42 protein-coding genes and 1 pseudogene (1 of these 43 only partly in view) are annotated in these 42995 nt (G+C 65.7%); 12 read left to right on the top strand and 31 right to left on the bottom strand.

The window, feature by feature from the left end; translation table 11 throughout:
* Positions 1–250: 250 nt before the first annotated feature.
* Positions 251–1609 (top strand): putative bifunctional diguanylate cyclase/phosphodiesterase, encoded by a 1359-nt coding sequence (locus tag AC1DOX_RS23015; RefSeq protein WP_441617267.1) that lies wholly within the window; start codon positions 251–253, stop codon positions 1607–1609.
* An 11-nt stretch (positions 1610–1620) separates the two neighbouring features.
* Here the strand turns inward: AC1DOX_RS23015 and AC1DOX_RS23010 are convergent, their stop codons facing one another.
* From AC1DOX_RS23010 to AC1DOX_RS23000, 3 genes are all read right to left on the bottom strand, one after another.
* Positions 1621–2133, bottom strand: coding sequence for a DUF3318 domain-containing protein (locus tag AC1DOX_RS23010; RefSeq protein ID WP_441617269.1), 513 nt, complete (start codon positions 2131–2133; stop codon positions 1621–1623).
* Positions 2130–2507, bottom strand: a complete 378-nt coding sequence (locus AC1DOX_RS23005; protein ID WP_441617515.1) for a phage holin family protein — start codon at positions 2505–2507, stop codon at positions 2130–2132. Before AC1DOX_RS23005 ends, AC1DOX_RS23010 begins: the two co-directional genes overlap by 4 nt.
* 192 nt (positions 2508–2699) lie before the next feature.
* Positions 2700–3017, bottom strand: coding sequence for an ElaB/YgaM/YqjD family protein (locus tag AC1DOX_RS23000; RefSeq protein WP_317915246.1), 318 nt, complete (start codon positions 3015–3017; stop codon positions 2700–2702).
* A gap of 297 nt (positions 3018–3314) precedes the next feature.
* Between AC1DOX_RS23000 and AC1DOX_RS22995 the strand changes: the two genes are divergently transcribed.
* A complete protein-coding gene (locus tag AC1DOX_RS22995) occupies positions 3315–3953 on the top strand; it encodes a peroxiredoxin (RefSeq protein WP_441617273.1) in 639 nt (212 codons plus the stop codon).
* Positions 3954–4096: 143 nt separating this feature from the next.
* On the opposite strand, the gene AC1DOX_RS22990 is transcribed toward AC1DOX_RS22995, so the two are convergent.
* Complete coding sequence (locus AC1DOX_RS22990) at positions 4097–5290, bottom strand: acyl-CoA dehydrogenase (protein WP_441617275.1); 1194 nt, start codon at positions 5288–5290, stop codon at positions 4097–4099.
* A 192-nt stretch (positions 5291–5482) separates the two neighbouring features.
* Between AC1DOX_RS22990 and AC1DOX_RS22985 the strand changes: the two genes are divergently transcribed.
* Positions 5483–6322: an IclR family transcriptional regulator gene (locus AC1DOX_RS22985; protein ID WP_441617277.1), complete on the top strand. Its 840-nt coding sequence runs from the start codon at positions 5483–5485 to the stop codon at positions 6320–6322.
* A gap of 130 nt (positions 6323–6452) precedes the next feature.
* On the opposite strand, the gene kynA is transcribed toward AC1DOX_RS22985, so the two are convergent.
* Genes kynA through kynB form a run of 3 tightly spaced genes read right to left on the bottom strand, consistent with a single transcriptional unit; the run spans position 6453 to position 9308 of the window.
* Positions 6453–7337, bottom strand: coding sequence for a tryptophan 2,3-dioxygenase (gene kynA, locus AC1DOX_RS22980; RefSeq protein ID WP_092134821.1), 885 nt, complete (start codon positions 7335–7337; stop codon positions 6453–6455).
* A gap of 12 nt (positions 7338–7349) precedes the next feature.
* The gene (gene kynU / locus AC1DOX_RS22975) at positions 7350–8606 is read right to left on the bottom strand and encodes a kynureninase (RefSeq protein WP_441617280.1); all 1257 of its coding nucleotides are present in this window, start codon (positions 8604–8606) and stop codon (positions 7350–7352) included.
* 54 nt (positions 8607–8660) lie between these two features.
* A complete protein-coding gene (kynB, locus tag AC1DOX_RS22970) occupies positions 8661–9308 on the bottom strand; it encodes an arylformamidase (RefSeq protein WP_441617282.1) in 648 nt (215 codons plus the stop codon).
* Between the two features lie 146 nt (positions 9309–9454).
* On the opposite strand from kynB, the gene AC1DOX_RS22965 reads away from it, so the two are divergent.
* Positions 9455–9943 (top strand): Lrp/AsnC family transcriptional regulator, encoded by a 489-nt coding sequence (locus tag AC1DOX_RS22965; protein ID WP_092134817.1) that lies wholly within the window; start codon positions 9455–9457, stop codon positions 9941–9943.
* 78 nt (positions 9944–10021) lie between these two features.
* Here the strand turns inward: AC1DOX_RS22965 and AC1DOX_RS22960 are convergent, their stop codons facing one another.
* On the bottom strand, positions 10022–10582 hold the full coding sequence (locus AC1DOX_RS22960; RefSeq protein ID WP_441617284.1) for a flavin reductase family protein: 561 nt from the start codon (positions 10580–10582) through the stop codon (positions 10022–10024).
* Between the two features lie 332 nt (positions 10583–10914).
* Between AC1DOX_RS22960 and msrA the strand changes: the two genes are divergently transcribed.
* Positions 10915–11457 (top strand): peptide-methionine (S)-S-oxide reductase MsrA, encoded by a 543-nt coding sequence (gene msrA, locus AC1DOX_RS22955; protein ID WP_092134814.1) that lies wholly within the window; start codon positions 10915–10917, stop codon positions 11455–11457.
* A gap of 10 nt (positions 11458–11467) precedes the next feature.
* On the opposite strand, the pseudogene AC1DOX_RS22950 reads toward msrA, so the two are convergent.
* The 5 genes and pseudogenes from AC1DOX_RS22950 to AC1DOX_RS22930 form a co-directional block, all read right to left on the bottom strand.
* Positions 11468–12586: pseudogene (locus AC1DOX_RS22950) on the bottom strand (DUF72 domain-containing protein).
* A gap of 3 nt (positions 12587–12589) precedes the next feature.
* Entirely contained in the window at positions 12590–13831 is a 1242-nt protein-coding gene (locus tag AC1DOX_RS22945; protein ID WP_477101424.1) for a class I SAM-dependent methyltransferase, read from the bottom strand.
* Positions 13832–14101: 270 nt separating this feature from the next.
* A complete protein-coding gene (gene pdxH, locus AC1DOX_RS22940) occupies positions 14102–14740 on the bottom strand; it encodes a pyridoxamine 5'-phosphate oxidase (RefSeq protein ID WP_441617289.1) in 639 nt (212 codons plus the stop codon).
* A gap of 133 nt (positions 14741–14873) precedes the next feature.
* Positions 14874–16079 carry an MFS transporter gene (locus AC1DOX_RS22935; RefSeq protein ID WP_441617291.1) on the bottom strand — a complete coding sequence of 402 codons (1206 nt, stop codon included), beginning with the start codon at positions 16077–16079 and terminating at the stop codon, positions 14874–14876.
* Positions 16080–16419: 340 nt separating this feature from the next.
* A complete protein-coding gene (locus tag AC1DOX_RS22930) occupies positions 16420–18768 on the bottom strand; it encodes an AsmA family protein (RefSeq protein WP_441617293.1) in 2349 nt (782 codons plus the stop codon).
* A gap of 277 nt (positions 18769–19045) precedes the next feature.
* Between AC1DOX_RS22930 and tcdA the strand changes: the two genes are divergently transcribed.
* Positions 19046–19870 (top strand): tRNA cyclic N6-threonylcarbamoyladenosine(37) synthase TcdA, encoded by an 825-nt coding sequence (gene tcdA / locus AC1DOX_RS22925; RefSeq protein ID WP_092135451.1) that lies wholly within the window; start codon positions 19046–19048, stop codon positions 19868–19870.
* A gap of 92 nt (positions 19871–19962) precedes the next feature.
* Here the strand turns inward: tcdA and AC1DOX_RS22920 are convergent, their stop codons facing one another.
* Complete coding sequence (locus tag AC1DOX_RS22920; protein WP_441617295.1) at positions 19963–20541, bottom strand: P-loop nucleotide/nucleoside kinase family protein; 579 nt, start codon at positions 20539–20541, stop codon at positions 19963–19965.
* A gap of 120 nt (positions 20542–20661) precedes the next feature.
* Here AC1DOX_RS22920 and AC1DOX_RS22915 point away from each other — a divergent pair, with 120 nt between their 5' ends.
* Positions 20662–21198: a bacteriohemerythrin gene (locus AC1DOX_RS22915; protein ID WP_441617297.1), complete on the top strand. Its 537-nt coding sequence runs from the start codon at positions 20662–20664 to the stop codon at positions 21196–21198.
* A 90-nt stretch (positions 21199–21288) separates the two neighbouring features.
* Here the strand turns inward: AC1DOX_RS22915 and trxA are convergent, their stop codons facing one another.
* Positions 21289–22134 carry a thioredoxin gene (gene trxA / locus AC1DOX_RS22910; RefSeq protein ID WP_441617299.1) on the bottom strand — a complete coding sequence of 282 codons (846 nt, stop codon included), beginning with the start codon at positions 22132–22134 and terminating at the stop codon, positions 21289–21291.
* Between the two features lie 210 nt (positions 22135–22344).
* Between trxA and AC1DOX_RS22905 the strand changes: the two genes are divergently transcribed.
* Positions 22345–24045: a long-chain fatty acid--CoA ligase gene (locus AC1DOX_RS22905; protein ID WP_441617301.1), complete on the top strand. Its 1701-nt coding sequence runs from the start codon at positions 22345–22347 to the stop codon at positions 24043–24045.
* A gap of 47 nt (positions 24046–24092) precedes the next feature.
* Here AC1DOX_RS22905 and AC1DOX_RS22900 read toward each other — a convergent pair whose 3' ends face one another.
* Positions 24093–24899 carry an ankyrin repeat domain-containing protein gene (locus AC1DOX_RS22900; RefSeq protein ID WP_441617303.1) on the bottom strand — a complete coding sequence of 269 codons (807 nt, stop codon included), beginning with the start codon at positions 24897–24899 and terminating at the stop codon, positions 24093–24095.
* 23 nt (positions 24900–24922) lie between these two features.
* On the bottom strand, positions 24923–25702 hold the full coding sequence (locus AC1DOX_RS22895; protein WP_441617305.1) for a gamma-glutamylcyclotransferase: 780 nt from the start codon (positions 25700–25702) through the stop codon (positions 24923–24925).
* A 177-nt stretch (positions 25703–25879) separates the two neighbouring features.
* On the opposite strand from AC1DOX_RS22895, the gene AC1DOX_RS22890 reads away from it, so the two are divergent.
* Positions 25880–26200, top strand: a complete 321-nt coding sequence (locus AC1DOX_RS22890; RefSeq protein WP_092134800.1) for a hypothetical protein — start codon at positions 25880–25882, stop codon at positions 26198–26200.
* Between the two features lie 71 nt (positions 26201–26271).
* Here AC1DOX_RS22890 and AC1DOX_RS22885 read toward each other — a convergent pair whose 3' ends face one another.
* The 7 genes from AC1DOX_RS22885 to AC1DOX_RS22855 all read right to left on the bottom strand — a co-directional run bounded on the left by AC1DOX_RS22885 (position 26272) and on the right by AC1DOX_RS22855 (position 30847).
* Positions 26272–26619, bottom strand: a complete 348-nt coding sequence (locus AC1DOX_RS22885; protein ID WP_092134798.1) for an FKBP-type peptidyl-prolyl cis-trans isomerase — start codon at positions 26617–26619, stop codon at positions 26272–26274.
* A gap of 52 nt (positions 26620–26671) precedes the next feature.
* On the bottom strand, positions 26672–27220 hold the full coding sequence (locus AC1DOX_RS22880; protein ID WP_441617307.1) for a YaeQ family protein: 549 nt from the start codon (positions 27218–27220) through the stop codon (positions 26672–26674).
* 132 nt (positions 27221–27352) lie between these two features.
* Positions 27353–27661 (bottom strand): hypothetical protein, encoded by a 309-nt coding sequence (locus AC1DOX_RS22875; RefSeq protein ID WP_092134796.1) that lies wholly within the window; start codon positions 27659–27661, stop codon positions 27353–27355.
* 142 nt (positions 27662–27803) lie between these two features.
* Positions 27804–28346, bottom strand: coding sequence for a YceI family protein (locus AC1DOX_RS22870; protein ID WP_092135448.1), 543 nt, complete (start codon positions 28344–28346; stop codon positions 27804–27806).
* A gap of 79 nt (positions 28347–28425) precedes the next feature.
* Positions 28426–28812 (bottom strand): MAPEG family protein, encoded by a 387-nt coding sequence (locus tag AC1DOX_RS22865; protein WP_092134794.1) that lies wholly within the window; start codon positions 28810–28812, stop codon positions 28426–28428.
* A 62-nt stretch (positions 28813–28874) separates the two neighbouring features.
* On the bottom strand, positions 28875–29096 hold the full coding sequence (locus AC1DOX_RS22860; RefSeq protein WP_092134792.1) for an RNA-binding S4 domain-containing protein: 222 nt from the start codon (positions 29094–29096) through the stop codon (positions 28875–28877).
* Between the two features lie 2 nt (positions 29097–29098).
* The gene (locus tag AC1DOX_RS22855) at positions 29099–30847 is read right to left on the bottom strand and encodes a glutamine--tRNA ligase/YqeY domain fusion protein (RefSeq protein WP_441617310.1); all 1749 of its coding nucleotides are present in this window, start codon (positions 30845–30847) and stop codon (positions 29099–29101) included.
* Positions 30848–31150: 303 nt separating this feature from the next.
* Between AC1DOX_RS22855 and AC1DOX_RS22850 the strand changes: the two genes are divergently transcribed.
* On the top strand, positions 31151–32602 hold the full coding sequence (locus tag AC1DOX_RS22850) for a CoA transferase (protein ID WP_441617312.1): 1452 nt from the start codon (positions 31151–31153) through the stop codon (positions 32600–32602).
* Between the two features lie 75 nt (positions 32603–32677).
* On the opposite strand, the gene AC1DOX_RS22845 is transcribed toward AC1DOX_RS22850, so the two are convergent.
* The 4 genes from AC1DOX_RS22845 to AC1DOX_RS22830 form a co-directional block, all read right to left on the bottom strand.
* Positions 32678–33295, bottom strand: coding sequence for a pyridoxamine 5'-phosphate oxidase family protein (locus AC1DOX_RS22845; protein WP_441617314.1), 618 nt, complete (start codon positions 33293–33295; stop codon positions 32678–32680).
* A gap of 137 nt (positions 33296–33432) precedes the next feature.
* Complete coding sequence (locus tag AC1DOX_RS22840) at positions 33433–34293, bottom strand: PhzF family phenazine biosynthesis protein (protein ID WP_441617316.1); 861 nt, start codon at positions 34291–34293, stop codon at positions 33433–33435.
* Between the two features lie 407 nt (positions 34294–34700).
* A complete protein-coding gene (ggt, locus tag AC1DOX_RS22835; RefSeq protein WP_441617318.1) occupies positions 34701–36326 on the bottom strand; it encodes a gamma-glutamyltransferase in 1626 nt (541 codons plus the stop codon).
* A 127-nt stretch (positions 36327–36453) separates the two neighbouring features.
* The gene (locus AC1DOX_RS22830; protein ID WP_092134783.1) at positions 36454–37431 is read right to left on the bottom strand and encodes a Bug family tripartite tricarboxylate transporter substrate binding protein; all 978 of its coding nucleotides are present in this window, start codon (positions 37429–37431) and stop codon (positions 36454–36456) included.
* Between the two features lie 179 nt (positions 37432–37610).
* Between AC1DOX_RS22830 and AC1DOX_RS22825 the strand changes: the two genes are divergently transcribed.
* Entirely contained in the window at positions 37611–38495 is an 885-nt protein-coding gene (locus AC1DOX_RS22825; protein WP_092134782.1) for a LysR substrate-binding domain-containing protein, read from the top strand.
* A 110-nt stretch (positions 38496–38605) separates the two neighbouring features.
* Here the strand turns inward: AC1DOX_RS22825 and AC1DOX_RS22820 are convergent, their stop codons facing one another.
* Complete coding sequence (locus AC1DOX_RS22820; protein WP_441617321.1) at positions 38606–40108, bottom strand: tripartite tricarboxylate transporter permease; 1503 nt, start codon at positions 40106–40108, stop codon at positions 38606–38608.
* Between the two features lie 12 nt (positions 40109–40120).
* Positions 40121–40582 carry a tripartite tricarboxylate transporter TctB family protein gene (locus AC1DOX_RS22815; protein WP_092134779.1) on the bottom strand — a complete coding sequence of 154 codons (462 nt, stop codon included), beginning with the start codon at positions 40580–40582 and terminating at the stop codon, positions 40121–40123.
* Positions 40583–40927: 345 nt separating this feature from the next.
* Here AC1DOX_RS22815 and AC1DOX_RS22810 point away from each other — a divergent pair, with 345 nt between their 5' ends.
* Complete coding sequence (locus AC1DOX_RS22810; RefSeq protein WP_441617323.1) at positions 40928–42718, top strand: potassium/proton antiporter; 1791 nt, start codon at positions 40928–40930, stop codon at positions 42716–42718.
* 14 nt (positions 42719–42732) lie between these two features.
* Here the strand turns inward: AC1DOX_RS22810 and AC1DOX_RS22805 are convergent, their stop codons facing one another.
* A protein-coding gene (locus tag AC1DOX_RS22805; protein ID WP_441617325.1) for a Bug family tripartite tricarboxylate transporter substrate binding protein crosses the window boundary here: on the bottom strand, positions 42733–42995 show its 3' end. 760 nt of this gene lie beyond the right edge of the window; only the last 263 of its 1023 coding nucleotides appear in the window; the start codon falls outside the window, past its right edge; the stop codon is at positions 42733–42735.

Genomic DNA, 42995 nt, shown 5'->3' with positions numbered 1-42995 from the left:
CTCCGAAATTCGCTTGCGCGAATTCCTCGCTCGCCCAGTCTGTCGTGTCGTCCTCGATTGCCAACCCGCTGCCGCAAAATGAACAGGATGCGCGCAAGTTAACACCGTCTGCCGAGGTTTACAACCGGATTTGTGGGTAATCCTCAGGCGCACTGGCGGGGGGCTTGTCGCGGTAAAGCCGTCTGTCGCGCTGATCCGCGACAAGGGCGGGCACGCGATTGGGGTGGTGCTTGTGCTGCACGATGTCAGCATGGAGCGCGCCCATGCGGCGCAACTGGCGCACGAGGCAAGCCACGATGCGCTGACCGGACTGGTCAATCGCGTGGAGTTCGAGCGTCGGCTGGCGACAGCCATCACGCGGGCCCGTCAGGAGGCCTGCAAGCATACGCTGATGTACCTCGACCTCGATCAGTTCAAGGTGGTCAACGACACGTGCGGCCACGCGGCGGGTGACGAACTGATCCGGCAGATTGCCGAGGTCATGCGCCAGCAGCTGCGCAAGGGCGATACGCTGGCGCGGCTGGGCGGCGACGAATTCGGTGTGCTGCTCGAGCATTGCGCGGCGGCCGATGGCGAGCGCGTGGCCGAGGCGCTGCGGCGTGCCATTGCTACCTTCCGCTACGCCCACCGGCAACGGACGTTCACGCTTGGTGTCAGCATCGGCCTGGTCAACCTCGACCAGAGCACCGGCAAGCTTGAAGAGGCCTTGAGCGCAGCCGACGCGGCGTGCTACATGGCCAAGGAGGGCGGCCGCAACCGCGTGCAGGTCTATCACACCAACGACAGCGTGGTTCGGGCGCGGCATGGTGAGATGGAGTGGGTCAGCCGCATCCACGCGGCGCTGGCCGCCGGCCGTTTCTGCCTGTATTCGCAGGACATCGTCGCATTGAATCCGGCGGCTGGGCCCGCTGGCCGCCATGTCGAACTGCTGCTGCGGCTGATCGACGAGCGCGGGCAACTGGTGCCGCCGATGGCGTTTGTGCCTGCGTGCGAGCGCTACAACCTGATGCCGATGATCGACCGCTGGGTCGTGGAGACGGCGTTCGCCGCGTTGGGACGTGTGCATGCCGGGCGGCCCGGCGACATCGCGATGTGCTCGATCAACTTGTCGGGCGCGTCCCTGGCCGACGACCATTTTCCGGAATTCGTACGGCGCCAGGCCGAGCGCCATGACATCGCGCTGTCCGGCATCTGCTTCGAAATCACCGAGACGGCGGCGATCAACAATCTCGCGCAGGCGGCTGCGTTCATTCAGCAGCTGCAGGCCATCGGCTGCGCGTTCGCGCTCGATGATTTCGGCGCGGGGATGTCGTCGTTCACGTACCTGAAGCATTTGCCGGCGGCCTACCTCAAGATCGACGGCAGCTTTGTACGCGACATGCTGGAGGATCCCGTCAACGCGGTGATGGTGGAGGTAATCCAGCGCATCGGTCACGCGATGGGCAAGAAGACGATCGCCGAGTTTGTGACCTGCGATGCGATGCGCACGCGCTTGCAGGAGATGGGGGTGGACCTTGCGCAGGGCGCGCTGTTTGGCGGACCGGTGCCGTTTGCTCGGGGTACGGGTTTGTCGATAGCCGGCGCGGAGCGATTTGCCGTCACGCTCTGAAGCGGCCCCGACTACGGCTGCGGCGGTGCGGGCGGTGTAGCCGACGAGACCAGCGGGTCACGGAATCCCGTATCGAGGGGTGCCGAGGCCGAAGGCGCAGTGGTTGCGCCAGCGCGCCGTGATTCGTTCCAGGTCTTGTAGGCCCAGTAGCCGGCGCCAGCGACCATCCCGTACTTGGACACCTTCCAGGCCGCGCGGCCGATGGCCGTTCGCCGCAGCAGCGGCATGGCCAGCGTGATGGCAGTGCTCAGCATCGGGTATTCGCGCGTGACGCCCAGCAGCTTGAGCCAGCCGGACGGTCGCGCGAGGCGCGGCAGCCATGAGCCGAGATTGGTCATGCGGCGCGCGCCGCCCCGGACCTGGCGCAGAGCCTGGATGGCGTCGTAGCGCTCCAGCGCGGCACGCGTGATCAGCAATTCCTTGCGTACGGCCAGTGGCAGCCGTACTTCCCGCGTAAAGCGGACCGGGCGGGGGTGCTCGCGGCGCGGACGGTTGTCGATGTTGTCGTCTTCGGGCGTGGTCATCGGCGCAGCATCTCCCGGTCTTTATCGAGTTCGGCCAGTGTGGATTCGAACAGCGGCGGCGCGTTGCGAACCTTCTGGCGCGCGATGAAAAGGCAGATCGCGGCGCAGATCACGTAGAACACCACGATTGCTCCGATGGCTTGCCAGCGATAGCTTTCCCAGAACAGGATGGCGATCAGCAGCGTGAAGGTCATCAGCGCCATGCTGAAGAACACCAGTCCGAAGCAGGCCAGAAGGGCTACCTTCATCAGGCGGGTGCGTTCCTCGGCCAGCTCGACGCTGGCAAGCTCCAGGCGTGTCTGCAGCATCGACACCACTGAGCCGGTGAGGTTGCGGAGGGATTCCAGGAACTTGGGGGAAGGGGACTCGCTCATGCGGCTCCGGCGAAGAATCGATGCGCCGGCATTGGCGGCATCTGCGACGAGCGACCGGTTGCGCGGCGGATGGGCCACGGAGCCGGTCCGTTGGCGGCGCCCGGCATATAGCGCGGGCGCGGCCGGATCCGGGGAGGCGCGCTGCACGCGCCGGGCGTTGTTGCCCGGCGTGCCGCCCCGGTCAGCGACGGCTTACTTGCGGTTGAGCAGCAGGCCGATCAGCAGACCCACGCCGGCCGCCACGCCCACGGCGCGCCAGGGATGGTCATGCACGTAGTCATCCGTGGCGCGGGCCGCGGCCTTGCTCTTGGTCACTACGGCGTCCTGCAGGTCCTGCGCCTTTTCCTTGGCCTGCTTCAGCAGGCCCATGCCACGCTCGCGCAGTTCGGCAGCTTTTTCGCCGGTGGTCGAGGCCGCTTGCTTAAGCAGTTCTTCGGCGTCGGACAGAACGGTCTTGACATCGCTCATCAGTTTCTCCTGTTTGCGGGCGGTTGGTTCAAGTGGTGACATTTTGCCTTGCTCGCTCTGGCTTGTGGCGTTTCTTGTCTTCCAAGTAGCATATGTGGCGCCGGCCCATCGTTTCAAGCTTGCTCACCCATACTTTGCAATTCCGTGTCACGCAAATGGCAAGCGTGGCACCCACATCCAGAAAAACCCAGGCAAATGCATGCATCTAGCTTGCATTCACATTCGTCGTCTTTATGACTTCGAGTGATTTTATAGTGACTTTATATTCGTTTGGGTTGGATCGCAATCCAACTAAGCTGGTTTCACTCGTTTTCCCCGACTATTTGGAGGCTTTCAGGCATGACACTGCGTCTTGGCGATATCGCACCGGACTTTGAGCAAGAATCGAGCGAGGGCCGCATCAGGTTTCACGAATGGCTCGGCGACAGCTGGGGCGTCCTGTTCTCGCACCCGGCGGATTACACCCCGGTTTGCACGACCGAACTGGGCCTGACCGCCAAGCTGAAGGAAGAGTTCGGCAAGCGTGGTGTCAAGGCGATTGCGCTGTCCGTGGACAGCGTGGAGTCCCACAAGGGCTGGATTCACGATATCAACGACACGCAATCCACGTCCGTCAATTTCCCGATCCTGGCCGATGGCGACCGCAAGGTTTCCGAGCTCTACGACATGATTCACCCGAACGCCAACGAGACCCTGACGGTCCGCTCGCTGTTCGTCATCGACCCGAAGAAAAAGGTAAGGCTGACCATTACCTACCCGGCCAGTACCGGTAGGAATTTCAACGAAATCCTGCGCGTCATCGATTCGCTGCAACTGACTGACAACCACAGCGTGGCCACGCCGGGCAACTGGCAGGACGGCGACGATGTGGTGATCGTGCCGTCGTTGAAGGATGAAGAGATCATCCGCCAGAAATTTCCGAAGGGGTACAAGGCCGCGCGTCCGTATCTGCGTCTGACGCCGCAGCCGAACAAATAAAAAAACCGGGCCGGAGGACATGTCCCCTGGCCCGGTCCAGTACTGACCGATGTCGTAAAACGGCGGGCTTGCCCGTCGTCTCCTCGGTTGTGTGCTTGAGCCCGGCCTGATCGCCGGGCTTTTTCAAGGGCGGTTGCCGGGAATCAGAAGAAGGCCTGGATGCCGGTCTGGGCACGGCCCAGGATCAGTGCGTGGATATCGTGCGTGCCTTCATACGTGTTGACCACCTCGAGGTTGACCACGTGGCGGATCACGCCGAATTCATCGGAGATACCGTTGCCGCCGAGCATGTCGCGCGCCACGCGGGCGATGTCCAGCGACTTGCCGCAGGAGTTGCGCTTCATGATCGAAGTGATTTCCACCGCGGCGGTGCCTTCGTCCTTCATGCGGCCCAGACGCAGGCAGCCTTGGAGGCCCAGCGTGATTTCGGTCTGCATGTCGGCCAGCTTCTTCTGCACAAGCTGCGTGGCGGCCAGCGGGCGGCCAAACTGCTTGCGGTCCAGCGTGTATTGGCGGGCGGTGTGCCAGCAGAATTCGGCGGCACCCAGCGCGCCCCAGGCGATGCCGTAGCGGGCCGAGTTCAGGCATGTAAAGGGACCCTTCAGGCCGCTGACGCCCGGCATGAGGTTTTCTTCCGGCACGAAGACCTGGTCCAGCACGATTTCGCCGGTGATCGAGGTGCGCAGGCCCACCTTGCCGTGGATGGTCGGAGCGGACAGGCCCTTCCATCCCTTTTCCAGGATGAAGCCGCGGATGTGTTCCTTGCCGTCGTCGCCGGTCAGCTTGCCCCAGACCACGAAAACATCGGCGATGGGCGAGTTGGTGATCCACATCTTGGCGCCGGTGAGCTCGTAGCCGCCGTCGACCTTCTTCGCGCGGGTGATCATCGAGCCCGGATCGGAGCCGTGGTTCGGCTCGGTCAGGCCAAAGCAGCCGATCCATTCGCCGGTGGCCAGCTTGGGCAGGTACTTCTGCTTCTGAGCTTCGCTGCCGAATTCGTAGATCGGCACCATCACGAGCGACGACTGCACGCTCATCATCGAGCGGTAGCCCGAATCCACGCGCTCGACTTCACGGGCGATCAGGCCGTAGGCCACGTAGTTCAGGCCGGGGCCGCCGTATTCCTCGGGGATGGTCGGGCCCAGCAGACCCAGTTCGCCCATCTCGCGGAAGATCTCCACGTCGGTCTTCTCGTTGCGGAACGACTGCAGGACGCGCGGCATCAGCTTGTCCTGGCTGTAAGCAGCGGCGGCGTCACGCACCATGCGTTCGTCGGCGGTCAGTTGCTGGTCCAGCAGCAGGGGATCGGCCCAGTGGAATTCGGCGTTGGCAGCCATGGAGGTCTCCTTCTTTGGTAGCGCGATGGGGGCGATGGGCCCTCGGATATACGGGAAAACGTGGAATGCGGAAGAAATTTCTAGTTCCGCATTGCGGAACCTTGTTCCGATGAGCTAGTATAGCCGAACCGATCCGCGGTGCAACAGGGGATTTCTCCCGGGCCTGCGGAAACTGACCTTTGGAGCCACGTCTTGGCCACTTCCCCGACCTCTGCCATTTCCGCCGCGCCCCCGGCCTCGCTGGCCGCCGAACCGGGCCAGCGCGAGAGCGATCCGAACTTCGTCACCGCGCTCGCGCGCGGCCTGGAGTTGCTGCGCTGCTTCCGCACTGGCGAGGCGATGCTCGGCAACCAGGATTTCGTGCGTCGCACGGGATTTCCCAAGGCCACTGTCAGCCGTCTGGCTGGCACGCTGGTGCAGCTTGGCTACCTGCGCTACGACGAGAGTCTGGGCAAGTACGCGCTCGATGCGGGCGTGCTGGCGCTGGGGTATTCGTACCTGTCTGCGTCCGATGCGGTGGCGCTGGCGCGCCCGCACATGCTGGCGTTTGCTCAGGCATACGGCGTGTCGGTGTCGCTCGGCAAGCGCGAGCGGCTCGAGGTGATCTACCTGGAATCGATTCGGAACGATGCCGGCGTCATGCTCGGGCTGGGGGTGGGGTCGCGGCTGTCGCTGGTGTCGAGTTCGATGGGCCGTGCCTACCTGGCGGCGTTGCCGACGGCGCGGCGCGAGCGCGTGCTCGCCGAATTCGCTCAGGCGTTTCCCGAACAATGGCGGCAGCAGGAAGCGTCGATGCGCGTGGCGCTGGCCGAGGCCGAGCGCGATGGCTACTCAGCCTCGTTCCGGGACTGGCATCCGGCCATTCATGCCAGCGCGGTGGCTTTCCGCCCGGTAGGGGAGAAGGATCTGCACATGCTTAGTTGCAGCGCATCCTATGGTGCGGTGAGCGAGGATGTGTTCCGCGAGAAGCTCGCACCTGCGCTGCAGGCGCTGGCGGCGCGATTGTCCGATCCGTCCTCCGGACGCATCTGAGCAGCCAGTCGGACGACGCACCGCGCGACGCGCTGCGTTCCTGACCGATCGGCGGCTCGAAAGGCACGAGGGACCCGTGGGCTCATTGGGCCCAACGGGTCCGAGGATCCCGATGGACCGATGGAATCGCTCAGAGGTCCGTTCGCAGCTTCCACAGTTCCGGGAACAGCACCACGTCGAGCATCCTTCGCAAGTAGCTGACACCCTCGGTGCCGCCCGTGCCGCGCTTGAAGCCGATCACGCGCTCCACCGTGGTGACATGGCGGAAGCGCCATTGCCGGAACGCGTCTTCCAGGTCGACGAATTTTTCGCCAAGTTCGTAGAGCTCCCAGTGCGCCGACGGGTTGCGATACACCTCGAGCCATGCTGCTTCCACCGAAGCGTTGTAGGCCGTTGGCTGCGTCCAGTCGCGCTCCGCCACGTCAGGATCGATCCGAAAGCCGCGTCGCACCATCAGGCGGATCGCCTCGTCATACATTGACGGCGTATGCAGCGCGTCCTCTACCAGCTTCAGATGCTCGGGCCGGTGCGCATGCGGGCGCAGCATTGCGGCGTTCTTGTTGCCGAGGATGAATTCGATCTCGCGGTATTGGTAGGACTGGAACCCCGACGACGCGCCGAGGTAGGGCCGCATCGCGGAGTACTCCGGCGGCGTCATCGTGGCCAGCACGTTCCACGCCTGCACCAGCTGGTCCATGATCCGCGACACGCGCGCCAGCATCTTGAACGCCGGACGCAGCTGATCCGATCGCACGCCTTCGCGCGCCGCGCGCAACTCGTGCAGCATCAGCTTCATCCACAGCTCGGTGGTCTGGTGCTGGACGATGAACAGCATCTCGTTGTGGTCGGGCGACAGCGGATGCTGGGCGTTCAGGATCTGGTCCAGCCCAAGATAGTCGCCGTAGCTCATGTCGCGCGCGAAGTCCATTTGCGCGCCGTGCCAGCTATCGCCTTCCGTGACTTCCCCGGCCGTTGCCGCACCATGGCCCATCGGGCATCCCTTGATTTCGCTCATGATTCGCTCCGCTCAGGTCACCGCCGTCCGCACGGCAAACCGCGCGTCGCGATAGGTGCCGCTGTCGAGCACGTCGCGCAGGATTTCCACCGCATCCCAGACTTCCGCAAAGCTCGTGTAGAGCGGCGTGAAGCCGAAGCGGGCAATGCCCGGTTCGCGATAGTCGCCAATGACGCCCCGCTCGATCAGCGCGGCCACCACGGCATAGCCGTCCGGATGCGCAAAGCTGACCTGGCTGCCACGCCTGACGTGTTCGCGCGGCGTGACCAGCGTCAGCGGGTGCTGGCCGCAGCGCGCCTCCACCAGCTTGATGAACAGGTCCGTCAGTTGCAGCGATTTGGCACGCAGTGCGGTCATGCTGGTCTGCGCGAAGATGTCGAGCCCGCATTCGACCATCGCGAGCGACGTCACCGGTTGTGTGCCGCACAGGAAGCGGCCGATACCCTCGGTCGGCTGATACTGCGGCGCCATCGCGAACGGGGCACGATGCCCCCACCAGCCAGACAGCGGCTGCCAGAACTGGTCGCGCAGCGCCGGCGCCACCCAGACGAAGGCCGGGGAACCGGGGCCACCGTTCAGGTACTTGTACGTGCAGCCGATTGCATAGTCGGCTTTGGCAGCGCTGAGTGTCACGGGCACCGCGCCGGCCGAGTGGGCGAGATCCCAGACCGTCAGCGCCCCGCGCGCATGGGCGAGTTCGGTGAGGCCGGCCATGTCGAGCATCTCGCCGGTCTTGTAGTTGACGTGGGTCAGCATCAGCACCGCGGTATCGGCGCCAACGGCGGCGTCGATCTCGTCCGGGCAGTCCACCAGTCGCACCGAATAGCCCTGCTGGAGCAGGTCGGCGAGCCCCTGCGCGATATAGAGATCGGTCGGGAAGTTGCTGGCTTCGGACACGATCACGCGGCGCGCCGGGTCGCGTTGCTGCTGCACGCGCAGCGCGGCGGCCAGCACCTTGAACAGGTTGATCGACGTGGTATCGGTCACCACCACTTCATCGTGGCCGGCGCCGATCAGCGGGGCGATCTGGTTGCCCAGGCGGCGCGGCAGATCGAACCAGCCAGCCGTGTTCCAGCTGCGGATCAGGCCATCGCCCCATTCGGTGGAGACGACTTCGGCGGCGCGCGCCGCGGCCGCCCGCGGACGGGCACCGAGCGAGTTGCCGTCGAGGTAGATCACCCCGGCGGGCAGCGCGAATTGTTCGCGCAGGGCGCGCAGCGGGTCACCCCGGTCGAGCGCAAGACAGTGTTCACGAGTCAGAGACGTCATAAGGCAGATTCTGTTGAGGCCTGGGGGCAGGCGATATCAGACAATTCGTAAAGATCAGGGCAGGGCGCGCAGCACGGCGCGCACGGGACTCGCGTCCAGCGTGGCCAGGCGCAGCGGCAGTGCAATCAGTTCGTAGTCGCCGGCGGGCACGTCGTCGAGCACGATGCCTTCGAGAATCGCAAAACGGTGATCGCGCACGGCGTGGTGCGCATCCATCGTCTTGGATTCCTGCGGGTCCAGCGAGGGCGTATCGATGCCGATCAGCTTCACGCCATGACGGGCGAGCAGCGCGATGGTCTCGGGCGCCACAGCGCAGAACGCCGGATCCCACGTATCTCGCGGCGCTTGCTGGTACGTCCGCAGCAGCACGCGCGGCGGTACATCGCCGAGGGCGTGTTCGATATGGCGCGGTTCCACGCGCGGCGTGGCGCCGATGCAATGGATCACGCGGCAGGGGCCCAGGTAGGCGTCCAGCGGCACGGCGCCGATCGGTGCGCCATCCGCCGCGTAGTGCAGCGGGGCATCGGCATGGGCGCCCGTGTGCGGGGACATCGTGATACGGCCGACGTTGACCGGGCAATGTGCATCCATCTGCCAGGCGGGGTCGTGGCGGAACGGCGTGTCGCCGGGCCAGACCGGCGTGGACGGCGATACAGGCGGGGTGATGTCCCAGATGAGGCGGGGATCGGGGGCGTGGGGCATGGTCTCCGGGGATCGTTTCGATCAACGATTCAATGACCGCATCATAGACAAAACCCCCGAGAAGAGGCTTGCGAAATGGCCCGTCAAAGTGCCCATTTTTCGCATAGAATTGTGTGAGTCGGATAAAAAATAGTGGTTTCTGCGAAATGACCCTCGATCCTATCGATTTACGCATTCTGGCCTGCCTGCAGGAGAACGGCCGGATCAGCAACCAGGACCTGGCGGACCGCGTGGCGCTGTCGCCCTCGGCGTGTCTGCGGCGCGTGCGTTTGCTGGAAGAGGGCGGCGTGATCGGCGGCTATCGCGCATGGTTCGACGCGGAACAGCTAGGGCTGGAGATCGAGGCGATCGTGCAGGTGTCGATGCGGCATGACGTGGAGGGCTGGCACGACACATTTAACGCGGCGGTGCAGGCGTGGCCGGAGGTACTGTCGGCCTATGTCATCACCGGCGACAGCAACTACATCCTGCGCGTCCAGGCCCGGAACCTGAAGCACTACTCGGATTTCATCGTGAACCGGTTGTACCGCACGCCAGGCGTGATGGACATCCGCTCCAACATCGTGCTGCAGCGGATCAAGACGGACGGATCACCTCTGGCCGTGCTCAAGGCGGGTCAGGGCGAGGCGTCGTAGCTGGCTAGGAGAGTGCGCCGTCAAAGGCGCGGCGAGGAAGCCGGGGCGCGGCAGTGGGCAGGGCATGCGCCCCGCCGGTCAGCGATCCAGTGGTCCCAAAGTGGAGAATTGCCCACCCTGGAAGACCAGCGGCTGGCAGCCCTGGTCCTGGATACCGCAACGTTCCACCTCGCCGACGAAGATGACGTGATCGCCTTCGTCGTAGCGGCTGCGGTTGTGGCATTCGAACCAGGCCAGCGCGTTGGCCAGGATCGGCAGGCCGGTCTCGGACAGACGGTAGTCCACGCCGGCGAAGCGGTCGCCCTTTAGTGAGGCGAAGCGCTGGCACAGGTCCAGCTGCGAGGCCGCGAGTACGTTGACGATGTAGTGCGAGCCGTCGCGGAACATGGGCAGGCTGTTGGCCCGCGTGGCCATGCTCCATAACACCAGCGGTGGATCCAGCGAAACCGAATTGAACGAGCTCGCCGTGATGCCGACAAACGGCGCGCCATTCGTGTAGGGATGGTCGACCGCGCGCGTGGTGATGACGGTCACGCCGGTCGCAAACTGCGACAGCGCCCGCTTGAAGTGTTGCGAATCGAAGTCGGGAGAAGCGGCCTTGGGGCCCGTGACGGGGGCTTCGGCCTCAGGCATGCCCATGTCTCGGGCTCCACACAAATCCATGAGTTTCATTTTCTGGTCTGCCGGCGCGCTCGTTTGCAGACTCAACCTAATCCCCTCGCGGGGGACGCATCGGTTGGATTTCGCACAAATCGCGCCCGCGCTTCAGGCAGGCGCTTGCCAGCCCTGAACTGCCCCGATTGTAGCGGAGTCCGGACAACCTTCCCGGCAGCGTCGTTATTGCCGCTTTTGGGCGCGGAAGTTTGCATTTTTGCCAGCAAGTCCGTTTCCGGTTGCTTATGCTAGGAAATGGCTGCCTGCAGAGCCAGCGGTTTGCCGTCAAGGCATGACACGAGAAAGGGAGCTTGCAGATGGAACACGGGCTTGAGATTGCCACCTTGGGCGGTGGATGCTTTTGGTGCCTGGAGGCGGTGTACCAGCAGGTCGATGGCGTGCGTGCCGTGGAGTCCGGCTACACGGGCGGCCACGTCAGCCATCCCACCTATCGTCAGATTTGCGAGGGCGATACCGGCCACGCCGAAGTCGTGCGGGTAACCTTCGATCCGTCCGTGATTACGTATCGCGAGATCATCGAGATCTTTTTTGCCATCCACGATCCCACGCAGCTGAACCAGCAGGGCAATGACGTGGGCACGCAATACCGTTCGATCATCTTCACGCATTCGGAGGCACAACGCGCCGTCGCCGAATACGTGATGGGCGAGCTCGTTGCCAACAAGGTCTTTGACGCGCCGATCGTGACCCAGATCGAACCCGAGCAGCCTTATTGGCGCGCCGAGGCGAGCCACCAGAATTACTATCAGGAGCATCCGGCGCAGGGCTACTGCGCGTTCGTGATCACGCCCAAGCTGGCCAAATTCCGCAAGGATTTCGCCAGCCGGATGCGTCGCTAGCACTAGTGCCCTAGGCCGCCACCTCGAGCCGATCCGCAATCGCCTGCGCCAGCCGCACGATGCTCTGCGGCGCGCAGCCTTCCGCGTTGTTGCTGACGATCACATAAGCCGGCTGCCCCGTGCGCAGCGTGCGTGCGACCACGTCGGCGATGGCATGGCGCGTCTCGATGTCCTCGTCGACGATCTTGTCGAACGGCGAGTACGCCTGCTCGGCCATCGCATATGACCGGCCTTCACGCAGCATCCAGCGCAATACCAGCGGGCCAGGCGCGCCATCGTCCATCAATGCCTATGCGGCGGCCTGGCGCGGCACGGGCGGCAGCCGGTCGCGCGCGGCCAGGCAGAAGCGCACGCCACGGTCGCGCAGCAGGCGAATGTAGCGCGGCGTCAGCAACGTCGGATCGCGCATTTCCACCGCATAGCACGCGTAGGGCGTGAGTGCGGGATCGAGTGGCGGCAGGGCGGCAAGAAACGCGTCAAGCCGGGCGAGGAGCGCGGGGCCGTCGTCGGCCATGCTGGCCAGCGGCGACAACTGGAACAGCAGCGGCCCGCAATGCTGGCCCAGGCCCCCTGTGGCCGGCACGATGAAATCGCGGATGGCGATTTCCGGATTCAGAAAGGCCGCATTGTGCAGCCTGCCCGCGCCGTCGGGCCCACGCAGCCACGCATCGCAGACGCTGGCGGGCGCCTTCACCAGAAAGCGGAACCCCTGCGGCACCTGCGCCGCGTAACCGAGGTAGTCGGTCAGCGGAATCGGGCCGTAGAAGCCGCGATCGATGCCTGCTGCACGCAGCAGTGGATGCTGGCCGCAGGCGCGCAGGCCTTTGCGTGACAGCAGGCTTTCGGTGTATTGACCGTCATAGACCATGCCATGCCAACCCGGGTAAGACCAGGATGAGGTGCCGAAATACAGGTTGGGCGGCAGGCGTTTGCCGAGGTCGATCAACGCCGCGTCGGGTGTCCACGGCTGGACGATCTTGCCGACGGGCTTTTTCTTCGGAGCGGGGGAGTCCGGCGCGGTACCGGCATCGCCCGCCGCGGCCGGAGGCGTAGCGGCGGGCCGGGTGGCGGTCGTTGCAGCGGAAGGCGACGCGGGCGCGTCGCCGAACAGGTCGAGATTCTCAGTCAATCGTCAGATAGGGGTGCCGAGCGCAGGCTCGTAAATATACCGGCGCGACCACGGCAGCGTCTCGGGCGGGCGGCCGGCCTTGTGACACACCACCTGGTAGATCGACATCTGGTCGGTCGTGAATGCGTGGGCGCAACCGGCCAGGTACACCCGCCAGATGCGGTACTTCTTTTCGCCGACCATCGCGCGGATGGTGTCACCGTTCGCTTCGAAATTATTGGCCCAGTGATGCAGCGTCTGCGCGTAGTGCTTGCGCAGCAGTTCCACGTCGAAGGCTTCCAGGCCGCCCTTCTGCAGGGTCTGCAAGACCAGGCCGATATGGGGCAACTCGCCCTGCGGGAATACGTAGCGGTCCATGAAGCCCGAGCCGTCCATCGGCACCACGCCGCTGTCCGGGTCCGTTGACGTGATGCCATGGTTCATCGCCACACCGCCGTCGATCAGCAGTTCCCGGATGCGTCCGAAGTAGCCCGGCAGGTTTTCCTTGCCCACGTGTTCGAACATGCCGACGCTGGTGATGCGGTCGAACTGGCCCGCGGTGTCCCGATAGTCCTGCAAGCGGATCTCGATGCGGTCCTGCAGGCCGGCGGCCTTCACGCGCGCCGTAGCCAGGTCGAACTGGTTCTGCGACAGCGTGATGCCCACGCATCTGGCGCCGAATTTCTGCGCCGCGCGCAGCACCAGTGCTCCCCAACCGCAGCCGATATCCAGCAGCGTCTGGTCCGGTTGCAACCGGATCTTGGTCAGGATGTGGTCGATCTTCTTGAGTTGGGCAGCGGCCAGGTCTTCATTGCCGTGCTCGAAGTACGCGCACGAGTAGACCATGTTGGGGTCGAGCCAGAGCTTGTAGAAGTCGTTGGAGACATCGTAGTGATACTGGATGGATGCCTTGTCTTCCTGTCTGGTGTGCGTGAAGTGTTGCGCTACCCTGGCGAGCGCTCCGCCGGCGCTGCGTGTGGCGGCGGCGGAAAAGCCGTAGGCCACCTTGATGATGTCGGCCAGACGGCCTTCGAAATCGATCTTTCCCTGGACGTAGGCCTCGCCGAGGTTGTCCAGGCTAGGTACCAGCAGCAGGGGCAGCGCGGTGGCCTCGCGCACCGTCAGCGTGACGTCCGGCTTCTCATCGTTGCCCAGCAGGTATTCGGTGCCATTCCACAGCCGGAGCCTGACCGGCAGGTTCGCGTGCTTGCGTACGTCGGCAATCCAGCTGTCGAGTTGCTTGTCCAGAGCTTGCTTGAAAAACATGCGGCTTCCTCCCGATTGGTTGCGGCATACCTCTCGAACGAATGCCCCATGGCGGGTTCGCCTGTGCGTGGCGCGAGCCGTGGGGGCCGCGCCGGCCAGACGTGGCCAGCGCGACGACTCTAAAACTTTACGCCAAATCCTCGAATTGTGCAGTGCGGGTCCCCGGCGGGACCGGGGGCCGGTGTACCTGTCTGGTCGGGCAAACAATGTGTCAGGCGACCCGTGTCGTCGGGAACATCATGACGGGTGCGGCCGGACGCGCCGCGCCTGTCAGGGCGACAGTCGGACGATGTGCCAGCTGCCGTCGTCCTGTTTGCGATAGCCGATGCGATCATGCAGGCGCGAGGGGCGGCCCTGCCAGAACTCGATCCACGTGGGCACGACCCGATAGCCGCCCCAGTGATCCGGTCGCGGCGGGTTCTCGCCAAACTTGTTGCGGAAGTCGGCCTCGCGGGCCTCCAGCACTTCGCGTCCGGCGACTTCGCGGCTCTGCTCCGAGGCCCATGCGCCCAGCCGCGACCCGAGCGGTCGCGATGCGTAATAGGCATCACTCTCGGCGGCATCCACTTTCTCCACGATGCCTTCCACGCGCACCTGGCGCTCCAGCTGGACCCAGTGGAACAACAGCGCCGCACGCGGGTTGGCCAGCAGGTCCAGGCCCTTGCGGCTTTCATAGTTGGTGAAGAACGTAAAGCCGTCAGCATCCATGCCCTTGAGCAGCACGATGCGTGCGGACGGCTGGCCGTCGGCATCGACGGTTGCCAGTGTCATGGCGTTCGGTTCGGGCAACTTGGCCTGCATGGCCTCGTCGAACCAGGACTTGAACTGGCGGATGGGGTCGGGGGCCACGTCGGATTCGGAAAGCGCGCTCAGCATGTAGTTGCGGCGCAGGTCGGCGAGTTGGGTCATGTCGCTATCACGAAGGACGAAGGGGAAATGTCCGCGCGAAACACGCGGATGAGGATGATTCGAGTATAGCGAAAGCGCCGCACAGCGAGTTTGCGCTGTCGCAACCGGCTGGGGGCGTTGCGCCCCGCTTTCATCACGAAATGGGTGTCTGGTCGGACACGCGGATCTTGCGCGCCTGGTTGCGCGAGTAGTAGCCGGCCATGCCCATCGCACCAGCCATCGACAGGAAGATCGGTAGCATGCCCAGCGCGGTGCCCACGACGCCGAACGTGAGCGGCCAGACCACCTGGCTGGTGTTGAGCACGGCTGAACGCAGCCCCAGCGCCTCGCCCGCCCGGCCGGATGGCGATGCGGTATGGAGGATGTTCATGACGTTAGGCTGCGCGCTGCCCAGCGCCAGGCCCAGTACGAAGGCGAGTCCGCACATCAGCCAGAAATGGGCGACGAAGGGATAGACCAGGTAGGCCATGGCGCCCACCATCAGCGCGACGCGAATGATCTTCCATTCGGACAGGTGGCGCGACACCATCGGCATGGCCACGCGGATCGCGAATGTGGCGATCGCGAACGCGCCCAGCACCCACCCGATCGACGACGGCGACAGCCCGATGCGCGAGCCCTGGATCGGGATCAGGAACGCGTGGAGATCCCACGCGGCGGACAACACCGCGCTGGCGATGAAGACCGCGCGCAGCTCGGGATGCTGGAGCAGGTCCAGTGTGGAGTGGCGGCTGCCGTCCTCGATGGCGATACGCCCGGCATTGCCGCCCGTGGCCGGCAGCCGGGGCCGCACGTACTGCAGGCCCGCCTGGCCGATCAGCGCAACCACCACCAGCACGCAGAACGCCGCGCGGAAGCCGGCGTGCTCGATGACATAGCCCATCACCACGGGACCCAGCGTGCCGGACACCGACAGCCCCAGCGCATGCAGCGTGTAGTTGCGCAGCCGCGTGTCGTTGGTCGAGACCTGTCCGATCAGCAGCTGCATCGCCACCTGGACCAGCATGAAGCCGACCCCGATCAGCGCGCACGCGGCATACAGCGAGGAAATGTCATGCCAGACCGCCGGCAACAGCGTGCCGGCCACCACCATCAGGGACCCCGCCGTCATCGGCAGGCGTGGCCCGATCTCGTCGATGCGCTTGCCCGCGCGGATCGCCAGAAACATCGGCAGCAGCGCATAGAGCGACATCAGGATGCCCAGGGTGACCGTGGACGCCTTGAGGGAGATGGCAAACAGGGAAACGACGACGCGGCTGGCGTTGAACGCTACGTGATTGCACACCGTCAGGGCGATCAGCCAGCTGATCGGCGGGACGGCGGCGTGAGGCAACGTCATGACGGGGGCGGAAAAAGACTTGCGTGGATCGCGCTGCCGGCAAGGTCTCCGTTCCGGTCAATAAAAAGCGCGAGAAAAAATGAGTGCGGCCGAGGCCGCACCTGACAATGGCCGCCGACGGCCGGACTGGAACCGGCATCGGGAACCGATGCACGCCATCTCTTCGTAAATTGCTTGTAAATGGCCGTTTAATTATGCGACTGCCCGTGGGCCGGGCACAACGGCGAAGAAGGAGGGGGTGCAAATCCGCAACACTTTCGAGGCGTTTGTGTTGCGGATTTGCCAATCGGATGCGGCCCGTCGGCCCGGCGGATGCCTACCGGATCATTCAGGCGATGCCTCAGCCACCCTGGTAGAGCCGGACATCGTTGGCCGGGCGCGACGGATTCTGCTGGACGGTCGGGGCGGGGACGCGCGGTGTGGTGGGTGGCGGGCCGGCTTCGCCCTGGGCGGCGGCCGACTTCGTCGGCGGTTCGGGGATCGCCGGGCCGGCTGTCTGCTTCACCCCCTTGCCGGAGGCCGGGTCCTGATAGGTCTTGCCCGGCGGCGGGGCGGTTGGGCGCTTCTTCAGTTCGGCCAGGAGCTTGCCGCACTGGCTCTCCTCGCCCGGGGAGATGTCGAGCAGCGGCACCAGCATGGCCACCGGCGCCGTCAACGCCAGGGCCAGCGCGCCGCCGGCTCGCAGCGCCAGCACGGCAATGTTCGGGCTCACGGAGGGGTTCTTGAACGTGCCGCCCACATACAGCGGCGAACGCAGCGAAATGATCCGCAGGCCCTTGGAATCCGGATGGATGGTCAGTGCCAGCCGCTCGTCGCGCATGTCGATGGCGCCCTCGGTGTTAATGACCGCATCCTGCGTGTCGAGCACGAACGTGCGGGCGCGCGCCACGCCGTCCTTGAACGCGAAGTCGCTGACGCCACAGTTGATTTGCACGGGCTTGTCGCCGAACAGTTTGGAGATCACCACGCTGCCCACGTTCAGGCCGATCGCCTCGAGAATGAACTTGCTGACCGTGCCGTTCTCCACCAGCAACCGCGCCTCGCCGTTGGACGATGCCATCAGCGCGGCGACGGAATTGCCCGTGGCCGACAACCTGGCGCTGCCGTTGACCTCGCCGATGCTCGCTCGCATCGTGTCGATTTTCGGAAACATCTGCTTGAGCTTCAGGTGGCGCGCGGTCATGTCGATCACGGCGCCCATCGGCTCGCGCTTGCCGTCCAGCCGGATCGTGGAGACCAGGTTGCCGCCGGCCACGCCGAAGTTGAGCGGATCCAGCAGCAGCACGCCGTCGGTCAGCTTCAGGTGCGTGGTCAGGTCCGTGATCGGCAGGTCTTCGTCGCGCACGATGCGCTTGCCGGTGAACTTCACGTCGGCATCGATCTCGTCCCAGCGTTCGGTCCGGAACGGGGCCACCGGCAACGCCTTGTTGGCGGGCTGCTTCACGGGGCTCTCCGGCGCGGCCCGGCCCGGCTTGGCATCCGCACCGATCAGCGGCGCCAGGTCGGAGAACAGTAGTTGCTGAGAGACCAGTTCGCCGGAGAGCAGCGGGCGCGGCGAGCGCTGCGCGAACGTGAGCGTGCCACCCAGGTCGCTGCCGCCCACCTTGCCGGTGAAATTGCGGTAGGTATAGGTGGAGGCGCCCGGCTTGAGCGTGCCCACCAGACGGCCACGTGTTTCATACGGCGGCGTCGAGGGCAGCACGATGCCGGTGAGTGGATACAGCTTGGCCATGTTGTCGCCTGACAGTTGCAGGTGCACGTCCAGCGCGCCGATATGCGCCGGATTCGTGAGCGTGCCTTCGATCACGGCGCGCGTATTGCCCACGCGGACGTCGGCCTGGACCGGGTAGGGTGTGTTGGTGTCGCGCAGGCTCAGCACGGTGCCAGCCTTGCCGCTGGCGTTGATCGTGGCCTGGTTGTAATGGCCGACGGCCTTCCAGCGGATGCCATAGCGGCTGTCCCGCGCGTCCGGCCTGCTGTCCTTTGCGTCCCTGGTGACGCTGTCGCCGGCCGGGCTGGATGTCGGGGTCGAGGCCGATGCCACGGGCGCGGAGGCCTCTATCGCCGACGCATCGGTGGGCGGCACCAGCGCGCCGTCGCGCGCCCTGTCATAGAGCGCCTGGTCCCCCACGGTATCCAGTGTGGCCTGCATTTCGATCTTCTCCGCGGCATCCGCCAGCGCCAGGTTGCCGCGCTGCAGGACCACTTCGCCGATATCGAGATGCCATTTGCGCTGGCCTGTGTCCGGCCCCGTATCGAAGGTCCAGTTGTTGCGCTTGTCGGCCAGCCGCTCCAGCCATACGGCCGGGCTATCGACCACGATCGTCGGCACGTTGATCTCGTGGGCCAGCAGCGGCACGGGTCGAAGCACGAAGATCAGCTCACGGATGTTTGCCATGTTGGGCGACTTCGCCCAGTCAGGATTGCCCACGGTGATGTCGCGCGCGGACAGTCGTGGCCAYGGAACCAGCGTTTGCCAGCCGGTTTCGCCCTGCGCACGCTTCCAGGTGACAACCAGGTCGCCATTGATGGCGAACGGACGCCCGATGGCCTGCGTGACCTTGTCGTTGATCCACGGCTTCAGCCGGTTCCAGTCAAAGGTCAGGATGACAACGAGGAGGATCGCGATCAGGGCGATCGGCGTCAGTGCACTCCATAGGACGATCTTTTGGCGGCGCGAGGCGGGCATGGGGTTGGACTCCTGTTGACGCGCGGGCAAGGGGGCATACCCCGTTGGGCACGTGTGCGGGGCCATGCGGCGGATCAACCACTGCAAGATCATTGTAGGGGCCACCGTCCCCGCCCGTTGTCAGCCTCGCGCTGACAATTCGGTCGCAAGCTCGCCTATTTTTACGGCCAGCCCGTTCGGCCCGGGTGGCATAAAATGCCGGCACGGCGCGCCAGCGGGCGCGCTGTCGCCACAGATTCCGACCGTCATGACGATTGCCCCGACCCCCCTGGCCGATATGCCGGGCCTGCCCGAGCCCCTGACCCACGAGAGCCCCGAGGACGACGACTACCATCGCCGCTTTGGTGGCGTGGCCCGTCTGTACGGTGCAGAAGGAATGGCGCGGCTCGAGGCGGCCAACGTCTGTGTCATCGGCATCGGCGGAGTGGGTAGCTGGGCGGCGGAGGCGTTGGCCCGCAATGCGGTGGGCCGCGTGACCCTGATCGACCTGGATCACATTGCGCTCTCCAACACCAACCGCCAGATTCATGCGCTGGGTGACGCCTATGGCCGTGCCAAGGTGGATGCCATGGCCGAGCGCATGGTGGCCATCAATCCGCGTTGCCGGGTGACGCAGATCGACGATTTCGTCACTGAGGACAATGTGGCGGCGCTGCTCGGCGGGTTTGACTGGGTGATCGATGCGATCGACGCCGTGAAGATCAAGACCGCGATCCTGGGGTGGGCGCGCCGCGAGAGTGCGCGCGTGATCACCTGCGGGGGCGCCGGTGGCCAACTGGACCCGACGCGCGTGCGGATCGAGGATCTGGCGCGAACCGTCCAGGATCCACTGCTGGCGAAAGTGCGTGGCAACCTGCGCCGGCAATGGGGATTCCCGCGCGATCCGAAGAAAAAATTCGGCATCCAGGCCGTGTATTCGGATGAACCGCTGCGTTATCCGGAGCCCGAGCAGCAAGCGTGCGAGATCGACGAAGTCCCGCCCACGCACCGGCAGGGGCCGCAGGGGCTGGCCTGTGCCGGCTTCGGATCGTCGGTGGCGGTGACGGCGGTGTTTGGCTTCGTGGCCGCCTCGGCGGTGATCGGCGCGGTCGTGGCGGGCTGAATCCGGGCGGTCAAATCGGGTGCCGGTTTATCGCCGGTTCGGCATCAGTCCAGCACCCGTGCGGCTCCAGCGCTTGTGCCGCTTGTGCCAGGTCAGGAGGCCAGCCGCCGCAGCAGGCTGTTCACCGCGTCATCATCGGGCGCCAGGTTGTCGAAGAAAATCAGTTCGGGATACTCGGCCGGATCCGGCATGAAGCGGCGTGTGCGATACGCTTCCCAGTGCGCCAGCTTATAGGCGTCGTTGGGGTTGCCGCGCCGGATGATGCGTGCGTGGGCCTCGTCTTCGGGCAGGTGCACCCAGACGATCTGCGTCTGCGTGCCGGCCGGCAAGTGCAGCCACTGCGGATCGGCCAGTTGATGCGCGCGAGTCTCGCGCGACAGCGGCCCGATCACGATCACGCTGATGCCAAGCATCAGGTTCTCGCGCGCGGTGTCGAGCAGGCCCTGATATTCGGGATCGCGCAGGTTGTCGAGGTAGGCCGGACTGTCGCGGTCATTGGGGTCGCCGGTGATGGCACCCATCGCCGCGGCGCTGTAGCGGCCGTAGAGCGTGTCCTTGTCCAGCAGGCAGAACGGCTCGCCGGTGGCCTGCATGAGCGGCCCGATCAGCCGGTGGGCGAGCGACGTCTTGCCGGTGCCGGCGTGGCCGCAGAAGAAGATCAGTCGTGGCATGGGCGAGGGCGTTCCAGGCGAGGGCGGAAGCGCCAAGGATAACCCGCGATTGCGGAAAATCAGATCGGCCGCGCGGGAAATCGGTATCCTTGCCGGTCATTCCAACGTTGCCGGCCAACCATGTCCGCCACTCCCCATCACGAACCCAGCGCCGAACCCAGCGTTGAACCCAGCGCCGAACTCGGCACCCCAGCCACCGAGTTCAGTGCCGTCGCCAATCCCTATGCAGGGCTGTCGTCTGAAGGCCTGCCCGCCGATCTCCATCTCGGAGAACCGGTGACCGACGCCACCCACGCCGAATTCCTCCAATTGCTCGACGCCACCGCGAAAGCTGACGATGCGGGCTTCCTCTCGGCCTACGATGCGTGGATGGACCACACGCGGCATCACTTCGCGCAGGAAGAGCAGTGGATGGAGGCGATGGGTTTCGGGCCGCGCTATTGCCATGCGGGCGAGCACCAGCAGGTGCTGGCCGTTGCGCAAGCCGTGCGGGACAAGGTAGCGGGGGAGGGAATGGTCGACCTGGGCCGCAGGTTGATCGGCGAGCTATCCGGCTGGTTTGACCAGCACGTGAAGTCCATGGACACGATGATGGTCGAGCACATGAAGGCCAACGGCTTCACGCTCGTCGAAGGGCCTGCCGATCAGCCAGCCTGACGGCCCGATGGCCTGAAGGTGGCGCCCTATGGGCGCCCCCGAATCAGGTAGCCCTTCAAGCCCACCTTCAGGCAGGCATTCAGGCGACGTTCAGTTCAGCGACGTGCTGAGCTGGCGGCGCCAGCGTGAAACGGCCTCGGGCTGGTCCGCCATCAGTTCGAACACCGACAACATGGTCTTGCGGCCGATGTCGTCTTCAAAGCCGCGATCCTTGCGGACGATCGCGATCAACTGCTCCAGCGCCGGTTCGTACTGGCGGCGGGCAATCAGCATCTTGGCCAGGTCGAGCCGCGCGGCGAGGTCGTTCGGATTGGCGTCCACGCGGGCGGCCAGTTCGCCAGGATCCGGCAGATCGCCCATGCCTTTCATCGCTTCCAGTCGCGTTTGCAGCGCCGCATAGGCATCGTCCTGCAATGCATGTGGCGACAAGAGACCGAACTCGGCTTCGGCGTCGTCGATGGCATTCTCGTCCAGCAGGAAGCCGATATACGCCAGGCGCGCACCATCCGCACCCGGATCGAAGGCCAGCGCCGCCTGGAACGCGGCCCGGGCACCGTCCCGGTCACCCGCTGCGGCCGCTTCTCTTGCCTCGCGCAATGCCACTTGGCCCGGGTTGGGCGACAGGCCCTCCAGAAACCCTCTCAACTGGGATTCCGGCAGCACGCCGATGAACTGGTCGACGGCGTTGCCGTCGGCAAATGCCACCACGTGCGGAATGCTGCGCACGCCAAAGTGCGCAGCCAGTTCCTGGTTCTCGTCCACGTTGACCTTGGTCAGCTTCCATTTGCCGCCGGCCTCGGCCTCCAGCTTTTCCAGCATCGGGCCCAGCGTCTTGCACGGGCCGCACCACGGCGCCCAGAAATCAACCAGCACTGGAACCTGGCGCGACATCTCAATGACGTCGGCTTCGAAATTCTGCAGGGTGACGTCGCTCATGTTGTGCACCTCGGAATGGACGGCCACGCAAAAGTGGCCTGATTTCCCTATTGTGAGGGCAGGGCCGCAAAACACAACGGGGCGTACCCGCGGAATCCCGCGTAGCGCGGGAAAACCTGTGGTTGAAAATAGAACGGTCGTTCAGTTATATTGCTTGACCGTTGACCAATCCAAGAACATCGGTCCATGAGGCCGACTGCAGGAGACACCATGACCACCAAGCCCGCGCGTCCGCATTTCCAGTTCTGGCCCAAGCGAGTGCCAACCGAAATCGTGCTGCCGGAGACCTCGCTCTGGTACAACCTGGAGGTCTCCGCACACCGCTTTGCCGACAAGCCTGCCATCCGCTACTTCGGCAATGCCATCACGTTCCGTGAACTGGAATCGCAGGCCACGGCGCTGGCGGGTTGGCTGCAGCAGAAGGCCGGCGTCAAGAAGGGTGATCGCGTGCTGCTGTACATGCAGAACTGCCCGCAATTCCTGGCCAGCTACTACGCGATTCTGCGCGCCGATGCCGTGGTGGTGCCCGTCAATCCGATGAATCGTGCCGAGGAATTCAAGCACTACATCACCGATGCTCAAGCGCGCGTAGCGATCTGCACCGCGGACCTCATGTCCGGCGTGGCGCAGGCCAACAGCGAGGTTGATGCCGATCAGCGCCTGCAGCACGTGCTGGCGTCCCAGTACGCCGATGCGTTGCCCGCGACGTATGAATTCCCGGAGGACGCGCCGCCCGCGTGGCTGACCGTGGAGCATCCACTGCCCGCCGGCACCACGGCATGGTCCGAGGCCATCGGTGCCGGATTGCAGCCCGGCCCGCATACCGCTGGCCCCGACGACATGGCGGTCATGCCGTACACCTCGGGTACCACCGGGTTCCCGAAGGGATGCATCCACACGCATCGCTCCGTGATGCACAACATCATCGGTGGCGCCACGTGGTCCGGCAGCGGCGCCGAATCGGTGATCCTGTCGGTGCTGCCCCTGTTCCACGTCACCGGCATGCAGTACGGCATGAACGGCCCGATCTATTCCGGCGCCACGGTGGTGATGCTGCCGCGCTGGGACCGCGAGGTGGCCGGTCGCCTGATCTCGCGCTATCAGGTCACGCACTGGACCAACATCCCGACGATGGTGATCGACTTCCTGGGCAGTCCGAACCTGGCGTCGTTCGACCTCGGCAGCCTGCGCTACATCGGCGGCGGCGGCGCGGCCATGCCGCAGGCCGTGGCGGAACGCCTGAAGACGCAGTTCGGCCTGAGCTACCTGGAAGGCTATGGCCTTTCCGAGACGATGGCGCCGACGCATAGCAACCCGGCCGAGCATGCCAAGCTGCAGTGCCTCGGCGTGCCGACGTTCAACACGGACGCGCGCGTGATCGATCCTGTCACGCTGCAGGAACTGCCGCCAAACGAAGTGGGGGAGATCATCGTGCGCGGCCCGCAGGTGTTCAAGGGCTACTGGGGCAAGCCCGATGCCACGCGCGATGCATTCATCGAATTCGAAGGCGAGACGTTCTTCCGCACGGGCGACCTGGGCCGCGTGGACGAGGATGGCTTCTTCTTCATCACGGACCGCCTCAAGCGCATGATCAATGCGTCGGGCTTCAAGGTCTGGCCGGCCGAGGTGGAGAACCTGCTGTACAAGCATCCGGCCGTGCAGGAGGCGTGCATCATCGGCACGCGCGACGCCTATCGCGGCGAGACGGTGAAGGCCGTGGTCGTCCTGCGCACCGATGCGCGCGGCAAGACCAAGCCGGAAGACATCATCGAATGGGCCAAGGAGAACATGGCCGCGTACAAGTACCCGCGCGTGGTGGAGTTCGTCGATGCGCTGCCGAAGTCGGGCACGGGCAAGGTGATGTGGCGCCAGTTGCAGGAATCGGAAAATACGCGCAACGCGGCGGCTTGAGGCCGCTTGAGGCCGCTTGAGGCGGGTGCGGCGGTGTGTGCCCGGGGTCAGTGACCGCGGGCGCGCATGAGCATCTTCACCATCGTCTTGTAACCACGCTCGCGCGCATGGCGCGAGGGCGTGATCCCTTCTCGGTCGGCCAGGTTGGCGTCGGCCCCCGCGTCCAGCAGGAGCTGGACGATTTCCTCGTAGCGCGTACTGCCGTCGCCCAGGACGATGGCCTCCAGCAGCGCCGTCCACCCGAGCTGGTTGACCTGATCCACGGCGATCCCGGCCTTCAGCAAGAGCTTCACGACTTCGACATTGCCGTGCTGGCTGGCGGCGATCAGCGCGGTGCCGTCGTAGCGGTCCGTGCTCCTGAGGTCGGCGCCATGCGCAAGCGCAAGCCGTACCACATCGATCTGCCCCGTGGCCGCCGCCAGCAAGAAGGCGCTGTTGGCCTCGCCGTCCTTGCGGTTGACGTCCGCACCTGCCTGGATCAGCGCGCGCGCGACGTCGCCTCGCCGGTTATAGACGGCCGCGACCAGCGCCGTTCGGCCGCGTTCGTCCACGGCCTGCGCGGAGGCACCCGCAGCCAGCAAGCGGTTGACGAGATCCAGGTCGCCGATGCTGGCGGCCGTAATCAGGTTGCGGTCCAGCGCCGCCATGCCGTCGCCGCGTGGAGGCGTCAGGCCAGGTTCGGGGGTGCGCGGCGCGCGCGAGGGAGGCGGTGCCGAGGCGCCGCCCATGCCGATCGACCGCGCCAGCGTCTGGCCGCCCTGTCCGGCCAGCAATCCACCTCCCATCAGCAATCCCATGAGCCCGAGCATCTCGGCAAGTGCCTGGCGACGGGGGCGGGTCTGGGAGCGCGTCATGGTTCGTGGGCGATCGGATGGACTCAGACGGTTTCGTGGGGCGCGGTCGTCGCAGCCACTGCTTCGGCGGAATCGGCCTGCAATGTTGGTGCGGGCTTCGTGTGTGGTGCGCCGGCCTCGGCAGCCTCGCCCTCCTGCAACTGGCGCCACAGGCGGCCGAGGTAGGGGTCATCCACGCCATTGGTGGCCAGGCCCAGCAGCGTCTGCTGCAGATATTCGCGCGCCGGACCGTAGAGGCCCGTGGCGTGGCGCAGACAGGCCACCACGCGTGCGTCGGGCAGGCGGCCCGCATAGCCCGTGTGTTCGCGATTCATCACGAAGGCAAGGGCTCGCTGTTCGGCGCCGCCCGGCTGGTCGTCGACCTTTACGCGCAGCCAGCGCGGATGGTAGGCGCCGGTCATCATTTCGCGGCGCCACAGCACACGGAATTCCTGTTCGATCACATGGCTCGGGATGCGAAACACCATGCCGGTGCAGCAACCGCCGCGATCGAGTCCCAGCACCAGGCCAGGATTGTCCCAGGTGCCGCGGTTGATGCGGGAATAGAGATAGAAGCCGCGGTGATAGCCATGCACGGTGGCGAGCCGCCGATCCGTGTGCACCACCATCGGGTTCCAGATCAGGGATCCGTAGCCGAAGAGCCACACGTCACCGTTCAGGTCGGCGCCATCGGGCCGGGCCGCCAGCGTGTTGCAGAGCGAGCGCTCGATATCGGCCTCCGGCAGGAGTGAAGACGCGATCGGTGTGCTGCACAGCGATGTGCGCAGCCGATCCGATTCGAGGTCCTGTCTGGTGATGGCCATGCGTGCAAGGATAATCCAAAGCCGAAGAGTGTGTCGCACGGAAACCACGCGCGCGGGTGCGGTGTGTGTCGCAGGCAACGGTCGGATCTTGCGGGATAGCTCGTCCGGCCGATTCCCAGGCGCTGCCAAGTCACTACAATAGGGACCTCATCCTCGGAGAATCTCGGAGAACCGGTCATGGCGCGTACGCTTACCGTGGTGTTCGGCAGCGGCAAGGAGTTTGAATTCACGCTCGGCGATGCCGAGCTGGCGGCGGTGACGGAGGACGCTGCGTGGCGCTGGTTCGACCGCGAATACGCGGAGCTGGATTGTCAGGCATCCAGCCCGGTGGGGAAGGTGCTGGTGATCGACAAGATCCTGAACGTGGCCAAGTTCTCGGGCGAGAACCGCTTTGCCGGCAATGCGGAATGGGCCCAGGATTTTGCCCGCCACGCCGGCCGCCTGCTGGGCCGCGACAAGGTACGTGTGGACGTGGGCAACGCCGCCATCGGCTTCTGACCGCGCACTGGCCGCACGAAAACAAAACGGACGCGCGAGAGGCGTCCGTTTTGACTTGTGGCGGGCGGGAATCAGACCGCCAGCAGCTCCACTTCGAACAGCAGCGTGGCGTTCGGCGGGATCACGCCGCCGGCGCCGCGCGCGCCGTAGCCGAGGTCGGCCGGAATCACCAGGCGGCGCGTGCCGCCGACCTTCATGCCCTGGACGCCTTCGTCCCAGCCGCGAATCACGTGGCCGGCGCCCAGCGGAAACACGAACGGGTCGTTGCGGTCCTTGCTCGAATCGAACTTGCGGCCTGCCTGGCCGTTCTCGTACAGCCAGCCGGTGTAGTGCACGGTCACGTGCTTGCCCGACGTGGCTTCGTCGCCCGAACCGACGACGGTGTCTTCAAACTGCAGGCCGGAGGGAGTAGTTTGCATCGCAATCTTCCTTGTTGTGTGGCAGTGGAATCATCAGGCGCCGCAGCGCCGCTCAGCCGGTGGCGCGCTGCAGCACGTCCAGCGTGAGTTGGACGTTGTGGTCGTCGTCGCTGACCCAGATCTCGCCGTCCTGGATCGTGACCGACAGTCGCATGGCGCGCTGCGCCAGGCCGGCCAGCGCGTCGACGGCTTCCGACGGCACATTGTAGATGGTGACGTTGCGCAGCTTGCTAGCTTTGCCGGCCATGCCCTTCCACCATTCACGCGCGCTGGCGCTTTGATACGTATAGACGGTCACGCGCCCGGAGCGGGCGGAGGCGCGCCGCAGGCGGGCCTCGTCGGGCTGGCCCAGTTCGACCCAGTGTTCGATCTCGCCGGTCAGGTTCTTGTCCCAGAGGTCCGGCTCGTCGGGTTCGTCCAGGCCACGGGTGAAGGCAAGAGACTCGGAGGCCTCGCAGGCAAACGCCAGCAGCCGGACCATCATGCGCGCATCGTTTTCGGACGGATGCTGGGCGATGGTCAGGGCGTGGCTGCCGTAGTAGGGCCGGTCCATGTCGGACACGGACAACTCGGCTTTGAAGATGGTGGACTTGAGCGCCATGAGATCAGGAAAGCGGGCGGCGCCAGCGACGTTGCTCGGCGCGCGGAAGGCCGCATCATACGTGATCCGGGCGCCGGCGCGATGGAATCCGCCGCCCGTTTGCGTGCGCTGGCGCGCCCGCGCGGCAATGCGTCAGGACTTGCGGTAGTCGCTGAGCCAGAAGCGCAGCAGTGCGGAAGCCAGCACGAGCGTCAGGAAGGCCGCCGCGGCCACCAGCGCCACGCCGCCATGGCTGTTGATCTGGCCAGTGATGGCGGTCCTGGCCAGCAACGAGCCGACGACCATGGCCAGCAGTGGCAGCAGCAGGGCGCCTCGTCCATAGGTCTTGTAGGCCCAGAGCGGGAAGCGGCGCAGGAAATCGGCAGGAATGCTGCAGGCCAGGCACGCGCCGGCCGCGGCCAGCGACGCCGCAACGACGTCACCCGCGTGAATGTGGATCATCTTGACTCACGTTGTCGCCGGGTGCGCTGGGGGCGGAACGCGGCAGGATGGATTTGCAAAGCGATGATTTTACGAGAGATTTCGCCGGCAAAGGTGACGCGTGGTCATCATCCGGAACGGCAGCCCGCCCTTATTGCAGCTCTTATTGCGGCGCCGGCCCGGCAGGTGACGCCTCGACGGAAATCTGCAAGGTGACCGTATCGCTCACATCGGGCAGGAAACGGGTCATGCCGAATGCGCTGCGCGTCAGTGTGGCGTGGAAGTCACCGCCGCAGACGTCGCGCCTGACGCCGAACAGCACGGTCTGGCCGCAACTGAAGCGGTCGGCCTCCAGCCGCAGCGGTTGCGTGACGCCGTGCAGCGAGAAGGTGCCCTCCACAGCCACGAGCTTGCCGCCTTCGACGATAAAGCGGTTTGCCTGCAGGCGTGCCACGGGGAAGGTCTGGGCGTCGAGAAACTGTGCGGAACGCAGCACACCGTCAAGGCTGCGATTGCCCGAGTCAACCGAATCGGTATCGACAGTGAAGTCGATGGCTCCCGCGCCGGTTGCCGGGTCGTAGATGATCCGGCCGTCCAGCTTGTTGAAACGGCCGCGCACGGTAGTGCGGTCGAAATGGCTGGCGCCGAAGTGGACCGTGGTGTGTGTCGGATCGACGGTGTAGGTGGTGGGTGCCGCAAACGTCATGCCGCTGGCAACCGTTGCCGCGATAGCGGCCGTGGCCAGGCCCAGCCTCAGAGTGGGGATCTGCATGGCGATGCGGCGATCAGTGGACGAAGACCGGTAACAGGAAGATCCCGATCACGGTCAGGAAACCCACGGTCCAGCACAGCGTGCGCAGGGTGGGCCGGTCGGTCAGGTAGCAGACCGTATAGAGAACGCGCGCAACGAGAAATACCACCGCCAGCTCGTTGATCCGGGCCTGTGGCGCGGACAGGTAGCTGGCCGTCAACACAGCCGCGGCAAAGAACGGGAAGGCCTCGAAGTGGTTGCGGTGCGCCAGGTCGGCGCGGCGCGCGCGGCCGCTTTGCTTTTCGAGCCAGCCGCGCGGGTCGTGGTTGTCAAAGCCGCTGCGCCCACCGGCCTTGGCGATGGTTACGGTCAGGACGGGCAGGAGGCCCGCCACCAGTACACACCAGAACGCGATCGGCATTGAATGTCCTTTTCGTCAGGTGAGACCGGAACCGACAGGCTTCCGGCAGGGGAGGCAACCTTTCAGGCCGCCACCACCTTGATGCGTACGCCGGCCACGCCGACGACCTGCCCGGCGCGGATCTTGGCGGTCTTGCGCGACTCCGCCGAACCGTCCACCGAGACCTCGCCGGCTGCGACGAGCGCCTTGCCGGCGCCGCCGCTGTCGCAGATGCCGGCCAGCTTCAGCAGGTCGTTGAGGGCGATGAACTCGCCCTCGAGCGGAAACGTGATGGTCTGCGTCATAGTCACTTGCCCCAGCTGTCCTTCAGGCCGACCGTCCGGTTGAAGACGGGCTTGCCCGGCTGCGAATCCACGCGGTCCGCCACGAAGTAGCCGTGACGCTCGAACTGGAAGCGGTCTTCCGGCTTCGCATCGCGCAGGCCCGGTTCCAGATAGGCCGTGACGACCTTCTTGGAATCGGGGTTCAGCGCGTCCAGGAAATTCTTGCCGCCGGCGTCCGGGTTTGGATCGTTGAACAGGCGGTCGTAGAGGCGCACCTCGGCCTCGTACGCGTGCGCCGCGCTGACCCAGTGGATGTTGCCCTTGACCTTGACGCTGTCCGCGCCCGGCGTGCCGCTCTTGGTGTCCGGCAGGTAGTTCGCATGCACGGCGATCACGTTGCCATCGGCGTCCTTGTCCACGCCCGTGCACTCGATCACGTAGCCATAGCGCAGGCGCACCTTGTTGCCCGGGAACAGGCGGAAGTAGCCCTTCGGCGGGTTCTCGTTGAAGTCCTCGCGCTCGATCCACAGCTCGCGCGACAGCGGGAACACACGACGCCCCAGCTCCGGCTGCTTGGGGTGCACCGGCGCCGAGCATTCCTCGCTCTGGCCTTCGGGATAGTTGTCCAGGATCAGCCTGACCGGGTCCAGCACGCCCACGCTGCGCGGCGCGCGCGCGTCGAGATCGTCGCGCACGGCGCCTTCCAGCGTGCTCATGTCGATCCAGCTGTCGGCCTTGGAGACGCCTACGCGGTCACAGAACAGCTGGATCGATTCCGGCGTGTAGCCGCGGCGGCGGATGCCGACGATGGTGGGCATGCGGGGATCATCCCAGCCGTCCACGCGCTTCTCGTCCACGAGCTGCTTGAGCTTGCGCTTGCTCGTGATCGCGTACGTCAGGTTCAGGCGGGCGAACTCGTATTGATGCGGCAGCGGATCGCGGAACACGCCGGACTCGCGCAGGTGCCCGAGCACCCAGTCATACAGCGGGCGATTGTTCTCGAATTCCAGCGTGCACAGCGAATGGCTGATGTTCTCCAGCGCATCCGAGATGCAATGCGTGAAGTCGTACATCGGGTAGATGCACCACTTGTCGCCGGTCCGGTGGTGATGGGCGTGGCGGATGCGGTAGAGCACCGGGTCGCGCAGCACGATGTTCGGCGCGGCCATGTCGATCTTCGCGCGCAGCACATGTTCGCCGTCGGCGTACTTGTCGTCGCGCATCTCGCGGAACAGCTTCAGGTTTTCCTCGACGGAGCGGTCGCGGTACGGCGACGGCTTGCCCGGCTCTGAGAAGTTGCCGCGCGTGGCGGCGATCTGCTCGGCGCTCTGGCTGTCCACGTAGGCGGCGCCGCGCTCGATCAGCGTTTCGGCGAATGCATACAGCTGGTCGAAGTAGTCGCTGGCGTAGTAGAGGTGCGGAGCCGCGCCGGCCTTGGTGGCGTCCCACGAAAAGCCGAGCCAGTGCACGGAGTCGATGATCGAATCGACGTACTCCGTGTCTTCCTTGACCGGGTTGGTGTCGTCGAAGCGCAGGTGGCAGCGGCCGCCATAGTCGCGGGCCAGACCGAAGTTCAGGCAGATGCTCTTGGCGTGGCCGATGTGCAGGTAGCCGTTGGGCTCCGGCGGGAACCGCGTGATGACCGGGGGCAGCGGCTCGCCCTGCTTGTCCGCGCGGCCGGCATACGTGCCGGCGGCCAGGTCCTGGTCGATGATGCTCCGCAGGAAGTTGGAGGCGGCGGGCGTGTCGTTGGGCTTGTTGTCTTGGCTCATGGTGGCGCCGCATCGGGTGCGGCTGGATAGCATTTGGCGGACGGCCAGGCAAGGATTGACCCGGGCGCGTCCTTGGTGTTCCTTGGAATGGCGGGATTTTACCGTGCCTTGGGGGTCAACCCGACAGCGGACCGCCATTTTGCGAATCGGCTCACTGCGGCGGGACCCGAAGTGGGGCAGAATCCACCGCAGAGTGATCGAGTGCCGTCCTCGGGGCGACACCTCGGCATGACGCTTGGCATGGCGCTCGGTATGGCGTCATCCTCGCACGATCCCCCGGGCCTTGTTGCTGGAACACACCCCATGAAACCTGCTTCCTCCCCCGATTCCATCCCGCCGGCCGATGTGGTGGCGGCGCTCTGGCAGGGTGCCGGCATGGCGCCGGAGGCGCTTGCGCACCTGCACCTGACCGGAGCGGATCCCGTCCTGCCATCGAGCTTTGCCATCGGTGCCGCCGCACAGGCCAGCCTGGGCGCGTCGGCGTTGGCCGCCGCCGCGCTGTGGGCCCGGCGCACGGGCCGCTGGCAGGACGTGTCCGTCGACATGCGTCATGCACTGGCCGAATTCCGCAGCGAGCGCTATCTGCGCGTGAACGGCGGCCCCGCGCCCGAGCTCTGGGACAAGATTGCCGGGCTGTACCCCTGCGGGGACGGCCGGTGGGTCCGGCTGCACACGAACTTTCCCCATCATCGCGACGGCGTGCTGCGCATCCTCCACTGCGCGCACGACAAGGAGGCCGTGCGCGCCGCGCTTGGCAAGTGGGAAGCCGAGGCTTTCGAAGCCACGGCATCGGAGGCGGGCCTCGTGGTCGCCGCGATGCGGACCTTTGACGAATGGCAGGCGCATCCGCAGGCCGAAGCCATCCGCGCGCTGCCGCCGGTGACGATCGAAAAGATCGGCGAAGCGCCGCCGGAGCCGCTGCCGGCCTTGCCTGCTCACGCGGAAATCAATGTCGACGCGCGGCCGCTCACGGGCGTGCGTGTGCTCGATTTCACGCGCATCATCGCGGGCCCGGTCGCGGGGCGCACGCTGGCCGCGCATGGGGCGGACGTGTTGCTGGTGACGGCGTCGCATCTGCCGTCCATCGCCCCGCTCGTCATCGACACGGGACGCGGCAAGCGGTCCTGCCACCTGGACCTGCGGGATCCGGACGACAAGCGCACGCTGCACAAGCTGCTGCATGGCGCGGACGTGCTGGTGCAGGGCTATCGTCCGGCAGGGCTGGCCGAACTGGGCGCCGGGCCGGAAGCCGTGGCACGCGCCCGGCCGGGCATTGTCTACGTGTCACTGTCGGCATATGGTCACGTCGGACCGTGGTCGGGCAAGCGCGGCTTCGACTCGCTCGTCCAGACCGCGACCGGGCTGAATCATGACGAAGCCCAGGCCGCCGGCAGCACCGACCCGAAGCCATTGCCGGCTCAGGTGCTCGACCACGCCGCGGGCTACCTGCTGGCGTTTGGCGCGATGGCGGCGCTGCATCGGCGCGCCGTGGAAGGGGGAAGCTGGCATGTGCGCGTGTCGCTGGCACAGGTGGGGCAGTGGCTGCGCAGCCTCGGGCGCGTGCCAGACGGCCTCGGCGTACCGGATCAGCACATCGACGAGATTTCCGACCTGCTGGAAGTGCTCGAATCCGGTTTCGGTGAACTGACGATTGTGCGGCACGCCGCGAAGCTGTCAGAGACGCCCCCGTACTGGGCATTTCCGTCGGTGCCGCTGGGCACGCACCCCGCCGAATGGTTACCGCGCCGAACGTAGGACGCTTGCGCTGACGTCGGCCAGCGAGTGTGGCAAGACCCCGCAACGACGCCAGAATATTTTTGAAACGGCCTCTCAGTAGAGCGTGTTGCGCATGCGCTCGGGTTGCTCGCGGTCGTAGGTCGGGCCGTCGATCGCGTGCTGGCTGAGTTCGGCCACGATGGTGCCGTTGCTGGGCAGTGCCTCGCGTGGAATCTGCGCATCGGGCGACCACAGGTGCGAACGGACCAGCGCGCGGGCGCACTGGAAGAACACGGATCGCACCGAAACGACCAGTACCGTCGTCGGGGCCTTGCCATGTGCCTCGCATCGGGCGATCAGGTCCGGGTCGGTCGATATCGTCGCGGTACCGCTGATGCGCAGCGTTTCATTGACCCCCGGCACGAGGAACAGCAGCCCCACGCGCGGATCGGCCACGATGTTGCGCAGGCTGTCGATGCGATTGTTGCCGCGTCGGTCCGGCAGCAACAGCGTGCGGTCGTCCAGGACCTGCACGAAACCCGGCGCATCGCCGCGCGGGGAGCAGTCGCCACCCTTGTCGCTCATCGTCGACAACAGGCAAAACGGCGACGCTTCCACGAACGTGCGGTAGTACGGGTGCAGGTAGTCGACTTCCTTGGCGAGGGAGGCGGCGCCGGGCTCGGCGTAAAGCGCTTCCAGGTCGGTGAGCGCGGCGATGTCGTGGGACGTCATGGCAGTGGGGCGCTGAAGTTGGCGGGGCAATGGAGGACCAACAGGAACAAGGGGAAACGGGGCAAACCGGCGAAAGCAGCCGGAAACGGAAGTATGCCCCTGAATTGTGTCCGTGAAGCGTGACCCTCCCGGGTGGATCAGAGCGTGATCGTGCCGCGGCCGATCTCGATTACCCGGCCGCCGACCCGGATGGCACCCTCGGCGGTGACCGCCAGGTCCAGCCGGCAGTGGCGACCCACGAACTCGCCCTGATCCACGGCATAGGCCGCCGGCAGCGCGTGGCCGGTGGCCAGCAGCCACCCGCCGAGGTTGGCGCACGCGGAGCCGGTGCCCGGATCTTCGGCAACGCCACCGCCCTGCTTGGTGAAGAAGTAGCGCACCAGCACCTTGCCAGGCTGTTCCGGATCGAAGGCAAACACGTAGGCTGTCTTGCGGCCCAGACTGCTCTGCGGCCAGCGGTCAAGGCGGCTGCTGTCCGGCTGCGCGCGACGTACGGCGTCCGGCGTCCTGACTGGCACCAGCAGTTGGTCGGCGCCGGTGTCGACCCACATCGGCGATCCCGCGAGGTCGTCCACGGACAGGCCCAGCAGCGATGCCATCTCGGCGTCGGGCAGGCCTGCCGGCGCAGTCTTTGGCTGGCCCTGATGCGGCGCCGTCAGCGTCCAGCGGTCTCCCTCGGCGGTCACCGGCACCACGCCGGCCTTGAACTCGAGCGACAACGCATCGCCGGTCCTTGCCAAGTCGCGCACCACGTGGGCCGTGCCCAGCGTCGGGTGGCCGGCGAAACGCATTTCGTAGCCGGGCGTGAAGATGCGCACGGCGGCGGTCGCGTTGTCAGACGGAAATACGAACGTGGTCTCGGACAGGTTGAACTGCAGCGCCAGCGCCTGCATGGTGGCGTCGTCCAGGCCGCGCGCGTCTTCGAACACGCACAGGGGATTGCCGCCGAAGGTGGATTCGGCGAAGACGTTGACGATGCGGAAGGCGTAGTCGGTCATGGTAGGAGGCGCGGTGAGTGGTGTGGTGAACGACGCGATGAGTAGCGACGAATGGCGACGAATGGCAGCGGAGGCAACGGCGCGAGGAACGAGTGGGGAGTCGCGGCGAATCCGGCAAGTGTATGCGAGCGGTTGGCGGGCGCCATGCACAGTTCCGCACGCGCGGAGCGGAACAGTTGAGGCCGGCGCGACACCCTGGCCCCCATTCCCCGGGCCCCATTCGCCCGGCCCTCCCGGCCCAAATTCACCGCCCCGTCTTCCCCGCCCCGTATCCACCATCCCCGATGCCTGCTTCACACGCCCATGAAAAAAGCGCCCGGGGGATGGACCCCCGGGCGCCTTGCAGGACAACGACTTCAGTACAGCTTCGGTGCTGCGGTACTACGAAATCATTCGCCAGTCCGGTGTCAGAAGCCCACGGCCTGACCGTCGCGACGGCTGTCGCTGGCGGCCACGTAGCCTTGCTCGGCGTCATCGGACAGGCGCCAGATGAACTGGCCGGAGCCGAAGTCCATATAGGGATCGTTCACGGACTTGAGCTGGTGGCCGCGTGCCTTCAGGCCCGCCAGCGTGGCCGGGTCCATCGTGCCTTCCACGTCCAGCGTGAAATCGCGGTTCACCTTCCAGCGCGGTGCGCAGCAGGCGGCCTGCGGCTGCTGCTTGTAGTCCAGCATGCGCACCACGGTCTGCAGGTGGCCCTGCGGCTGCATGTCGCCGCCCATCACGCCAAAGCTCATCACGGGCTGGCCGTCCTTCGTCAGGAATGCGGGGATGATGGTGTGGAAAGGACGCTTGCCGCCTTCCACCACGTTGGCGGACTTCGGATCCATCGAGAATCCCACGCCACGGTTCTGCAGGCTGATGCCGGTGCCCGGCACCACCACGCCCGAGCCAAAGCCCATGTAGTTCGACTGGATGAACGAGATCATCATGCCGTTCTCGTCGGCGGCGGTCAGGTAGATCGTGCCGCCGACCTTCGGCATGCCGAAGTTGAAGTGGGTGGCGCGCTTCATGTCGATCAGCTTCGCGCGGGACTTCAGGTAGGCATCGTCCAGCATCTGCTCGGGCGTGACCTCCATGCTGCGCGGGTCGGCCACATAGCGGTACAGGTCGGCGAAGGCGAGCTTCATGGCCTCGATCTGCAGATGCTGGGAATCCACGGAGTCGACCGGCAGCGAACCCACGTCGAACTGGTCGAGGATGCCCAGCGCCATCAGCGCGGCAATGCCCTGGCCGTTCGGCGGAATTTCGTGCACGTCATGGTCGCGGTAGGACTTGCTGATCGGCTTGACCCAGTCAGGACGATAGTTGCGCAGGTCGTCCAGCGTCAGCGCGGCACCGCACTCCTTGCTGAAAGCGGCGATCCGTTCGGCGATCTCGCCTTCGTAATAGGCACGGCCCTTGGAGGCGCCGATCTTGCGCAGCGTGTCGGCGGCGGCCTTGAGGACGAACTTCTCGCCCACCTGCGGCGCGCGGCCGTTGGGCATGAAGGTGTCGGCAAAGCCCGGCTGGTTCTTCAGGTCCGGCACGGCGGCGGCCCACTTGTGCGCGACCACCGGCGGCACGGCGTAGCCGCGCTCGGCGATCTCGATCGCCGGCTCCATCAGGTCTTCGAACGGCAGCTTGCCGAAGCGCTCGTGCAGTGCGGCCCAGCCGGCGATCACGCCCGGCACAGTGACCGAGTCCCAGCCGCGGATCGGGCGGTTGGCGTTGCCGTTGGCATCCACGCCATACTTCTTCTTGAAGTAGTCGGTATTCCAGGCGGCCGGGGCCACGCCGGAGGAGTTCAGGCCATGCAGCTCCTTGCCGTCCCAGAGGATCGCGAAGGCATCGCTGCCCAGGCCGCACGACACGGGCTCAACCAGCGTGATCGCGGCCGCGGCGGCGATGGCCGCGTCGACGGCATTGCCGCCCTTGAGCAGCATGCGCAGGCCGGCCTGTGCGGCCAGCGGGTGCGACGTCGACACCACGTTGCGCGCGAACAGCGGAATGCGCACGGTGGGATAGGGGTTGGTCCAGTTGAAGTTCTGCATGGTCTGTCTCGTAAATGCGGGCCTCGGGAGGCCTCGGGACAAAATATCCTGCGCGGCATCACGCACCGCGATGTCAGGAAGGAATGTGGAAGGATAAGGCCGGCGTCGCGCGCCGGCCCGATGCCGATCAGTCGACCTGGATCTTCCGGTCCTTGATCAGCTTGCCCCATCGGGCGCTGTCCTTCTTCACCATCGTCGCGAACTGCGCCGGCGTGCCGCCGACGGGCTCGGCGCCCAGCTTGGCCAGGCGGTCCTTGACGTCCTGCGACTGGATCGCCTTGTTGAACTCGGCGTTCAGGCGACTGACGACGTCAGCCGGCAATCCCTTCGGGCCGTAGATGCCGAACCACGTATCGGATTCGAAGCCGGGCAGGCCGGATTCGCTGGCCGTCGGCAGGTCCGGTGCCAGCGGGGAACGCTTGAGGCTGGTCACGGCCAGGGCCTTGAGCTTGCCGTCCTTCACGTGCGGCATGCCGGACACGATGCTGTCGAACAACACCTGCACCTTGTTCGAGATCAGGTCGGGCACCGCCAGCGCCGTGCCGCGGTACGGGATATGGGTGATGAACACCCCGGCCTGGGCCTTGAAGGCCTCGGCCGTCAGGTGGACCACCGTGCCGTTGCCGCTGGAAGCGTAGTTCAGCTCGCCCGGATGCTTCTTGGCGTAGTCGATCAGTTCCTTGACATTCTTGACCGGCAGGGAGTTTGGCACGACCAGCACGTTGGTTGCCGTGGCCACCTGACCGATCGGGGTGAAATCGGTCTCGGTGTTGTACGGCAGGTGCGTGTTGATGTACGGGCCGATGGAGTGCGTGCTGGTGGTGGCGATCAGCAGCGTGTAGCCGTCAGCCGGGGCCTTGGCGGCCATGTCGGAACCAATCGCGCCGCCCGCGCCGGGCCGGTTGTCCACCACGATCTGCTGGCCCAGGTTGGCGCCCACTTTCTGGGCGATGGCTCGCGCCAGCAGATCCGTCGCGCCGCTGGCGGGGAAGGGCACGATCAGGCGGATCGGCTTGCTGGGGAAGGTGTCGGCGTGCGACGGTGCGGCAACCAGGGTCAGGCTCGTGGCAAGGCCGATGCCGATATGGCGTAGCCAGGTTTTCATTCTTCGCTCCGGTACGGAAGATCAAACAGTCAGGCGGGGGCAATGCAAGGCAGGAAAAACCGAGCCAAATCAAGGCCCGACCATCATTATTCCGCGCGGCCGATCACAATGAAAGCTAATATTCCTTTTGTGATTCACAAGAAAACCTTGTGAGTGGATGCACCACAATCGAGCCTGACATGAGCACTATCCGTTTCCTTCGTACTCTTGTGGCCGTCGCCGAGCAGGGGTCCTTTGCCGCCGCGGCCGGCCAGGTGGCGCTGACCCAGGCCGCCGTCAGCCTGCAGATGCGCTCGCTGGAGCAGGAGTTGCGGCGCGAACTGTTCGACCGCAGCGGCCGCGTGGCCGTGCTCAACGCGGACGGGCGGGAGCTGTTGCCACGGGCGCGCCAGCTGCTGGCGCTCTACGACGAGATGCGCTTGCCGCTGGCGGCGTCCGAGGCCATGGCCGGGGCGGTGGCCGTGGGCGCTGTGGTGTCGGTGATGGGGGGGCTGTCGCACGTGGTGGCACGGATGAAGCGCGCCTACCCCGCGCTGGATGTGCGGCTGGTGGGGGCCAAGTCAATCGACCTGGCGGCGCAGGTGGAAAGCGGCGAGCTCGACGCGGCATTCCTGGTGGAGGGGTCGGCCCGGCCGGCCGGCGCGCTGCGCTGGACGCCGCTCTATCAGGAGCCGCTGGTCGCCATCGCCGCGCGCGGCAGTCCGGGCGAGACGGCACGCCAGGCGCTGGCCGCCAATCCGTTCCTGCGCTTCGACCGCGGCCAGCGCACCGGTGCGCTCGTGGAGCGCGCGCTACGCCGCGCGCACCTGCGGACTAACGAGTTCCTCGAACTCAATTCGATCGAGGCGCTGGTGGAGCTGGTACGGCAGGAAGTGGGCGTGACCGTGGTGCCTTTGCTCAAGCGCGCGCGCTGGCGCGACGACGATGCGCTCCGGATCCTGCCGCTGCAGGCCGCCGGGGACCCGGTGGTGCGTACGATCGGCATGCTGGAGCGGCGCGATCACGGCCGGGGACACGTGACGGAGGCAATCCGCGCGGCATGCGCCGGCCTGTTTGGCGGCTGACGCCAGCGTAGGCGGCCGGGGCGAGGCCTCCGGACGCGGAATAAAAAAAGGGCGCCTTGCGGCGCCCTGAGCTTGCGTTGTGTGGCCGGTAACCCCGGCCTGGCTACTGCTTATTCTTCCTGGAACGCTTCTTCGCGCTTGGACTTGATCGCCGGCATCGCCACGATCGCCACCAGGACCGCCGCGGCGATCAGCAGGCCCAGCGACAGCGGACGCGTCACGAACACGCTGAAGTCACCACGCGACAGCAGCAGCGAGCGGCGGAAGTTCTCTTCCATCATCGGTCCCAGCACGAAGCCGAGCAGCAGCGGTGCCGGTTCGCACTTGAGCTTGATGAACAGGTAGCCGATCACGCCGAAGGCCGCGGTCTGGAACACGTCGAACGTGGTGTTCTGGACCGAGTACACGCCGATGCAGCAGAACGTCAGGATGGCCGGGTACAGGTAGCGGTAAGGCACCTTCAGCAGCTTCACCCAGATACCGATCAGCGGCAGGTTCAGCACGATCAGCATGAAGTTGCCGATCCACATCGAGGCGATCAGGCCCCAGAACAGCGCCGGGTTGCTGGTCATCACCTGCGGGCCGGGCTGGATGTTGTGGATGGTCATCGCACCCACCATCAGCGCCATCACGGCGTTAGGCGGAATACCCAGCGTCAGCAGCGGGATGAACGAGGTCTGTGCCGCGGCGTTGTTGGCCGATTCCGGACCTGCCACACCTTCGATCGCGCCCTTGCCGAATTCATGCGCATACTTCGACGTCTTCTTTTCCAGCGAGTAGGCTGCAAACGAAGCCAGTGCCGCACCGCCGCCGGGCAGGATGCCCAGTGCGGAACCCAGCGCCGTGCCACGCAGCACCGCCGGGATCATGCGCTTGAAGTCCGCCTTGGTCGGGAACAGGTTGGTGATGTGGTCGGTAAAGGTCTCGCGGGCATCCTTCTGTTCGAGGTTCGCGATGATTTCCGCGAAGCCGAACACGCCCATGGCCACCGAAACGAAGTTCAGGCCGTCGGTCAGTTCGGGTACGTCGAACGAGAAGCGCGCCGCGCCCGAGTTCACGTCGGTACCGACCAGGCCCAGCAGCAGACCCAGCACGATCATGGCGATTGCCTTGACCAGCGAACCCGAAGCCAGCACCACGGCACCGATCAGGCCCAGCACCATCAGCGAGAAGTACTCGGCGGGGCCGAACTTGAATGCCAGTTCCGACAGCGGTGCGGCAAAGGCGGCCAGGATCAGCGTAGCCACGCAGCCGGCGAAGAACGAGCCCAGACCGGCGGTGGCCAGCGCCACGCCGGCACGGCCACGTCGTGCCATCTGGTAGCCGTCGATGGTGGTCACCACCGACGACGATTCACCAGGCAGGTTCACCAGGATGGCGGTCGTGGAACCACCGTATTGCGCGCCGTAGTAGATACCGGCCAGCATGATCAGCGCGGCCACCGGGGGCAGCGTGTAGGTCACCGGCAGCAGCATGGCGATGGTGGCCAGAGGCCCCAGGCCCGGCAGCACGCCAATCAGGGTGCCCAGCACGCAGCCCAGGAAGGCGTACGCGAGGTTCTGGAAGGACAGGGCGGTAGCAAAGCCCAGTCCGAGGTTGGAGAGTAGTTCCATGTTGGCGGCTCCTTAGCTTGCCAGGAAAGCCGGCCACACCGGCATCTGCAGGTTGATGCCGTACACGAATGCGCCCAGGCTGATCACCACGAGGATGATCGCGTTCAGGACGGTACCCTTCCAGCTGAATTCATGACTGGCCATCGAGGAGACGAGCACCAGCACCAGCACCGACAGCACCATGCCCAGCGGCTTGAGCAGCAGGCCGAACAGCACCACGGCGCCCAGGATCCAAAGCAGCGTCTTGATGTCCCAGCGGGCCAGCTGGTCTTCTTCCATCTTGGAAGACAGCGAGCCCCACAGTACCAGCGCGCCCAGCAGGGCGAGCACGACGCCGAGCCAGAACGGGAAGTACCCCGGTCCCATCTTGGCGGCTGTTCCCATGGAATAGCCACGGGCGACGAAGGAAAAGCCGAATCCGACCAGGATGAACAACAGGCCGGAGGCAAAGTCCTTTTGGCTACGTATGCGCAAAATGATTCTCCTCGATATTGACTGCTTGAAATCGTCGCGGCGGAGCCGGATCGTCCGGCTTCGTGCAAGGCAGGAAGGGACAATCTCCCCCGACCCCGCCACGGGCAGGGTGGAAGTTAAAAGCGCATCCTTTCAGCTACCTTTCATATGTCTGCAATCAGGGGCAACTTCAGGGTATGTCCCTAGGGAGACGTCTGAAAGGACGCAGTAAGTCGTTGACGTTGCAACGAAAAAAGGAAAACAAAGGGGTAGACAAGGGGCGGGCGGACGGCGCGAAAAACGCGTGCGCTATCATCAACCGCACAAGTGGATGCGGGCGCGCTGAAAGGAATCGAAAGGAGTCATTTGGAAAGTATTGACCATGCCATCCTGATCGGCGCCGTGGTGATGACGCTCGGTATCGTCGTGGGGGCGTTCTCGGCGCGTTTCGGCGTGCCGTTCCTGCTGGTCTTCCTGGGCGTCGGCATGCTGGCCGGCGTGGACGGCCCGGGGGGCATCCGTTTTTCCAATACCTGGCTCAGCTTTCTGGTGGGCAATATCGCGCTGGCGATCATCCTGCTCGACGGCGGGTTGCGCACGCGCTTTGCCACGTTCCGCGTGGCCCTGCGGCCCTCGCTGGCACTGGCCACGCTCGGCGTGGTGATCACGGCGGGCCTGGTCGGCGCCTTTGCCACGTGGGTCCTGAAGATCGACTGGAAGCTCGGGTTGCTGCTGGGCGCGATCGTCGGGTCGACCGACGCGGCGGCGGTGTTCTCGCTGCTCAACAGCAGCGGCATCCGGCTCAAGGAGCGCGTGGCCAGCGTGCTGGAGATCGAATCCGGCATCAACGATCCGATGGCCATTTTCCTGACGCTTACGCTGATCGAATGGATCACCGCGCCGCAGTCGCTGTCTGCGGGCGCGCTGGCATGGCGACTGGTGGTGCAGTTTGGCGTGGGGGGCGCGTTGGGCGTCGGCCTCGGCTATTGCCTCGCGAATGTGCTCGAGCGCGTCAACGTGGGCGAGGGGTTGCAGGCGATCCTGGTCTGCTCGGGTGGCGCGATGGTCTTTGCGATCGTCCAGAGCGTCGGCGGCAGCGGGTTCCTGGCCGTGTACCTGGCCGGCATGATCATCGGCAACCGCGAGCGCGCGGTCACCGCCGACACCATGCGCGCGATGGACGGCATGGCCTGGCTGGCCCAGTCGGCCATGTTCCTGCTGCTGGGGCTGCTGGTAACGCCACACCGGATCTGGGAAGTAGCCCTGCCAGCTGCGGCCGTGGCACTGTTCCTGATGTGCGTGGCGCGGCCGCTGGCGGTCTGGGTGTCGCTGCTGCCTTTCCGCTTCAGCGCGGGGGAGAAGGGCTTCCTGGCCTGGATGGGCTTGCGCGGGGCCGTACCGATCGTGCTGTCCCTCTTCCCGCTGCTGCAGGGCATGGAGGATTCCGGCCTGCTGTTCCGCATCGCCTTTGCGGTGGTGCTGGCCAGCCTGCTGTGCCAGGGGACGACCGTGGCGCTGGCGGCGCGTCTGGCGCGCGTGCTGCGCCCGGCCTACACGGAACCGCTGTCGCGCGAACGGCTGCAAGGCACGCGCGCGCCGTCGCTGGAGCTGATGCAGTTCCTGGTGGCGGCCAATTCGTCGGTGGAGAATTTGCGCGCCGATCAGCTGGAGCTGCCACCACGCAGCCGGCTGATGACGGTGGCGCGCGACGGCGTGCTGGTGCCGCTCGATCAGGTCATCCTGCGCGCCGGCGACGCGGTGTCGGTGGTGGCGCCGGGCAGCACGGTGCCGCTGCTGTCGCGCCTGTTCCTGACCGCGGCCCGGCCACCCGCATGGGATCAGGTATCGCACGACTTCCTGCTCTCCGGCGACGCCTTCCTGCGCGACGTGGCCGCACTCTATGGCACCCGCGCGCTGACACCGGCCGAGCATGCGCTGACGCTGGAAAACGCCATGCTGTCGGCGTTTCCGTCGCCGCCGGTGGAGGGCGATGCCGTGGAGATTGCCGGATTGCGGCTGACGGTGACCCGCATGGACGGGCCCCGGATCGTGCAGGTGGGATTGTTGCTGCCGCGCGGGCCGGCTGCGGCCGACACGGCCAAGGACAGGTTGTGGCGCCTGCGGCGAAAATCGCCGGGCGCCACGGATCACGCGTAGCGGTCAGCCGATTATCAATCGACCTTCGCGCCGGACACCTTTACCACCTGTCCGTACTTCTTCAGTTCCTTCTGGATCAGCGCGGCAAACTGTTCCGGCGTGGTCGGGGCCGGCTGCGCGCCGATGCGGGCCAGACGGGCGCGCATGTCGTCGGTCTTCAGGATCGCCACGATGTCGTGGTTGAGGCGGTCGACGATGTCACGCGGCGTTCCGGCCGGGGCCAGCACTCCAAACCACGTGGAGATGTCGAACCCCTCCAGCCCCAGGCCCTTGCCGG

Source organism: Cupriavidus sp. 01L415 (genome assembly GCF_056400065.1).
This window is presented reverse-complemented; position numbering and strand designations above follow the sequence as displayed.

Excerpts from the sequence above, each read along its gene's own strand:
- AC1DOX_RS22915 (WP_441617297.1), top strand. The coding sequence starts at position 20,662 with ATGTCCGCCACTCCCCATCACGAACCCAGCGCCGAACCCAGCGTTGAA.
- AC1DOX_RS23005 (WP_441617515.1), bottom strand. The coding sequence starts at position 2,507 with ATGAGCGAGTCCCCTTCCCCCAAGTTCCTGGAATCCCTCCGCAACCTC.
- AC1DOX_RS22825 (WP_092134782.1), top strand. The coding sequence starts at position 37,611 with ATGAGCACTATCCGTTTCCTTCGTACTCTTGTGGCCGTCGCCGAGCAG.
- AC1DOX_RS22860 (WP_092134792.1), bottom strand. The coding sequence starts at position 29,096 with ATGACGCAGACCATCACGTTTCCGCTCGAGGGCGAGTTCATCGCCCTC.
- AC1DOX_RS22900 (WP_441617303.1), bottom strand. The coding sequence starts at position 24,899 with ATGACGCGCTCCCAGACCCGCCCCCGTCGCCAGGCACTTGCCGAGATG.
- AC1DOX_RS22895 (WP_441617305.1), bottom strand. The coding sequence starts at position 25,702 with ATGGCCATCACCAGACAGGACCTCGAATCGGATCGGCTGCGCACATCG.
- AC1DOX_RS22890 (WP_092134800.1), top strand. The coding sequence starts at position 25,880 with ATGGCGCGTACGCTTACCGTGGTGTTCGGCAGCGGCAAGGAGTTTGAA.
- msrA (WP_092134814.1), top strand. The coding sequence starts at position 10,915 with ATGGAACACGGGCTTGAGATTGCCACCTTGGGCGGTGGATGCTTTTGG.
- AC1DOX_RS22990 (WP_441617275.1), bottom strand. The coding sequence starts at position 5,290 with ATGGCTGCCAACGCCGAATTCCACTGGGCCGATCCCCTGCTGCTGGAC.
- AC1DOX_RS22855 (WP_441617310.1), bottom strand. The coding sequence starts at position 30,847 with ATGAGCCAAGACAACAAGCCCAACGACACGCCCGCCGCCTCCAACTTC.
- kynB (WP_441617282.1), bottom strand. The coding sequence starts at position 9,308 with ATGCCCCACGCCCCCGATCCCCGCCTCATCTGGGACATCACCCCGCCT.
- AC1DOX_RS22995 (WP_441617273.1), top strand. The coding sequence starts at position 3,315 with ATGACACTGCGTCTTGGCGATATCGCACCGGACTTTGAGCAAGAATCG.
- AC1DOX_RS22945 (WP_477101424.1), bottom strand. The coding sequence starts at position 13,831 with ATGTTTTTCAAGCAAGCTCTGGACAAGCAACTCGACAGCTGGATTGCC.
- AC1DOX_RS23010 (WP_441617269.1), bottom strand. The coding sequence starts at position 2,133 with ATGACCACGCCCGAAGACGACAACATCGACAACCGTCCGCGCCGCGAG.
- AC1DOX_RS22920 (WP_441617295.1), bottom strand. The coding sequence starts at position 20,541 with ATGCCACGACTGATCTTCTTCTGCGGCCACGCCGGCACCGGCAAGACG.
- AC1DOX_RS22935 (WP_441617291.1), bottom strand. The coding sequence starts at position 16,079 with ATGACGTTGCCTCACGCCGCCGTCCCGCCGATCAGCTGGCTGATCGCC.
- pdxH (WP_441617289.1), bottom strand. The coding sequence starts at position 14,740 with ATGACCCAACTCGCCGACCTGCGCCGCAACTACATGCTGAGCGCGCTT.
- trxA (WP_441617299.1), bottom strand. The coding sequence starts at position 22,134 with ATGAGCGACGTCACCCTGCAGAATTTCGAAGCCGACGTCATTGAGATG.
- AC1DOX_RS22880 (WP_441617307.1), bottom strand. The coding sequence starts at position 27,220 with ATGGCGCTCAAGTCCACCATCTTCAAAGCCGAGTTGTCCGTGTCCGAC.
- AC1DOX_RS22840 (WP_441617316.1), bottom strand. The coding sequence starts at position 34,293 with ATGACCGACTACGCCTTCCGCATCGTCAACGTCTTCGCCGAATCCACC.
- AC1DOX_RS22965 (WP_092134817.1), top strand. The coding sequence starts at position 9,455 with ATGACCCTCGATCCTATCGATTTACGCATTCTGGCCTGCCTGCAGGAG.
- AC1DOX_RS22830 (WP_092134783.1), bottom strand. The coding sequence starts at position 37,431 with ATGAAAACCTGGCTACGCCATATCGGCATCGGCCTTGCCACGAGCCTG.
- AC1DOX_RS23015 (WP_441617267.1), top strand. The coding sequence starts at position 251 with ATGGAGCGCGCCCATGCGGCGCAACTGGCGCACGAGGCAAGCCACGAT.
- kynU (WP_441617280.1), bottom strand. The coding sequence starts at position 8,606 with ATGACGTCTCTGACTCGTGAACACTGTCTTGCGCTCGACCGGGGTGAC.
- AC1DOX_RS23000 (WP_317915246.1), bottom strand. The coding sequence starts at position 3,017 with ATGTCACCACTTGAACCAACCGCCCGCAAACAGGAGAAACTGATGAGC.
- AC1DOX_RS22875 (WP_092134796.1), bottom strand. The coding sequence starts at position 27,661 with ATGATCCACATTCACGCGGGTGACGTCGTTGCGGCGTCGCTGGCCGCG.
- AC1DOX_RS22905 (WP_441617301.1), top strand. The coding sequence starts at position 22,345 with ATGACCACCAAGCCCGCGCGTCCGCATTTCCAGTTCTGGCCCAAGCGA.
- ggt (WP_441617318.1), bottom strand. The coding sequence starts at position 36,326 with ATGCAGAACTTCAACTGGACCAACCCCTATCCCACCGTGCGCATTCCG.
- AC1DOX_RS22885 (WP_092134798.1), bottom strand. The coding sequence starts at position 26,619 with ATGCAAACTACTCCCTCCGGCCTGCAGTTTGAAGACACCGTCGTCGGT.
- AC1DOX_RS22870 (WP_092135448.1), bottom strand. The coding sequence starts at position 28,346 with ATGACGTTTGCGGCACCCACCACCTACACCGTCGATCCGACACACACC.
- AC1DOX_RS22865 (WP_092134794.1), bottom strand. The coding sequence starts at position 28,812 with ATGCCGATCGCGTTCTGGTGTGTACTGGTGGCGGGCCTCCTGCCCGTC.
- AC1DOX_RS22960 (WP_441617284.1), bottom strand. The coding sequence starts at position 10,582 with ATGGGCATGCCTGAGGCCGAAGCCCCCGTCACGGGCCCCAAGGCCGCT.
- AC1DOX_RS22820 (WP_441617321.1), bottom strand. The coding sequence starts at position 40,108 with ATGGAACTACTCTCCAACCTCGGACTGGGCTTTGCTACCGCCCTGTCC.
- AC1DOX_RS22850 (WP_441617312.1), top strand. The coding sequence starts at position 31,151 with ATGAAACCTGCTTCCTCCCCCGATTCCATCCCGCCGGCCGATGTGGTG.
- AC1DOX_RS22845 (WP_441617314.1), bottom strand. The coding sequence starts at position 33,295 with ATGACGTCCCACGACATCGCCGCGCTCACCGACCTGGAAGCGCTTTAC.
- tcdA (WP_092135451.1), top strand. The coding sequence starts at position 19,046 with ATGCCGGGCCTGCCCGAGCCCCTGACCCACGAGAGCCCCGAGGACGAC.
- kynA (WP_092134821.1), bottom strand. The coding sequence starts at position 7,337 with ATGAGCGAAATCAAGGGATGCCCGATGGGCCATGGTGCGGCAACGGCC.